Source organism: Cupriavidus sp. F041 (genome assembly GCF_057814235.1).
In genome coordinates, this window is sequence record NZ_JBVASY010000002.1 from 1,124,618 (window position 1) to 1,179,913 (window position 55,296).

The window sequence follows — 55,296 nt, forward strand, 5'->3', positions numbered from 1 at the left end:
TGCTGGGCGATGGCCAGCAGGGCGAGGGCCGCGCGCGGATTGGCCACTGCCGCCAGCGCCGTGACGCGGGCGCGCGGCAGCGGATACAGCTTCATCACGGCGGCGGTAATGATGCCGAGCGTGCCTTCCGCGCCGATGAAGAGGTCGCGCAGGTCGTAGCCGGTGTTGTCCTTGCGCAGGCCGCGCAGGCCGTCCCAGATCTCGCCGGCGGGCGTTACCACTTCCAGCCCCAGGCATAGCTCGCGGGTGTTGCCGTAGCGGAGCACGGCCGTGCCGCCCGCGTTCGTGGAGAGATTGCCGCCAATGGTGCAACTGCCTTCCGCCGCGAGACTCAGCGGAAACAGCCGGCCATGCTCGCGCGCGGCGTCCTGCAACTGCTGCAGGATCACGCCGGCTTCCACCGTGATGGTGTTGTTGAGCGGGTCTACCTGCCGCACGCGGTTCAGCCGCTGGAGAGAGATCACCACGGACTGCTGTGCCGCTGTCGGCGTGGCGCCCCCGCATAGCCCGGTATTGCCGCCCTGGGGCACCACGGCCAGCTTGTGCGCGTGGCAGGCGTGCACGGCGGCGGCGACTTCCTCGGCCGAGCCTGGCCGCAGCACCGCCAATGCTTCCCCCGTATAGCGCTTGCGCCAGTCGGTCAGGTAGGGAGCCTTGTCGGCGTCCTCGGTCAGCACGTGCTGCTCGCCCAGGGCGGCGCGGCAGAGGGCGAGGAAGGAATCGGGATGCGAGGCGGTCATGGCGGTAGGTCCGGGAGGGCGGCCGCCGTCGTGACGGCCGCGCGGAGTGGATTGCTGTGGGTTTACAGCGCGTTCATCGGCGATGTCACTTGCCGGGCTTGGCCTTGGCCGGTTGCAGCGCCTTGGCGCGGCGCTTGTACGGGCGCAGGTAGAGGATGGTGCCGAAGAAGAACAGCAGCGTCAGCGCGACTTCGGCCCACGCCAGCGTGGAGGACGGCGGCCGGTCGCTGGTGGCGCGCACGATGCCTTCCGTGAAGAACAACAGGATCAGCATCGAGGACCACTGCATGGTGTAGCGGTTGCGGGTCAGTACGCCGCGCAGCGGCAGCAGCAGGGGCAGGAACTTGAGGATCAGCCAGGACCCGCCGGGACGCAGCGGCGCCAGAAACCATTCCCAGGCGATGCACAGCAGGATCAGCCCAATCAGGCTGCCGGCGCTCAGCCGGTACAGGGCGGCGCTGTGCAGCGCGCTGTCGGTGGCGTTGGCCGCGGGCGCAAGCGCGGGCTTGGGGGCGGCGGTCATGCGTGGCTCCGGCCAGCCAGGCGCAGCGCGGTCTCGGCCAGGCGCTTGCCCATGGCGCGCGCGAGCGCGGCTTCGTCGTCGGACACCGGCGCGCTGTTGTCCACGCGCGCGTGATGGCTGGGGCCGTAGGGCGTGCCGCCGCTGGCGGTGGTCATCAGGGCGCTTTCCGAATAAGGCAGGCCCAGCACCAGCATGCCGTGATGCAGCAAGGGCAGCATCATCGACAGCAAGGTGGTTTCCTGGCCGCCGTGCAGGCTGCCGGTGGCGGTGAACACGCAGGCGGGCTTGCCGGTAAGGGCGCCCGACAGCCACTGGGCCACGGTGCCATCCAGGAAGTACTTCATCGGCGCGGCCATATTGCCGAAGCGGGTGGGGCTGCCCAGCGCCAGGCCGGCGCATTCCTCCAGATCGCGCAATTCGGCGTAGGGCGGGCCTTCTGCCGGGATATCCGGCGCGGTGGCCTCGCTCACGGTGGAAACCGGTGGCACGGTGCGCAGGCGTGCCTGGGCGCCGGGCACGCTGTCGATGCCGGTGGCGATCAGTTCGGCCAGCTTGCGGGTACTGCCGTGGCGGCTGTAATAGAGGACTAGGAGTTCGGTCATGGACAGGGCTGCGGCGCGCAACACGGGCGCCGGGGTGGGGCGCTCCCAGGGGGGCAGGCCGGATTGGTGCCTTGTGCGGCGCACAGGGCAATGCGCGTATTATAGTTGCGGCCCCGGCGTGCGCCGCGCGTCGCTGCGCCGGGGTGCCCCACTGAATCAGCAAGGAGTCTGCCCCAGCATGTTCGCCGCCCGCATCGTTCGCCTGCGCAGGGAATGGAATCTGCAAAAACTGCGCGCGCTGACGCGCTACGCGCTGCGCCGCGCCGGCGAGGGCCGCTTGCCGCAGGTCGCGGCCAGCCTCACCTTCACTACGGTGCTGGCGGTGGTGCCGGTGCTGACGGTGGCCTTCGCCCTGCTGGCGGCCTTCCCCGTATTCCGCGAGTTTCGCAGCGCGATCGAGTCATTCCTGTTCCAGAACCTGATCCCGGGCAACGTCAGCGATTCCATCACGAGCTACCTTGGCCAGTTCGCGAAGAACGCCAAGGGCCTGACCGCGGTGGGCCTGGGCGGGCTGATGCTGACCTCGGTGCTGACGATGCTGACTGTGGAGGACGCGCTCAATGCGATCTGGCGCGTCAAGCAGCGCCGCCCGCTGGCGCAGCGCATCCTGGTGTTCTGGGCGGTGCTGACGCTGGGCCCCGTGCTGATCGGCGCCAGCCTGTCGATCAGTTCCTACCTGATCTCGGTTTCGGCCGGCTATGTGGGCACCATGCCGTTCGGGCTGGCGCTGGTGGTGAGCCTGACGCCGGTACTGCTGTCGGCGGTGGCCTTTGCCTTTCTCTATACCGCCGTACCCAACGCCAACGTGGAGTGGCGCGATGCGATTGCCGCCGGGCTGGTGGCGGCGCTTGCCTTCGAACTGGCCAAACGCGGCTTCGGCTACTTCATCACACATATCCCGACCTACACCGCGGTCTATGGCACCTTTGCCGCGCTGCCGATCTTCCTGCTCTGGATCTACCTGAGCTGGCTGGTGACCCTGCTGGGCGCCACCATTGCCGCCAACCTGCCTGTGATCCGGCAAGGCTACTGGCGGCGCCGCACCTTTGCCGGCAGCGAGTTCTTCGACGCGCTGGGCGTGCTCTACCTGCTATACCGGGCACGGGACGAGGTGCCGCGCAGCGTCGGCGAACTCGACCTGGGCCGCAAACTGCGGGTAGAGGCGGATTACCTGGCGGGCCTGCTGGGCAAGCTCAAGGCCATGCATCTGGTAGGCAGGCTGGCGCAGGAACGCGGCCAGGCCCATTGGGCGCTGCTGTGCGATCCCGGGCAGGTCACGCTGCGCACGCTGCACGACCGGCTGGTGCTGAACCTGCCGCGCCTGCCGCGCACGGCACTGGCGCAGCAGTTGCAAGGCGCCGATGCGCTCAAGCAGGTGCTGGACAACCCGCGGCTGGACCAGCCGCTGGATGCGGTGTTCCGCCGGCAGCAACAGGAGGATGGCCCGGCGGTCCAGGAACGCTCAGCCGATCCCGCGCGCCGCACGCTGGAAGTGGTGCCGCCCGGCTGGCATGGCCAGGTCTGAAAGCGCCCCTAGAAGGGAATCCTGCCGCGCCAGATGTCGGCATACATGACCCAGTCTCCCATCAGGCTGTAGAGCGGGTGGCGGAAGGTGGCGGGGCGGTTCTTCTCGAAGACGAAATGGCCGACCCAGGCGAAGGCATAGCCCGACACCACGGCCGCTGCCAGCCACCACCCGTTGCCGCTGAGGATCAGCGCCAGCAGGCACAGCAGCGCCACCGTGGAGCCCGTGAAATGCAGGCGGCGGCAGGTGAGGTTGCGGTGTTCGTTCAGGTAGAAGGTGTAGAAGGCCGCGAAATTCTCGAACTCACGGGGGCGGGCCTGGGGCATGGCGGTTTCCTGTGGGGGTTCGTGGGGGTCTTTAGTCTAGCTGGCGGGCGGGAAGTGTCTAGCCCTACCTTCGCAAGCTCGGTGTTGTTCCGCGGTGGCACCGAGTCGGAATGCCGCGTAGATACTGGATTTCGCTTGATTCTTTGGCCCTGATATGCTGCATGAAAGAACATGCACATCTTCGAACGAGAAGTCAACGGCCATCGCTACCGTATTGCCGCGCAGTCGGTGTGGGACGCCGAGCGGGGCCGTTCCGTCGCACGCCAGGTCGTGCTGGGACCGGCCGAGCCGCCGCGAGTGGCGGATCTGAGCGCGACCCAGACGGTGGGCACGCGCGGGGTCGGCGACGTCGGAGCCTTGATCTGGGTGGCCGAGCAGCTGGACTTGGTCGGGCAGATTGATCGCGCGTGCGCAGGGGTTGGCGCCAAGGATGGCCCGTCGGTGGGTGAGTTGGCGGTGGCTGTGGCGATTCAGCGTGCGTGTGCGCCGGGACCCAAGTGCGAGCTGGGTGATTTTCTGGACGCGAGTTTGCCGCGGCTGTCGTGTTTGCCGGGGTCCGCGTTCACCGGCCAGGCCTTTCATCGCATCGCGCAGCAGGTGACCGATGAGCAGTTGGAGCAGGCTCAGGTGGCCATCGCGAAGGCCGCGGTGGCCCGCTTCGAGCTGTCCGCCGACGTGCTCGCGTTCGATACGACGAACTTCGATACCCACATCGACACGCAGACGCCCGGCGAACTGGCCCGGCGAGGCCACGCCAAGAGCAAGAGAAGCGACCTGCGTGTCGTAGGGCTTGGCGTCCTGGTCAGCGAGACCGGACATGTGCCGCTGTTGTATCGGACGTATCCCGGCAACGGCTCGGACCAGGCCGTGCTCGCGGCGTGCCTGGGTGGGTTGGCGCAGTTGCACGAGGCACTCGACAGCGGTGAGGGCCGCGCGCGGCCGGCGCAGCGCACGGTGGTACGGGACGGCGGGTTTTGGAGCCCGCAACTGGAACTCGATCTCGATGCCGCCGGCTACTACAGCCTCATCTCGTTGCCGCTGGGACACAAGGCCGCGGAGGAGGCGCTGCGGATGGCGGCGCAGCGCGGTGCCATGAAGCCGCTGTCAGGCAAGCTCAGCGACGTGCGGGCGGCGCGGGTTCGGACCACCGTCGGCGAGTTGGATCGCACGCTCGTCGTGGTGGAGAGCCAGGAGTTGCTGGCGGGCCAGAAACGCGGGATCGCGACGGCACTGCGCAAGGCGAAGGTGGAACTGAGCACGCTGGAGGAGTTGGTCCAAAAGGGCCGCATCACGCGCAGCCGGTTGGAGCTGCGGGTCAAGAAGGCGCTCGCTCGGGAACACCTGTCGAGCTTCGTCGTGACCACCATCGCCGGCAGCGAAGCGGTACCGACCTTGCATTGGCACGTCGATGCCACGTTGCGCCGCGAACTGGAGAGAACGCGGCTGGGCAGGCGGGTGCTGTGTACGGATCGGCACAACTGGAGCACCGGGCGAATCGTTTCCGCCTTCCGAGGACAGTGGAACGTCGAGGAGCTGTTCCGCAGGGCCAAGAAAGGCGGCGTGGTTCCCTGGGGACCGTCACACCAGTGGGCAGATGGATCGTTGCGTCTGCACACCTTCGCGACCGTGCTCGGCCTGATGCTCGTGAGCTTGGCGAAGATTGCCCTGCGGACCGACGCCTCGGCCCGTCGCATGATGGAAGGACTGGCCGAGATCAAGGTGACGTTGGTGAGGACGAAGACCGGGGCGGCGGGACGACGGCCAACGGCAATGCTGGCGCCGAAGCTCACGGCCGAGCAGCGCCGCGCCATGAAGGTTTTCGAACTGCAGCGGTGGGGACCAACGTTGTTTCATGTATGACATGGGCGCCCGTTCAGCCACGATTGACTGGCAAGAACCGTCGATCCGGCCCCTTGCTTTGCGAAAGTAGGGCTAGGGGGGTCTTCCCGGGAGAGGGCGGCCGCCTGACTTCAAAGTCAACGTGACGGGTCTGCGAGGACATGGCCGGATTCCCGGCAATGAATCTGCCCGGAATCCAGCCATGACTTAACTCGAGGCTCTGGCTTGGGCGTTGAATTCGTTGTGTAATTGTTCCGGCAGTCCGCCTCTCCGTGGTGCTGCCGGCTTTTTTTTAGCAAGCATTTCGATGCCGCTGCCTTCAGCCCGCAGCTACCACCCCGCGCGCAAACGCAGCCAGCGCATCCAACACTTCATCCGGCTTTTCGCCCATCAGCGCATGTCCGCAAGGCACAGTAACCGTTGTGGCCGAGGTCATCCTGGCGGCCAGCGCCTGGGCGGCCTTGGGCGAGGTCATCATGTCCTTGCTGCCGGTGATGAACAGCGCCGGGCAGCGGACCGCGGCCACCGCGGCATCGCCGTTGGCGTAGGCGTTGCAGGCCGAGAAGTCGTTATGGAAGACGTGGCCCTCGGGATTGCGGCGCGCTACCCGTTCCATCAGGCGCTGGCTGCCGCCTTGCATCCACGAACCCGGCCCCGGCGAGGAGGGTTTGTTGGCCAGGCTGGAGTGCGACCAGGTGTTGACCATGGCGATGGCCTGGTCCACGCGGTTGAGCGAAGCATCTAGCAGGGCGTCGGCAACCTTCATCGGATAGGCCGTGGCGAGCAGGGCGATGCCGCGTACCGCTTCCGGGTGGCGGGCGGCGGTTTCCAGCGCGATCAGCGAACCCATGCTGTGCCCGAACACCAGGGCGGGGGCGCTCACGCCGGCCGCGCGCACCAGTTCGATCACCCAGTCGGCCATGGCTTCGACTGTCTTGAGCGGCTCGCCTTCGCTGCGGTTGTGGCCGGGCAGGTCGACCGCCAGCACGCTGAAGCCGTGGTGCGCGAACCAGCGCGTCTGCAGGGCCCAGACGCTATGGTCGTTCTGTGCGCCGTGCACGAATACGGCGCAGGGCAGAGCGGGGTCGAAGGGTTTGCCGCCGGTGTAAGCATAGGCCTTGCGGCCTGCGATTGTCAGTTCCATCAGGCTTGGCCTCCCTTGCCGCTCATGGCTTTCTCCGCGGCCTTGAGGCCGCGCTTGAGGTCGTCGATCAGGTCGTCCGGGTCTTCCAGGCCGACCGACAGGCGGATGGTGCCTTCGCCGATGCCGGCCGCCTGCAGCGCCGCGGCGTCCATGCGGAAGTGGGTGGTGGAGGCGGGGTGGATCACCAGCGAGCGGGCGTCGCCCACATTGGCCAGGTGGGAGAACAGCGCCAGGCTCTCGATGAAGCGCTGGCCCGCGGCGCGGTTGCCCTTGAGGTTGAAGCTGAACACGGCGCCGGCGCCGCGCGGCAGCAGGCGCTTGGCGAGTTCGTAGTCCGGGTGGGATTCCAGCTCCGGATAGGCCACCGACTCGACCATCGGATGCGACACCAGGAACTGCACCACGCGGCGCGCGTTTTCCACATGGCGGGCCATGCGCAGCGGCAGCGTCTCGATGCCCTGCAGCAGTTGCCAGGCGGCCATCGGGCTCAGGCAGGCGCCGAAGTCGCGCAGGCCCTCGCGGCGCGCGCGCAGCAGGAAGGGCGCCACCGTGCTTTCCTCGGTGAACACCATGTTGTGGAAGCCGGCATAAGGCTCGGACAGTTCCGGGAAGCGCCCGGAGGCCTCGAAGTCGAACGTGCCGCCTTCCACCAGCACGCCGCCGATGGTGGTGCCGTGGCCGCCCAGGAACTTGGTGGCCGAGTGGTAGAGCAGGCCGGCGCCGTGATCGAAGGGCTTGAGCAGGTAGGGCGTGGTGAACGTGGAGTCGACCAGCAGCGGGATGCCATTGTCCTGGCCGAGCTGGGCCAGGGTCGGGATGTCCAGCACGTCCAGCCCGGGATTGCCCAGGGTCTCGCCGAACAGCAGTTTCGTCTCCGGCCGGATCGCCGCGCGCCAGGCGTCGATATCGCGCGCCTGCACGAAGGTGGTCTCGATGCCGAAGCGGCGCAGCGTGTAGTGCAGCAGGTTGTGCGAGCCGCCGTACAGGGCGCTGGACGCCACCACGTGCGAGCCCGCGCCCATCAGGGTGGCCACCGCCAGGTGCAGCGCCGCCTGGCCCGAGGCCACGCCGATCGCGCCGGCGCCGTTCTCGAGGGCGGCGACGCGCTCTTCGAAGACGGCTACGGTCGGGTTGGAGATGCGGGAGTAGACATGGCCCGCGCGCTCCATATTGAACAGCGAGGCGGCATGTTCGCTGTCGCGGAAGACGAAGGATGTCGTCAGGTGGATGGGCGTGGCCCGCGCCCCCGTGGCGGGGTCGGGGGCGGCGCCTGCATGCAGCGCGAGGGTGTCGAAACGGGTACCGGACATGGCTTTAAAGGCTAGAGTTGTCTCCGGTGCGCATCGTAGCATCCGCTGCCGCCGGCGGGCACCGCAAATAGCCCTGGCGGCGCTGGCGGCACCCCGTGCTTTACTTGGGCGGCCGGTTTCGGCTAGGATCGGCGCATCAGGCCGTGCCGGGCGCGGCAGGCAATACACAGCAAAACAGTAGTTTCAGCAAGCGGAGACCATCATGAAAGTCAGCGACATCCTGCAAATCAAGGGCAACACGCTCTATACGGTGAAGCCGGAGACGTCACTGCTGCTGGCGGTCAATATCATGGCCGAGCACGATATCGGCTCGCTGGTGGTGATGGAGTACGGCGACCTGGTGGGCATGCTGACCTTCCGCGAGATCATCAAGACCCTGTCCGCCAATGGGGGCAGCGTCGGCACCACCAGCCTGCGCAAGGTCATGGACGATGCGCCGCTCACCTGCACCATGGAGACCGACGTCAATGAAGTCCGCCGCATGATGCTGGAGCGCCACACGCGCTACTTGCCGGTGCTGGACAACCGCACCCTGATGGGCGTGATTTCCTTCTACGACGTCGCCAAGGCAGTGGTGGAGGAGCAAAGCTTCGAAAACCGCATGCTCAAGGCCTATATCCGCGACTGGCCGGAAGAAAAGTCCGACTGAGCCGCTGCGCCGAAGCGCGGATCGGAGTGCTTCCGGCGGGCGATGCCGTACGGCGGTTGAGGCTTGGTAGGCCCCGGCAGGGCGGGGCGCGGTCGAGATGCGTATTGCACGGTACCGCAAGAATCCCTTGCAATGGCATGCCCGCCGCCGTGCGAGCATTGTCAGCGACGTCGCCGGGCGCCCACCGGGCCGCCCGGTTCGCCGGGGTCACCTCTTTCCTGCCTACATGAGCCAACAAAACCAATTTCGCCTGCTCAGTGCGCGCCGCTTCGGCCCGTTCTTCTGGACCCAGTTCCTGGGCGCGATGAACGACAACCTCTTCAAGGTCGCCTTCACTTCGCTGGTTACTTACCACACCGCGCTGTTCGAGGGCGTTGACGCCAAGAGCGCGGCGTTCCTGATCTCCGGCATCTTCATCGCGCCATTCGTGCTGTTCTCGGCCACTAGCGGCCAGATTGCCGACAAGATCGAGAAATCGCGGCTGATCCGGCTGGTGAAGACGCTGGAAATCGGCATCATGCTGCTGGGCCTGGCCGGTTTTGCCATGCACAGCGCGCCATTGCTCTACCTCGGCACCTTCCTGATGGGGCTGCACTCGACGGTGTTCGGACCGGTCAAGTTCGCCTACCTCCCGCAGCACCTGGACGAGACCGAACTGGTAGGCGGCAACGGGCTGGTGGAAATGGGCACCTTCGTCGCCATCCTGCTTGGCACCCTGCTGGGCGGCGAGTTGGCCGGCCTTACGCATGGCGAAAAGATCGTCGGGCCGTTCTACGTCGGGGCCGCGTGCGTGGTGCTGGCGGTGGCAGGGCGGCTGGTGTCGGCGCGGGTGCCGGATTCGCCGGCGCCGCAGCCGGAACTGCGCATCAACTGGAATCCGTTTACGGAGACCTGGCGCAACCTCAAGCTGGCCCACGGCAACCGTACAGTATTCCTGAGCCTGCTGGGCATTTCGTGGCTCTGGTTCCTTGGCGCCACCTTCCTGACCTCCTTTTTCGGCTTTGCCAAGGACGTGCTGGGCGGCGACCAGAATGTGGTGACGCTGCTGCTGGCGGTGTTCTCGCTCGGCATCGGCACCGGCTCGCTGCTGTGCGAGCGGCTGTCCGGGCGCCATGTCGAGATCGGCCTGGTGCCGTTCGGCTCCATCGGCATGACGGTGTTCGCGGTCGATCTCTTCCTGGCCAGCAATGGCGAGCAGCACGCCGAACTGACCGGGCTCGCCGGCTTTGCCGCCGACCCGCGCCATTGGCGCGTGCTGGCCGACCTGTTCCTGCTGGCGATGTTCGGCGGCTTCTACAGCGTGCCGCTGTACGCGCTGATCCAGAGCCGCTGCGCGCCCACCCACCGGGCCCGCATCATTGCCGCCAACAACATCCTCAACAGCTTTTTCATGATCGGCTCCTCGCTGCTGGCGGTGGTGCTGACCCAGGCCGGCTTCAGCATTCCGCAATTGTTCCTGGTGGTCGGCCTGCTGAACGCGCTGGTGGCCATCTACATCTACAGCCTGGTGCCGGAATTCCTGCTGCGCTTCATCGCCTGGATCCTGGTGCACACGGTGTACCGCCTGCAGCGCGTGAATGCCGACCGCATCCCGGCCGAAGGCCCTGCGGTGCTGGTGTGCAATCACGTGAGCTTTGCCGATGCGGTGGTGCTGATGGCCGCGAGCCCGCGGCCGGTGCGTTTCCTGATGGACCACAACATCTTCAAGGTGCCGCTGATGTCGTGGTTCTTCCGCCACGCCAAGGCGATCCCGATCGCACCCGCGCACGAAGACCCGCAGATGCTGGAGCGTGCCTACGACGAGGTCGCGCGCGCGCTTTCGGAGGGCGACCTGGTCTGTATCTTCCCTGAAGGCAAGATCACCGCCACCGGTGACATCAACCCCTTCAAGCAGGGCGTGCAGCAGATCATCCGGCGCACGCCGGTGCCGGTTGTGCCGATGGCGCTGCGCGGGCTGTGGGGCAGCTTCTTCTCCCGCAAGGGTGGCTCGGCCATGTCCCGCCCGTTCCGGCGCGGCATCCTCAACCGGCTCGAGCTGGTGGTGGGTGAGCCGATCGCGCCGGAGCTGGCTACGCCGGAGTGCCTGCAGCAGGTGGTGCAGGGCTTGCGCGGCGAATGGCGCTAGGGCGCTAGCGTATTGCCCGCAGCGGCGGGTATCCCAGATGTCGCCGGGCCAAAGGAGTCGGCAACCATGATCACGCTCTACACCTTTGGGCCGGCATTCGGCCTGCCCGATCCCAGCCCCTTTGTCACCAAGGCCGACATGCTGCTCAGGCTCGCGGGCCTGCCGTACCGCGCCGAGCGTGGCGGCCTGCGGCGCGCGCCCAAGGGCAAGCTGCCCTATCTGGACGACGAGGGCCGCGTGGTGGCCGATTCCACGCTGATCCGGTGGCACCTGGAGAAGACCTACCACATTGACTTCGACGAAGGGCTGACGCCCGCCCAGCGTGGCACCGCCTGGGCGGTGGAAAAGATGCTGGAAGACAACTTCTACTGGGCGGTGGCGGACTCGCGCTGGAACCACGACGCCAATTTCGCGCGGGGTCCGGCGACCTTCTTCCGGTCCGTGCCCTGGCCACTGCGCGGGCTGGCGATCCGTTTTGTGCGCTCCAAGATCCGTCGCATCCTGTGGACGCAGGGGCTTGGCCGCCACAGCCCGGCCGACCTGGCCGCCATCGCCGGCCGGGACGTGGCGGCGGTGGCCGACGTGCTGGGCGAGCAACCCTTCCTGATGGGCGACAAGCCATGCGGCGCCGATGCCACCGTCTTTGCCTTCATGGCGGGTGCGCTGTGCCCCTTGTTCGAGACCCCGATCCGCACAGCCGCCGAGTCCCATCCAAACCTGGTGGCTTATGTGGCGCGCATGCGGGAGCGGTACTACCCGGACCTGGCCCCGGCACTGGCGGCCTGATGCGAGCCTGAGGGCGGCACCTGAAGGCCGGGCGGCGCATCCCGGTGCGGCCGTGCGGGGCCGGAGGGGCCGCAAAAGCCTTACAATGTAGCCCGTTCCCCAATTCTCACGCCCTCCGCGGTCTCCATCATGTCCGGCAACACTCTCGGCCTGCTCTTTACTGTCACCACTTTCGGCGAATCGCACGGGCCGGCCATCGGCGCGGTGGTGGACGGCTGCCCGCCGGGCATGGAACTGACCGAAGCCGATATCCAGTTCGACCTGGACCGCCGCAAGCCCGGCACCTCGCGCCATGTCACGCAGCGCCAGGAAGCCGACCAGGTCGAGATCCTGTCCGGCGTGTTCGAGGGCAAGACCACTGGCACGCCAATCTGCCTGCTGATCCGCAATACCGACCAGCGCAGCAAGGACTACGGCAATATCGTCGAGACCTTCCGGCCCGGCCACGCCGACTACACCTACTGGCAGAAGTACGGCATCCGCGACTATCGTGGCGGCGGCCGTTCGTCGGCGCGCCTGACGGCGCCGGTGGTGGCGGCGGCGGCGGTCGCCAAGAAGTGGCTGCGCGAGCAATACGGCACCGAAATCCGGGGCTATATGTCGCAACTGGGCGAGATCCGCGTGCCGTTCGTGGACTGGGCGGAAGTGCCGCGGAATCCCTTCTTCGCCCCCAACGCGGAGATCGTGCCGGAACTGGAAACCTATATGGATACGCTGCGCCGCGACGGCGATTCCGTCGGCGCGCGGATCGAGGTAGTGGCCAGCAACGTGCCGGTGGGCTTGGGCGAGCCGCTGTTCGACAAGCTCGATGCCGACATCGCACACGCCATGATGGGCATCAATGCCGTCAAGGGCGTGGAGATCGGCGCGGGATTCGAAAGCGTCAGCCAGCGCGGCAGCGTGCATGGCGATTCACTCAGCGCGGAAGGATTCCGTGGGAATAACGCCGGCGGCGTGCTGGGCGGCATTTCGACCGGGCAGGACGTGACCGTCTCGCTGGCGATCAAACCGACCTCCAGTATCCGCACGCCGCGCGAATCCATCGACAAGGCCGGCCAGCCCGCCACGGTGGAAACCTTCGGCCGCCACGACCCCTGCGTGGGCATCCGCGCCACCCCGATCGCCGAAGCCATGCTGGCGCTGGTGCTGATCGATCACGCGCTGCGCCATCGCGCCCAGTGCGGCGATGTCAAGGTGGATACCCCGCGCATCCCCGCACAGTCACCGCAGTCCGGCCAGTCGCGCTGAGTTGTCGCAGGCGGAACCACACGCCCACGCCCTCGGTGGCGGGCGCGTCTCCGAGACGCGTTTCGGCCTGTTTTACCTTGGCTACTACGGCTATGTCGGCGTTATCTCGCCCTATGTGAGCCTGTTCTTCGCCGGGCGCGGTTTTTCTCCGGTACAGATCGGCGTACTGATGGCCTGCTTCCAGGTCAGCCGCATTGTCGGCCCGTATTTCTGGGGCTGGCTGTCGGACGTGATGCATACGCGGGTACGCCTGCTGCGCCTGGCCGCCGTCACGGCCTTGCTCGCTTTCCTGATGGTGCCTGGCGTGACCAGCTACGGCGGGATGATGGCGATGATGATCGGGCTGAACCTGATCACCAGCGCCATGTCGCCGCTGGGCGACGCACTCACGATTTCCACGCTGCGCCGCCATGGCGCCTTCGATCATCGCTACGGGCGCATCCGCATGTTCGGCTCGGCCGGCTTCATTGCGGCCGTGCTGCTGGGCGGGGCGCTGTTCGAGCGCTTCGGCATGGAGACGTTCCCGTGGCTGGCGAGCACCATGCTGGCGCTGTTCCTGGTGGTGGTATTCGGCATGCGCGATGCGCCGGATGAGGGGCCGCGCGTCAAGCCGCCGCCGGCGCTGCCGTTGCTGCGCCGTCCCGACGTGGTCTGGTTCTTCGGCTCGGCCTTCCTGATGATGTTCGCCCACGCCGCGCTGTATGTGTTCTATTCGCTGTACCTGGAGCAACTCGGCTACAGCAAGTTCGCCATCGGCGTGATGTGGACCATTGGCGTGGTCGCCGAGATTGTCTTCTTTTTCTATCAGGGCCGGATGTTCGGCACCGTCCCGCTGCGGAACATCCTGATCGGCACCTTCGTGCTGGCCGCGCTGCGCTTCGGCCTGACCGGCTACCTGGCGGAGCTGTCATGGCTGATGGCGCTGGTGCAGGTACTGCACGCGGCCACCTTCGGCGCGCATCACAGCGCCAGCCTCAAGCGCCTGCAACGCTGGTTCGCCGGCCCGCTGCAGGGCCGCGGACAGGCGCTTTACACCGGCCTTTCCTATGGTCTTGGCGGCACCTGCGGCGGGTTGGCGATGGGCTGGACCTGGAAGGCGCTGGGTCCGGCCCACACCTTCGGGCTGGCCGCGCTGGCGGCGGCCGGCGGTGCGCTGTGCGCGTTCATGACGTTCCGCACGGAAGCTGCCTCCGACGCTGCCGCGCGGTGACGCGCGCGGGATTGCCCACGCGCCTCAGAGCAGGCTCGCCACGCGTTCTGCCAGCGCCAGCGACGAGGTCAGCCCGGGAGACTCGATGCCGAACAGGTTGACCAGCCCCGGCACGCCATGGGTAGCCGGGCCATCGATGCGGAAATCCGCCGCTGGCTCGCCGGGTCCGCTGATCTTGGGGCGGATGCCCGCATAGCCCGGCTGCAGCGCGCCGTCGGGCAGTCCCGGCCAGTAATTCCGGACTTCGCCGTAGAAGCCGTCGGCATCCGCGGGATCCACGCCGTACTCGATCGCGTCGATCCATCGCACATTGGGGCCGAAGCGCGCCTGGCCGCCCAAGTCGATGGTCAGGTGCACGCCCAGCCCGGCGGCCTCCGGCACCGGGTAGATCAGCCGGGAGAAGGGCGCGCGCCCGGCCAGCGTGAAATAGCAGCCCTTGGCGTAATACTGCGGTGGGATGTGTGCGGCGGGCATGCCCTCAATGCTGCGCGCCAGTGCCGGTGCAGTGAGCCCGGCCGAATTGATCACGGTACGTGCCAGCATCGTGGTGCCGCCCGCATCGCCCTGGCCGCCTACGTCAAGCCGGATGCCATTCGCCGTGACGGCACCGCGCGCCACCGGCGATTGCACCGCCAGCATGGCGCCGGCGTTCTCCGCATCGCCCAGCAGGGCCAGCATCAGGCCGTGGCTGTCGACGATGCCGGTCGAGGGCGAAAGCAGGGCGGCGCGGCATTGCAGGTTCGGCTCCAGCGCCTGTGCCTCGGCCTGGCTGAGCAGTTGCAGGTCGTGCACGGCATTGGCCGCGGCCTTGGCCCGGATGCCTTCCAGCGTGGCCACCTGGGCCTCGGTGGTGGCGACGATCAGCTTGCCGCAGCGCTGGTGGTTGATATGGTGCGAGGCGCAGTAGTCGTACAGCATGGATTTGCCGCGGACGCACATCTCTGCCTTGAGCGATCCGGCCGGATAGTAGATGCCGGCATGGATCACTTCGCTGTTGCGCGCGCTGGTAATGGTGCCGAAGGCATTTTCCGCTTCCAGGATGATGACCTCGCGGCCCTGCAAGGCCAGCTGCCTCGCCACTGCCAGACCGACCACGCCCGCGCCGATTACCACGCAATCTACTTGTTCCATTGTGTTCCTCTGCTGCTGCTGCTGCTGACGCCTGCCACGTCATGCGTGCCGCGGTTCCCGGATAGTGTCGTGCCGCTTGGCGGCGTGCGCTTGCCGCGCAAGGTTCAGTTCAAAGCCAGCCCCATGCGCCTGGCTGCCGCGCTGAGATGCCGGCGTGCCGCCTGGCGTGCGGCGCCGGGGTTGCCGGCGGCAATGGCTTCGACCAGCGCGGCGTGTTCGCCGTCCGCGCCTTGCGAGCCGCCGCGAAAGCGCGCGGCATTTTCCCAGGCCGTTTGACGCGCCGCCAGCATGTGCTGGCCGACGAAATCGGTCAGGCCGGTAAAGCACGGGTTGTGCGCGGCCTGCGCAATGGCATGGTGGAACGCCACATCGGCAGCCGCGGCGCTGGCGAAATCGTCCGCATGTTGGCCCATGGCGGCCAGTGCAGCCTGAATGGCTTGCAAGTCTTCCCTGGTGCGGCGCTGGGCGGCCATTTCGGCGCAGGCGCATTCCACCACCATGCGCAGTTCGAATAGCTGGGCCGGGGTCGGGCCGTCCTGCGGCGCCGTGGCCAAGCGCCACACCTGGCCGCCTGGCGTTTCCGATACGTACGCTCCCGAGCCCTTGCGCGTGATCAGCAGGCCATCTGCCTTCAGTTGCGCGATGGCCTCGCGGACGATCGGGCGGCTCACGCCAAAGGTCTCGCCCAAGGCCGCTTCGGCCGGGAGGCGGGCGCCGGCGGCGAAACGGCCAGCCGCAATGTCGGCGCGCAGGGCGTCGGCGATGCGGGCGGCAAGCGAGGCGGGGCGGGTCAGAATGGTCATCAGTAAATCTGTAAAGCTGTCAGACAGCTTGTGGTGAGAGTTTGCGAGGAAAGCGGGATGGCGTCAAGGATCGCCGGATTGCGATGTCAGGAATCGACCTTAAGGTTTTTCGGAAACTGGCCGATAAAAAGCTAGGTGAGAAGCGCTATTCACCTTGGACATCGCGGTGGACGTCGGCCTGGATATTGGTACGCGCGTTGCCGTCCGCCCCCTGGGGCGTTTCGGCGAGGCCAGGGACCCGATATGCGCTGAGCGCCTCGCCGGGTGGTGGCCGCGGGACACGTTCCCGTGGCCATCGTTGGATCTGCCACGCCTGTAGTCTGGGCGTTACTGCTGCCTGCCATGATTGCACTTACCCCTAACGAACTCCCGGTCGGGCAGCCCTTGCCCTGGTCCTTGCTGGACGAGGCGGGAAACCTCGTGCTCGGCAGCGGTAGCGTGATCCCCGAGGATCGCGATGTCGCCCTGGTCTTCCGGCACGGTACGGTGTGCCGGCCCGATAGCGAGCCGGGCGATGAACTGGAAGATGGCGGCCGGCCCGCCACTGCCGGGCCGCTTGGCCTGCAGGTTGGCACGCTGTTGCAGGTCAAGGCGCCGGGCCAGACAGGCCGCGCCGCCGCCAGCCGGTTGATCGGCTTTGTCGAGCAGGGCCTGTTTGTGACGTGGCCACAGCTCGGCGGCAAGGAATTGCAAGTCCAGGCCGGCGCCACGGTGCTATTGCGCGGCTTTTCCGGCCACGCGATCCTGAGCTTCGAATCAACCGTGACTGCGATCTGCCGTAGTCCCTTCCGCTATCTGGTGTTGTCAGCACCGGCCGAGTCGCAGCAGCTTCCGGTGCGCACAGCCACCCGTGTGCCGACCCGCCTGGCCGCCTACCTGGTCGATCCCGGGAGCACGGCGAACGACACCCTGCAGGGCGACGGGGCTGCCCCGCAGGCAGGACCGGGCCCCCACCTGCCGGCCAGGCTGGTGCTGCTGACCGACCTGAGTACCGGCGGCGCGCAGATCCAGATTGCCGGACCGGTGCCGGCGCCGGGTACATCGGTACGCGTGTGCTTTCATCTGCGCACTGCGGCGCTGGACAGCGAGATCATGGTCGACGGCCTGGTGCGCAACCCGTTGCCCGCCGAGAGCGATACAGAGTTCCCCACATTCGGCGTTGCTTTCGATGTGCTCGGTGAGCGGGAGTTGACGCTGCTTCAGTGCTTTATCTACGAACAGTTGCTGGCAAGTGCCAGCATGCAGGTTTCTACCTGATGTCCTCTGCCTGCTTGCTATCGACACCGCGGGGAAGGACGCTGCCGTGACGGTCGCGCTCATTCCGGCGTTTGGAGCTAATCTTCTAGCGCCAGCCTTGCCCCGCCCGCCCTGGCCGTCTCTACTGTCCCCTGCAATAGAAAGCGGTTATTGCAGCCGCTTGTCCCGATCAGACCAATCACGATTACGAGGAGACATCATGAAGCGGAGCCCTCGCTTCGGCGCCAGCCTTTGCGCGTCCATTTCGGCTTGCCTGCTTGCGGTTGCCGTGCCCGCCACGGCCAACGCCATGAATGGACTTGGCCAGGCCCGTGCATTTTCAGCGGAAGAACGTCTCCTTGGGTTAGACGTCCGGTCTAACGAAAGCAAGCCGGATAACAGCCTCGCCCGCGGCAGCGAGTTCCGTCCTGATTCGGATGGGGCCGGAGTGGGCCTGCTGGCGATGTCTCCCCTGGAAGTCGCCTCGGTCACCGCTATCGGCAAGCCAAGCCTCGACGGTGGCGTATCGGGTGTGGTGCTGGCGCTGATCGACGGCATCGGGCAGGTGCCGCTCGCCGGCCCGGCGCTGATTACCTTGATCGCCGGCGTGGCCGACGTGATCGGTTGGTATCAGGACGTGCCAGACAGCAAGCCGCGCTATCACGATTCGCTGGCATTGCCCGCGACATCGAGCCCGCAAGCCTGAACTGGCAAAAAAAAACGGCACCGAATCGGGCTAGCCGTTCGGTAAAGGAGTTGATAACGGCGAGTTCGCCGGCATCATTCGCGAAGCCCCTCTTTTGCGTAAGCAAGAGGGGCTTTTTCACATCCTGGACTTGCTTGTAGCCCCATCCGTCCTACGGGGCGCCCGCAGGCGGTCCGGCGGCGGAGACGTGAAGTACAGAATATCTTCAGAAGCTACAGGGCCTCGCGCAAGCCCAAGCCGCATGGCTGGCGTTTTCTTGTCTCCCCCAACCTCGCAGTAGTTGAAGTAGACCCGGTAGATTTCCAACAGCTTGGCCAGATGGTCTGGGTCGTAGTCGCCCACGCCCAAAGGAGGTGCGCCATTGCGCCGCCGGCCTCGACCAGGCGGCAGGACATCAAGCTTCGGCGGCACCCCGAAGTTGGCGCATTTGGGGTTCTTGCAATGGTTGACCTGGATGCCTGCCGCCGTTGACGGATAGCGCCCTGGCCAACCTGCCGAAGCTGAAGGAGATTTTTCCTCAGACAAAAAAGAGCCCCAGTCGTTGACTGGGGCCCATTCTAGAGCTGTCTAAGGCTCCTAATCAACTCCTTAACCGAACGGCTAGCCGAATCGGGTGCCGTTTTTTATTGCCCTTGGGGCGAGCTTACATTCCTACGTAGTTCGGGCCGCCACCGCCTTCCGGCGTCACCCACACGATATTCTGCGTGGGATCCTTGATGTCGCAGGTCTTGCAGTGCACGCAGTTCTGCGCATTGATCTGCAGGCGTTCCTTGCCATCGTCGTTCTGCACGAACTCGTAGACGCCAGCCGGGCAGTAACGGCTTTCGGGGCCGGCAAACTTGTCCCAGTTGACGTTGACGGGCACGCTGGCGTCTTTCAGCGTCAGGTGGGCTGGCTGGTTTTCCTCGTGATTGGTGTTGCTGATGAACACCGAACTGAGGCGGTCGAAGGTCAGCTTGCCGTCCGGCTTGGGATAGGCGATCTGCTGGCACTCGGCGGCCGGCTTGAGGTAGACGTGGTCCGGCTTCTCGCGGTGGATGGTCCAGGGCGGGTTGCGGATGCCGAGCTTGGGCAGCAGCCATTGCTCGATACCGGTCATCAGGGTGGCGGTGGTGCGTCCCTTCTTGAACCACTGCTTGAAGTTCTTCGCCTGCAGCAGTTCCTTGTACAGCCAGCTGTTTTCGAAGGCGGTCGGGTAAGCCGTCAGTTCGTCGTGCTGGCGGCCGGCCTGCAAGGCGTCGTATGCGGCCTCGGCGGCCATCATGCCGGTCTTGATGGCGGCATGGCTGCCCTTGATGCGCGAGGCGTTCAGGTAGCCCGCGTCGCAGCCTACCAGGGCGCCGCCCGGGAATACGGTCTTGGGCAGCGACAGCAGGCCGCCGGCCGTGATGGCGCGGGCGCCGTAGCTGATGCGCTTGCCGCCTTCAAAATACTTGCGGATCTCAGGATGGGTCTTGAAGCGCTGGAATTCCTCGAAGGGCGACAGCCACGGGTTGGTGTAGTCCAGGCCGACCACGAAGCCCACCGCGACCTTGTTGTCTTCCATGTGGTACAGGAAGGAGCCACCGTAGGTGGCCGGGTCCAGCGGCCAGCCGGCCGTGTGCACCACCAGGCCGGGCTGGTGCTTGGCGGGATCGATCTCCCATAGCTCTTTCAGGCCGATGCCGTAGCTCTGCGGATCCTTGCCCGCATCGAGCTTGAACTGCGAAATCACCTGCTTGCCCAGGTGTCCGCGCGAGCCCTCGGCGAAGATGGTGTACTTGGCATGCAGTTCCATGCCGAGCTGGAAGTTCTCGGTGGGCTCGCCTTCCTTGTTGATGCCCATATTGCCGGTGGCCACGCCCTTGATCGAGCCATCGTCGTTGTAGAGCACTTCGGCGGCCGGGAAGCCGGGGAAGATTTCCACGCCCAGCGCTTCGGCTTGCTGGCTCAGCCAGCGCGTGAAGTTGGACAGGCTGATGATGTAGTTGCCGTGATTGTGGAAGCATTCCGGCAGCAGGGCGGACGGCGTTGCCTTGGAACCGGTTTCGTTGAGGAATAGGAATTTGTCTTCAGCGACCGGCTGGTTCAGCGGCGCGCCAAGTTCCTTCCAGTTCGGGAACAACTCATTCAGTGCACGCGGGTCCATGATGGCGCCGGACAGGATGTGGGCGCCGGGTTCGGAGCCTTTTTCCAGCACGCATACGTTGACTTCGTTGCCTTTCTCCTGCGCGAGTTGCTTCAGGCGGATGGCGGTTGCCAGGCCGGCGGGGCCGCCGCCGACGATGACAACGTCGTATTCCATGGCCTCGCGGGGGCCGTACTGCTCCAGGAGCTGTTGCTGATTCATTGTCTCTAACCCTCTATTCTTGGCAACTTGCGCGCAATTGTGGGAAATGCCGTGTTCGGCGGTACCGGGGATGCGATGATCGGGGGAAACCGGGGGCAAGGGCGGGGCGCAGAAGGCGCCGATCGTGCCGGTCTGCGTGTTTTTCCTCTTTCCCTTTGTAGCCCGAGTTCTTAGAATCTCCGGCATTGTCCGGGACTCGCCATGGTCAGGCAAGATTTTTTTTGGAACGACCGTTCTTTTTTTTGATATGCTGCCTTCCATTTGAGCCAGGCAGTTTCGTGAGGAGCACCCGGTAGCCGCGGCCATGGCAGGCGGCGCGGGGGGCTCCCGAACATCGAGGTCAATATGGGTTTGTCGATCAATCTGGAAGGCAAGGTCGCGCTGGTGACAGGCGCTTCGAGCGGTCTGGGCACGCGGTTTGCCCACGTCCTGGCCTCGGCTGGCGCCAAAGTGATACTGGCGTCGCGGCGGACCGAGCGGCTCAAGGAACTGCGTGCCGCGATCGAAGCCGAGGGGGGCAGCGCCCATGTGGTGCAGCTGGACGTGACCGACCACGACAGCATCCGCTCCGCAGTGGCGCATGCCGAGACCGAGGCGGGCGCGATCGATATCCTGGTCAATAACTCGGGGGTTTCCACCACCCAGCGCCTCACCGACGTAACCCCTGACGATTTCGATTTTGTCTTCGATACCAATACCCGGGGTGCCTTTTTCGTGGCCCAGGAAGTGGCCAAGCGCATGATCGCGCGCTCCAAGGGCGCCGAGAAAAACGGCAATCCGCTGCCGCAGTCGCGCATCGTCAACATTGCATCGGTGGCCGGGCTCAAGGTGCTGTCTCAGATCGGCGTGTACTGCATGAGCAAGGCCTCCGTGGTGCATATGACCAAGGCGATGGCGCTGGAATGGGCGCGCCACGGCATCAACGTCAATGCGATCTGCCCCGGCTATATCGATACCGACATCAATCACCACCACTGGGACACCGATGCGGGCCAGAAACTGATCCAGATGCTGCCGCGCAAGCGCGTGGGCAAGCCCGAGGACCTGGACGGCCTGCTCCTGCTGCTGGCGTCCGACCAGTCCGCATTCATCAACGGCGCGATCATCACGGCCGACGACGGCATGGTGTAACCGAGTCAACGGCGGCGGGCTCCACGCCCGCTCGCCGGCAAGCAGGTCCTGCCACGCACCATAAGTGCGGGCAGGCATGCGGTTCGCTGGCCCTGGGCTTATCCGGTCCCCTTGGTGCGACGCGCTTTGGCAGCTTGCCGGATTGCCCGTTACCGACAGGCAGCGCGAGCCCCCCGGGTACATGGGCGCCATGTCCAGCCGGCGCCGGGTTGCGGGACCAAGCAAAAGTTTCCGCACGCTCCACAGTCTTGGCATAATCCGCCATGTCTTGAGATTAAGTCTTTACATAATTCAAAGAATATCCGCCTGCAGCCAGAGCGCTGCGCGGACCGGACCGGAGGCCGGGGAGATGCAAGCAGATAGGGAGGGGCGGCGCGATGCCGACCCGCAAGACGTCACGGCCATGCCGGACGAGACTGGCGCCAGCCAGCAAGGGGACAGCGGCTTCAAGGTTTCGCCGCGGATCGAAGACTGGGTCGGCGTGATCGTCATGGTGCTGTTGGTGTGCATCACCTTCGCCAATGTGGTGGTCCGTTATTTCACCGATGAGTCCTTTGCCTGGACCGAGGAATTCTCGGTCTTCCTGATGATCGTGCTGGCCCTGGTGGCAGGGAGCGCCGCCGTGGCGCGCGACCGCAATATCCGCATCGAGTTTTTCTTCGAGCGCGGCAGCGCGGCTCGGCAGCGGCGCCTGGCCGTATTGTCGGCGCTGGCCGTCGCGGTGATGTTCATCGCACTGGCGGTACTGGGCGGGCGCATCGCCTGGGACGAATACACGTTTGGCGAGACCTCGCCGGGCATCGGCGTGCCAAGCTGGTGGTACTCGGTCTGGCTGCCGGTGCTGTCGGCCGCCATCGCGCTGCGGGCGTTCGGCGTGGCGGCACGCAACCTGCGCGCGCTCAAGGCCCTGCATGCCGAGCGTGCGGATGGCGTGCCCGTTTCGGAGTCCGCGCCATGACCCTTGTTGCGATCATCCTGTTTGTGGTTTTTCTTGGCCTGATGATGCTTGGCGTGCCGATCGGTGTGTCGCTGGGCCTCGGTGGCCTGGTGGCGATCGGCCTGTCCAACCTGGATACGCAGATGTTCGGCCTGCTGGCCGTGCCGCAGAACTTCTACGCCGGCCTGGGCAAATATCCGCTGCTGGCCATCCCGATGTTCGTGCTGGTCGGTTCGATCTTCGATCGTTCCGGCGTCGCGCAGCGTCTCGTGACCTTCGCCATTGCCATCGTCGGGCGCGGCCCCGGCATGCTGCCGCTGGTGGCCATCCTGGTGGCCATGTTCCTGGGCGGGATCTCCGGCTCCGGCCCGGCCAACGCGGCCGCGGTGGGCGGCGTGATGATCGCGGCCATGTCGCGGGCCGGCTATCCCGGGGCGTACAGCGCGGCTGTGGTTGGCGCAGCCGCCGCCACCGACATCCTGATCCCGCCCTCGGTTGCCTTCATCATCTACAGCGTGCTGGTGCCTGGCGCGTCGGTGCCGGCGCTGTTCGCCGCCGGCATGATCCCCGGCATCCTGGCCGGTGTGGCGCTGATCGTGCCGGCCGTCTGGCTGGCCCGCAAGCACAATATGGGCGCCATCGAGGCCGGGCTGCCGCGGCCGCCGTTCTGGAAGAGCCTGCGCGAAGCGGCCTGGGGGCTGGTCGCCCCGTTCCTGATCCTGGGCGGCATGCGCGCGGGCTGGTTCACGCCGACCGAGGCTGCCGTGGTGGCCGTGGTGTACGGCTTGTTCGTCGGCATGGTGATCTATCGCAGCATCGGCCTGCGCGACCTGTTCGTGATCTTCCAGGAAGCGGCGGAGACTTCCGCGGTCATCCTGCTGGTAGTGGCGCTGGCCGGCATCTTTGCCTATGCGCTGTCCACGCTGGGAGTGATCGACCCGCTGGCCAACGCCATCGCGCATTCGGGGCTGGGCGAGTACGGCGTGCTGGCGCTGATCGTGGCCTTGCTGATGACGGTGGGGATGTTCCTCGACGGCATCTCGATCTTCCTGATCTTCGTGCCGCTGCTGCTGCCGATCGCCAACGCCTTCCACTGGAATCCGGTGTGGTTCGGCGTGGTGCTGACGCTCAAGGTCGCGCTTGGCCAGTTCACGCCGCCGCTGGCGGTGAACCTGATGGTCTCGTGCCGGATCGCGCGCGTGCGGATGGAAGAAACCGTGCCCTGGGTGGTCTGGATGCTGCTGGCCATGTTCATTGCCATGCTGATGGTGCTGGCCTATCCGCCGCTGGCGACGTGGCTGCCGGACTATCTCGGTTATTGAAGCTGAATCGGAAGTTGATCCCATGGGCGAGCTTCTCGGCTCGCTTGCGGGATCGCGCAATGAGCCACGCTCAACGCAGTGCATAAGAAACACACAACAACACAACACATCCTGAGAGGAGAGAATCCATGAAACGTCGTGCCTTGATGCTGTCGCTGGCAGCCACCATCGCCGCTGCCGCCCTCGCGCCCGCTGGCGCCATGGCGCAGGCCTACAAAGCTGAGTACAAGATGTCCCTGGTGCTCGGCCCGGCCTTCCCGTGGGGCAAGGGCGGCGAGATCTGGGCTGACCTGGTGCGCCAGCGCACCAGCGGCCGCATCAATATCAAGCTCTACCCCGGCACCTCGCTGGTGGCGGGCGACCAGACCCGCGAGTTCTCGGCGATCCGCCAGGGCGTGATCGACATGGCGGTCGGCTCGACCATCAACTGGTCGCCGCAGGTCAAGGAACTGAACCTGTTCTCGCTGCCGTTCCTGATGCCGGACTACAAGGCGCTGGACGCGCTTACCCAGGGTGAAGTCGGCAAATCGATCTTCGCGACACTGGACAAGTCGGGCGTGGTGCCGCTGGCCTGGGGCGAGAACGGCTTCCGCGAAGTCTCCAACTCCAAGCGCGAAGTCCGCAAGCCGGAAGACCTAAAGGGCATGAAGCTGCGTGTGGTGGGCTCGCCGCTGTATATCGAGACCTTCAACGCACTCGGCGCCAATCCGACCCAGATGAGCTGGGCCGACGCGCAGCCGGCCATGGCCTCGGGCGCCGTGGATGGCCAGGAGAATCCGCAATCTGTGTTCGCCGCTGCCAAGCTCTACACGGTGGGCCAGAAGTTTGTCACCACCTGGGGCTACGTGGCCGACCCGCTGATCTTCGTGGTCAACAAGCAGATTTGGGAAAGCTGGACGCCGGCCGACCGCGAGATCGTCAAGCAGGCCGCCATCGACGCCGGCAAGCAGGAAATCGCGCTGGCGCGCAAGGGCCTGGTTGAGCCGGGCGTGCCGGGCTGGAAGGAGATGGAAGCCCACGGTGTGAAAGTGTCGCAACTGACGCCGGCCGAGCACGATGCCTTCCGCAAGGCCACGGCCAAGGTCTACGACAAGTGGAAGAAGCAGATCGGCACCGACCTGGTCAGCAAGGCGGAAGCCTCGATCGCCAAGCGCTAAGCAGCAGGGAGGGATCGCGGTGCCTGCGAGGGCACGGAGAACAGGGGCCGTTCGCGGCCCTTGTTTTCCTTTGGCGGACGGATTGCGTCGCCAAAATGATCGCAATTGTCACAATATCGGGTATTTCCCGGTTGTTTGATAAAATGCGCCTTTTGCGGCGCATGGAAATTCCATCGCCGTGAGCCTGCCGCGCGCGCGGCGGGCCGGGATCCCAAGAAGGTCCCGTCCTGTGTCCCGACCGGAATGTCATGCCGAACAAGCCTCGCCGTACCTCCTTGCCTGCCCGCCTGACGGGCCTAGCCCTGCTGCTGTCCGTGGCTGGTGCGCAGGCCGCGATGGAGCAGGCAACATCGCCTGCCGTCCAGGTGGCGCAGGACAGCCTGCCGGCATCGGCCTCTTCGCTGGGGCTGGTGGCGGAACTGCAGCAACGGCTGCGGGACAAGGCCGTGCGCGAACTGCGTACCAGCTACAACGGCGATTACGGCACCACGCTGATACTTGCGGACGACCAGGTGGTCTGCTACGTGGCGCTGTTCTACCAGAAGAACCTCTGGCGGGTTTTCCGCTTCGAGTCGTTCGCTGCGGCGGAGCAGGCTTACCGCCAGTTGACCCAGCAGAGCACAGCCTGGGCGGAGGACGATATCCGCCGGCAGGTGCTGGCATCGCAGAAACGCGCATTTGACCGGGCCTTGCAAGAGAGCGAGGCGCGGGCAAACGCGCTCAACGAAGACGTGCGCGTGATGCAGGCGCAGCGCCAGCGCATCGCCGAGGAGCAGAAGGTGTCGCGCGTCGAGGTGCAGAGCGCGGAAATCGAGAGCCGTGCCTCGCGCATCCGCCTGGAGCAGCTGCAGCAGCAGATTCGCCGCATGGAGTCGTCGCTGACGGATTCCGGGCTGGTCATCCCCGGGGTGCCGGGGAGCGACCGTCCGGCGCGCCACCAATAAGCCGTTTGCGCCTGCCTGGCTGAAATTTCCGAACGCCAAAGCAGAATTGTCTGAATTTCCCTGTCTGTCCGTAGCGCTATGATTTCCCCCCAGACCAGTTTCGCCCGCACAGGCCGCGAGGCCGGGTCGCGTTTGCGCTGCAGAGGTGAGTCCCCGTGTCCTATTCCATTCTTCCATCGTCCGCAAATCTTGATGTGCCGCCCCCGTGGGGCACGGAGTTCGATGTGCGTGATGCGTTGGCGGCATTGCGTACCGCAGCCGTCAAGCAGCATGTCGCGGCCACCGGTCCTGCGCATGCGCTGGCGTTGCGTCGCGTGCGCCTGCGCGGGCTGGCCGCCGGCGCGTTTGGCGACGGCCTGGCTGTCGTGGCGGCGTGGCTTGTGACGGTACTACTGATGGCTCCGGCGCCATTGCCCGCGCCCGCTACCACCGGGCTGCAAGCCGTGACCGTCCAGCGACCGGAAACTGCGGCGGCGGCAGACGTGCAGAACTTTCCCGCCCCGCCGGATTCCGTTGCTCCCTTGCCTGCGGAACTCGCCAGCCACGAGCCCGAGCCGGTCGCCGTGCCTCATCCCGTCGTGGTCGCCCAAAGCGGCCGGCCGATGGCGGACGAAAGGGGTGCTACGGCCACGGCAGCCAGCCCGGTGACGCCGGCTGCGAATGCGGCCACGCGGAGGCAGCCGTATGCCGCTCCGGTCCGGTTCGTGCCCTCGGCCAGTGGCAACGACAGCCAGACGCAGCCGCGCAGCGAGGCGGCCGATTTGCCGGCCTCGGGCGGCCCGGATATCGACTTGCGCCCGAGCGCAGTCGCTTTCGTGCCGCCTGACATGCGCTTCGAATTGCACGGCCATGCCCGGCTGACCGACGACTAAGGCGGGCGCACCAGGCGCGAACCGTCGTTTCCGCCGATGGAAGCGAAGCGCCCCCGTGGTAGGCTCAGGACCATGAAACCCGTATTCACACTCCTCATGCCCATCCGGTGGGGCGACATGGACGCGATGGGCCATGTCAACAACACGGTCTACTTCCGCTACCTGGAGCAGGCGCGCATTGCGTGGTTCGAGTCGCTCGGCCACGGCGGCAAGGATGCCAACGGTTGCGGCCCGGTCATCATCAACGCGCACATGGCCTTCATCAGGCAGTTACGCTATCCGGGCGATATCGAGTGCCGCATGTTTGCCGGCGAGCCGGGACGCACCAGCTTCGAGACCCGCATGGAGATCCGCCGCACCGACCAGCCCGATGTGGTGTACGCGGAGGGCGGCGCCAAGGTGGTGTGGTGCGACTATGATGCCGAGAAATCGGTACCGGTGCCGCCGGCGATCCGGGCGCTGATGGCGTAGGCGTTCCGCGCCCCTAGTGGTTGACTAGGCGTTGCACCAGGTCCACCGAGGTATGGGCGCCGTATTTCTTCATCAGCCTGGCCCGGTAGATGTCCACCGTGCGCGGGCTGATCGACAGTAGCTTGCCGATCTGCTTGCTGGTCTTGCCGTCGACCAGCTGCGCGGCGATATCGCGCTCGCGGGCCGTCAGCTCGGCGGTGACCGGGCGCTTCTGCGAGAGATCTTCGAAGGTCCAGATGCCGGCGCCCAGCGGCTGCTGGCGATCCAGCGAGCGTCCGGTGACATGGCACCAGAACAGCTCGCCGCCGGCGCGCTTCATGATGCGCTCGTCGGAGTAAGTGCCCTTGGCGTTCATGATGGGCACGATCCGCGCACCGGTGCGCTCGAATTCATCCGCGGTGGGATAGAGTACCTGGAACGACTCGCCGATCAGGGCCTGCCTGGTGGTGCCGAAGATGCGGCAAAGCTCGTCATTGCAGTCCTCGATCATGCGCTCGCGCGACAGCACAAGGCCGACTGGGGCGAGCTGGAAAGCGGTCTGGTAGTCGATAGCGGGCATTTGCTTATGTAATTGTACGTATTGGCGCGGGCTGCGGCGCTTGCGTATGCTGTCGGGCAGTCGGCAATCGGGCGATCTCCGTCCGATTGTACCGTTACAATTTCCCTGCGTGACTCGCCGGCATCACCCGGAGGCGGGCGCAATGACAGGAAATCACCGAGGAAGGAGCAAACATGAACAAGGTCTATGCCAGCGCCGCGGAGGCGCTCGCGGGCGTCGTTCGCGACGGCCAGACGATCGCGGTTGGCGGTTTCGGTCTGTGCGGCATCCCGGAGGCGCTGATTGCCGCCCTGCGCGACAGCGGCGCCAAGCAACTCACCTGCATCTCGAACAACGCCGGCGTGGACGGTTTTGGCCTCGGCCTGCTGCTCGCCACGCGCCAGATCAAGAAGATGATCTCTTCCTACGTGGGCGAGAACAAGGAGTTCGAGCGCCAGTACCTGGCCGGTGAACTTGAGCTGGAGTTCACCCCGCAAGGCACGCTGGCCGAGAAGCTGCGCGCCGGCGGCTCGGGCATCCCCGCGTTCTTCACCAAGACCGGCGTGGGCACCATCGTTGCCGATGGCAAGGAAATCCGCGAATTCGATGGCCAGCAGTACGTGATGGAACGCGCGCTGACCGCCGACGTGGCACTCGTCAAGGCGTACAAGGCGGACCGCGCCGGCAACCTGGTGTTCCGTCGCACCGCGCGTAACTTCAACCCGATGTGCGCGATGGCCGGCAAGTTCACCGTGGTCGAAGTCGAGCACCTGGTCGATACCGGCACGCTGGATCCGGACGAGATCCACACGCCGGGCATTTTTGTGCAGCGCATCGTGCTGAACGCCAATCCCGAGAAACGCATCGAGCAGCGCACCGTGCGTGCCGCCAGCTAAGGAGAAACATCATGGCATGGACACGTGACGAAATGGCGGCGCGCGCCGCTAGCGAACTGCAGGACGGCTTCTACGTGAACCTGGGCATCGGCCTGCCGACGCTGGTGGCCAACCACGTTCCCGCGGGAATGGAAGTCTGGCTGCAATCCGAGAACGGCCTGCTGGGCATTGGCCCGTTCCCGACCGAGGCCGAGGTCGACGCCGACATGATCAATGCCGGCAAGCAGACCGTGACCACGCTGCCGGGCTCGTCGATCTTCTCTTCGGCGGATTCCTTTGCGATGATTCGCGGCGGCCATATCAACCTGGCCATCCTGGGCGCCATGCAGGTCAGCGAGAAGGGCGACCTGGCCAACTGGATGATCCCGGGCAAGATGGTCAAGGGCATGGGCGGTGCGATGGACCTGGTGGCAGGCGTGGGCCGCGTTGTGGTGTTGATGGAACACACGGCCAAGAAGAAGGACGGCACCGAGGACATCAAGATCCTGGCGTCGTGCGCGCTGCCGCTGACCGGCGTGGGCGTGGTCAACCGCATCATCACGGACCTCGGCGTGATCGACGTGACTGAAGCCGGCCTCAAGCTGGTGGAAACGGCGCCGGGCGTGAGCCGCGAAGAGATCCAGAGCAAGACAGGCGCGCCGCTGCTCTGATGCGCTTTGCCGCGCCGGCCTTCGTGGCGGGCGCGTAGTGGCAATGAAAAAGCCCCGCGAGCTTGCGTTCGCGGGGCTTTTTTGCTGGACGGCGCTGCCGTGGCTTCGTCAGGCGCGGCGCTTGTTGTAGCTGGCGAAGACCGAGGCGCCACCGTCCGCGCGGACCAGCAGGACATCGAAAGGATCCTTGCGCGAACCCTGTTCCATGCCCGGCGAACCCACCGGCATGGCCGGCACCGCCAGGCCTGCGGCCTTGGGTTTGCTGGCCACCAGCCGCTTGATGTCGGCTGCCGGCACATGCCCTTCGACCGCGTAGCCGGCGATACGGCCGGTATGGCAGGAGCCGAAGCGCTCGGGAATGCCAAAGCGGGCACGATAAACGCCGGTGTCTTCCACGTCGCGCACGATGACGGCGAAGCCGTTCGCGCGCAGGTGCTCGACCCAGCCCTCGCAGCAGCCGCATTGCGGGCTCTTGTACACCTCGATGGCGAGCGGGGCGGCAGCGGTGCTGGCGCCGGCACGCAGCCCTAGCGAGACCGTGGCGCCGATGGCCAGGGTGCGGAGAAAGCCGCGCCGTTGCATGGTTTGTGCTGGTGCGCTCATTGCGCCACCCAGCCGCCATCCATGTTCCAGGCCACGCCGCGCACCTGCCGGGCCGCGTCGCTGGCGAGGAACACGGCCAGCGCGCCAAGCTCGTCGGGCGTAACGAACTGGCCGGAAGGCTGCTTCTCGATCACCAGTTCATGCTTGGCTTGCTCGACCGGGATGCCGTCCTTCTGGGCGCGCGCTTCCACCTGTTTCTGCACCAGCGGCGTCAGCACCCAGCCCGGGCAGATCGCATTGGCGGTGACGCCGGTCTGCGCGGTTTCCAGGGCCGTCACCTTGGTCAGCCCGACGATGCCGTGCTTGGCCGCGACATAGGCGGACTTTTGTGCCGACGCGACCAGTCCGTGGGCGGAGGCGATATTGATGAAGCGGCCCCAGTCCTTGCGCTTCATGCCCGGCAGCGCCAGGCGGGTGGTGTGGAAGGCGGAGGTCAGGTTGATGGCGATGATCGCGTCCCAGCGCTCGGGCGGAAAGTCCTCGATATTTGCCACGTGCTGGATGCCGGCGTTATTGACGAGGATATCGGCGCCGCCGAATTCCGTTTCGGCATAGCGCATCATGTCCTCGATCTCCGCGGACTTGCTCATGTCCGCACCGTGGTAGCCAACGCGGATGCCCGCGCCGGACTGCGCGATCTCGCGCTTGGCGCCGTCGGCGTCGCCGAAGCCATTGACGATGATGTTGGCGCCCTGCGCGGCGAGTGCCTGCGCGATGCCGAGACCAATACCGCTGGTGGAGCCCGTGACCAGCGCCGTCTTGCCTTTGAGCATGTTTTGCCCTCCGTCGGGAGATTTTGATGTTGGGATTGGACTGCGTGAACAGGCTGTCGTCCGCCAGCGGCAAAGGCATGGCGGCGCGAACCCGGATGCTGTGGCATTGTAACTGCTGCAGCGTACAATCCAGCTTTGCCCAACCCGGGCACCGCCTGTTGGCGGTGCCGTTCTTGCTACCGTCTTGCCAGGGAGTTCAGATGTCAGTCAGCCCGCGCCTCGGCTTCGTTCAGTGCATCAGCCCGGCGGGTCTTCACCGCATGGCCTATCACGAGTGGGGCGATCCCACCAATCCCAGGGTACTGATGTGCGTGCATGGCCTGACCCGCACCGGCCGCGACTTCGACACCGTCGCCGCCGCGCTGTGCGGCGAGTACCGTGTGGTGTGCCCCGACGTGGTCGGGCGTGGCCGCTCGGACTGGCTAGCGGACCCGCGCCGCTACGTGGTGCCGCAGTACGTCTCGGATATGGTCACCCTGATCGCCCGGCTCAATGTGGAGCAGGTCGACTGGTTCGGTACCTCGATGGGCGGCCTGATCGGCATGGGGCTGGCGGGGTTGCCCAAGACGCCGGTACGCAAGCTGCTGCTCAACGACGTGGGCCCGCGCATCGCCGCCTCGGCGGTGGAGCGGATCGGCGCCTACCTGGGCCTGCCGGTGCGCTTCAAGACCTTCGAGGAAGGCCTGGCCTACCTGCAGACCATCAGCGCGTCCTTTGGCCGTCACACGCCCGAGCAGTGGCGCGAGCTTAACGGCGCCATCCTCAAGCCGGTGCAGGGCGTGGAAGGCCTGGAATGGGGCTTGCATTACGATCCGGCGATGGCGCTGCCGTTCCGCGAGACCACGCCCGAGCAGGTGACTGCCGGCGAAGCGGCGCTGTGGCACATGTTCGAGGCCATCCAGGCGCCGACGCTGGTGGTGCGCGGCGCGCAGTCCGATTTGCTGACGCGCGAGACGGTGGCGGAAATGGTCTCGCGCGGACGCGACGTGAGCGCGGTGGAGGTGCCGGACGTCGGGCACGCCCCGACGTTCATCGATCCCGCGCAAGTGGCCATTGCCAAGCAATTTTTCCTGGGCGCGACCTGAAGCCGGCCGCGGCCCGGATCCGATGTTTGATGTCTTACCGATAACTAGAGTATTGCCATGAGTACCAGTGAACTGAAGCGCGCCCATGTGGGCAAGCGCCTGTCCGAATACGCGATCTACAACGGTGTGGTCTACCTCGCCGGCCAGGTGCCGGAGGTCGATCCCGGCGCGGATCTGCGCGGCCAGACCCGCGAGGTGCTGGGCCATATCGAGCGTCTCCTGAACGAAGCCGGCAGCGACAAGAGCCGGATCCTGTCGTGCCAGATCTTTCTCACCGACGTCGACCAGATCGGCATCATGAACGAGGTCTGGGATGAATGGGTGGTGCAGGGCAATACGCCCCCGCGTGCCACGGTGGAGGCGCGCCTGGCCAATCCGCAATACTTGATCGAAGTGGTGGTTACCGCCGCGCTCAAGTGAGGTTGGGGCAGCGAGATGGTGACGTCGACTGACCTGACCGGGCAGATTGCCGGCACGCCCGATTCCGGGCTGGTGGAGCGCGCCCTGGCGTTCGTGCGCGAGCGTGGCAGCGAGGCGATGCTGCCCACCGGCGAAACCGTGTTCTCGCATGCCGAGGGCATGCTGCGCATTCTCGACGGGCTGCGTGTCGACGATGCCGCGCGCGCGGCGGCCTGCCTGTTTGCGCTGGCGGCGTTCGTGTCCGGCAGCGAGGTGGAAATCGAGCCGCTGTTTGGCGAGGAGGTCGCGGGGCTCGTCAAGGGCGTGAGGCAGTTGTTGCGTATCGGTGCGATCGCGGTGGGCCACAGCGGCGCGCCCGAAACCACCAAGGACGAAATCGCCGCGCGGCAGGAGCAGGTGGAAGCGCTGCGCAAGATGCTGCTGGCCTTCGCGCAGGACATCCGCGTGGTGCTGGTGCGGCTGGCCTCGCGCCTGCAGACGTTGCGCTGGCTGGCGCAGACCAAGGCGCAGCCGTTGCCCGGCGTGGCGCGCGAAACGCTGGACATCTACGCGCCGCTGGCCAACCGGCTCGGGATCTGGCAGATGAAGTGGGAGCTGGAAGACCTGGCCTTCCGCTTCGAGCAGCCCGACACCTACAAGCGCATCGCGCGCCTGCTTGACGAAAAGCGGATCGAGCGCGAGGGCTATATCGCGAGCGCCATCGCGCGGCTCCAGTCCGAGCTGGCTTCGGCGGACATCCGCGCCGAAGTGACCGGCCGCCCCAAGCATATCTACAGCATCTGGAAGAAGATGCGTGGCAAGGAGCTCGACTTTGCCGATCTCTACGATGTGCGCGCCTTCCGCGTGATCGTCGACGACATCAAGGATTGCTACACCGTGCTGGGCATCGTGCACCATATCTGGCAGCCGATCCCACGCGAGTTCGATGACTATATTTCCCGGCCAAAGTCGAACGGCTACAAGTCGCTGCACACGGTGGTGATCGGCGACGACGGGCGCGCCTTCGAGGTGCAGATCCGCACCCAGGAGATGCATCACTTCGCCGAGTACGGCGTGGCCGCGCACTGGCGCTACAAGGAGGCCGGCTCCAAAGGTTACAGCGGGCAGTTCTCGGCCAGTGAGCGCTACGACGAGAAGATCGCCTGGTTGCGCCAGTTGCTGGCCTGGAAGGACGATGCCGATCATTCCGTGGCGCACGACGAGTCGCCGTGGGAGCAGCTCAAGCATGCGGCCATCGACGACCACATCTATGTACTGACGCCGCAGGCGCGCGTGGTGGCCTTGCCGCAGGGCGCCACGCCAGTGGATTTTGCGTATTACCTGCACACCGATCTTGGCCATCGCTGCCGCGGCGCGCGCGTGGACGGCACCATGGTGCCGCTGAACACGCCGCTCAAGAACGGCCAGACGGTGGATATCATCGCTGTCAAGCAGGGTGGGCCGTCGCGAGACTGGCTCAATGCGGAGCTGGGCTACCTGGCCAGCCCGCGCGCGCGGGCCAAGGTACGCGCCTGGTTCAATGCGCTCGATTCGCAGGAGACCATGTCGCAGGGCCGCGCGCTGATCGACAAGACCCTGCAGCGCGAAGGCAAGACCGCCGTCAACCTGGATGACCTCGCCACGCGGCTTGGCTTCAAGACGCCGGACGACCTGTTCGCCGCGGTCGCCAAGGATGAATTCAGCCTGCGCCACGTGGAGCAGGCGCTGCGGCACCCCGAAGGCGAAGCCGCGGTGGTGCAGAGCGAAGAAGAGGCCGTCACCAAGAAGAGCCGCGCCACCAGCGTGGCGCGCGGCGCCAAGAGCGGCGTGCTGGTGGTAGGCGTGGATTCGCTGATGACGCAGATGTCCAAGTGCTGCAAGCCGGCGCCGCCGGACGAGATCGTAGGCTTCGTCACGCGCGGGCGCGGTGTTTCCATCCATCGCCGCACCTGCCACACCTTCGGCCAGCTTTCGGCGCGCGCGCCTGAGCGCGTGATCCAGACCGAGTGGGGCAAGAGGAGCGATGCGGTGTATCCGGTGGACATTCACGTGGAGGCGATCGACCGGCAAGGGCTGCTGCGCGACATCTCGGAGGTGCTGTCGCGCGAGAAGATCAACGTCACCGGCGTGAAGACGCTATCGAGCAAAGGCGTTGCCCGGATGCAGTTCACCGCCGAGGTTTCGGAGGCCACGCAACTGCAGCGCGCACTCGGATTGATAGAAGATGTGGTGGGGGTCTTGCAGGCGAAAAGAAAGTGATGCTATACTTTCGTTCTCCGCAGGCTCGTAGCTCAGCTGGTTAGAGCACCACCTTGACATGGTGGGGGTCGTTGGTTCGAGTCCAATCGAGCCTACCAACGCATAAGCAGTAAGAAGTAGTGAAGTTCAAGTAGTACCATAGGCTCGTAGCTCAGCTGGTTAGAGCACCACCTTGACATGGTGGGGGTCGTTGGTTCGAGTCCAATCGAGCCTACCAACGCATAGCAGTAAGAAGTAGCAAGCAGTACCGAAGCAGTCCGGTTCAATCCCGACAACCTGGAACGGAAAAGGCGCCATGTTCAAGACACCGCGAACTACTACCGCTAATTAGCGACAGTAGTCGAGGTGCGCCTTCGGACCCGGTGGATTGGGGTTAAATCGAAAAACAACGCAGCCTTGGCTGCGTTTTTTTTCGTCTGTCGCTTCTTGGCTCCCTGATATCCTGCTCGGTCGCCGGTGAGTGCAACCGAGTGAAATCCCCGCTGCATGGTCCATGCCTGTTGCATGAGCCCGGCGCTATAAGATGCTTTTCATTCGCTTGCCGGAGGCATTGCCCCGGCGGGTGGATTCCTGATGAGGTGCAAGATGATCGCAATCACGCTGCCGGATGGTTCCCGCCGCGAATTTCCCGGCCCGGTGACGGTTGCCGAAGTGGCGCAGAGCATTGGCTCGGGCCTGGCCAAGGCCGCTCTGGCCGGGAAGGTGGACGGCCAGATGGTCGATACGAGCTATCTGATCGATAGCGATGCGAGCCTGGCCATCGTCACGGACAAGGATGCCGACGGCGTCGATGTGATCCGTCACTCGACGGCGCACTTGCTGGCCTACGCCGTCAAGGAGTTGTACCCCGAGGCGCAGGTGACGATCGGCCCGGTGATCGAGAACGGCTTCTATTATGACTTCGCCTACAAGCGCCCCTTCACGCCCGAGGATCTGGTTGCCATCGAGAAGAAGATGGCCGAGCTTGCCAAGAAGGACGAGAAGGTGGCGCGCGAGGTCTGGAGCCGCGACGAAGCCGTGCAGCTGTTCGAGTCGATGGGCGAGAAGTACAAGGCCGAGATCATTGCCTCGATTCCGCAGGATCAGGAGATCGGCCTGTACCGCGAAGGCAAGTTCGTCGACCTCTGCCGTGGTCCGCACGTGCCGTCCACGGGCAAGCTCAAGGTCTTCAAGCTGATGAAGGTGGCCGGCGCCTACTGGCGCGGCGACGCCAAGAACGAGATGCTCCAGCGCATCTACGGTACGGCCTGGGCCAAGAAGGAAGACCAGGAAGCCTACCTGCACATGCTGGAGGAGGCCGAGAAGCGCGACCATCGCAAGCTGGGCAAGCTGCTTGACCTGTTCCACCTGCAGGAAGAGGCGCCTGGCATGGTGTTCTGGCATCCCAAGGGCTGGCAGGTGTGGCAGGCGGTGGAGCAGTACATGCGTGGCCGCCTGACGCAGGCTGGCTATGAAGAGGTACGTACGCCGCAAGTGATGGATCGTTCGCTGTGGGAAAAGTCAGGTCACTGGCAGAACTACAAAGAGAACATGTTTGTCACGGAGTCGGAAAAGCGCGACTACGCGATCAAGCCGATGAACTGCCCCGGCCATGTGCAGATCTTCAACCATGGCCTGCGCTCCTATCGCGACCTGCCGCTGCGTCTCGCCGAGTTCGGCGCCTGCCATCGCAATGAGCCCTCGGGCGCACTGCATGGCCTGATGCGCGTACGCGGTTTTGTGCAGGATGATGCTCACATTTTCTGCACGGAAGAGCAGATCGTGGCGGAGGCCAAGGCGTTCAACGAGCTGGCATTCTCCGTGTACGACGATTTCGGCTTCAAGGACATCGCGGTCAAGCTTTCGCTGCGTCCTGACCAGCGTGCTGGTTCGGACGAGGTCTGGGACCATGCCGAGGAAGGCCTGCGGCTGGCGCTGCGCGCCTGCGGCGTGGAGTGGGAAGAGCTGCCGGGCGAGGGTGCCTTCTACGGCCCCAAGGTGGAATACCACATCAAGGACGCGATCGGCCGTTCCTGGCAGTGCGGCACGCTGCAACTGGACCTGGTGCTGCCGGAGCGCCTGGACGCCGAGTACGTTTCGGAGGACAACTCGCGCAAGCGTCCGGTGATGCTGCATCGGGCTATCCTGGGCTCTTTCGAGCGCTTCCTGGGCATCCTGCTGGAGAATCATGCCGGCGCGCTGCCCGCCTGGCTGGCACCGGAGCAGGTCGTGGTGCTGAATATTGCCGATTCCCAGGCGGAATATGCTGAAAACGTCGTGCAACTTCTGCAAAAACAAGGATTTAGGGCAAAGGCGGATTTGCGTAACGAGAAAATTACGTATAAAATCCGCGAGCATTCCCTTCAGAAGATTCCCTACCTGCTGGTAGTGGGCGACAAGGAGCGGGATGCCAGTCAAGTGGCCGTGCGTGCCCGTGGCAACGTGGATCTGGGTGTCATGTCCGTCTCCGCGTTTGTGGAGCGTCTGCAACAGGACGTTTCCAGCAAAGCCTGATGGGATGAGCACGGCTTGTTTTTTGTCTTCTTGAGGTAACGCAACATCGCTACAGACAAAGGTCATCGCATCAATCGCGAAATCAGCGCACCCGAATTGCGCCTGGTCGGGGTTGATAATGAGCAGCTCGGCATCGTCAAGTTCATGGACGCGCTTCGCCTGGCTGAGGATAAGGACTTGGACCTGGTGGAAATCGCTCCGACAGCGGTGCCGCCGGTTGCCCGTATCATGGATTACGGCAAGTTCAAGTACGAGGAAGCCAAGCGCGCGCACGACGCCAAGCTGAAGCAGAAGATCATCCAGGTCAAGGAAGTCAAGTTCCGGCCGGGTACGGATGATGGCGACTACAACGTCAAGCTGCGCAACTTGAAGCGTTTCCTTGAAGACGGCGACAAGACCAAGATCACGCTGCGCTTCCGCGGCCGTGAGATGGCGCACCAGGAAATCGGCGCGCGTGTGCTCGAACGCCTGAAGGCGGATCTGGAAGAAGTCGGCCAGGTCGAGCAGATGCCGAAGATGGAAGGCCGCCAGATGGTGATGGTGCTGTCTCCCAAGAAGAAGAAGTAAGATTTTTGCGCGCCGCCGCGGCCCGGAGGGGATTCCTCCGGGCGCGGTGTCGTGCGAAAGCGGCGCAGGTGCCTCCGCGGCATCGCGCAACAATAAGTGGATGCGGGTTTTGCAAGTGCCGGCGCCAGCTGGCCACCTGCATGCATGTCATAGAAGCTGGAGTTTTTCATGCCGAAGATGAAGACCAAGAAAAGCGCTTCCAAGCGCTTTACTGCGCGTCCGAATGGTTCGTTCAAGCGTGGCCAGGCCTTCAAGCGTCACATCTTGACCAAGAAGACCACCAAGAACAAGCGTCAACTGCGCGGCACCCAGGACGTCCATGAGACGAACCTGAAGTCCGTTCGCGCAATGATGCCTTACGCATAACCCTAACGAAAACGAAAGGAGCATTACATGCCTCGAGTAAAACGTGGGGTCACTGCACGGGCCCGCCATAAGAAAGTCATCGTCGCTGCCAAGGGTTTCCGCGGCCGCCGCAATAACGTCTACCGTATCGCCAAGCAGGCGGTCATGCGCGCTGGCCAGTACGCATACCGCGATCGCCGCAACAAGAAGCGCGTGTTCCGCGCTCTCTGGATTGCGCGTATCAATGCTGCTTCGCGTGAGCATGGCATGACCTACAGCGTGTTCATGAACGGTCTGAAGAAGGCCTCGATTGAGCTGGACCGCAAGGTGCTGTCGGACATGGCTATTCATGACAAGCCTGCCTTTGCCGCCATCGTCAACCAGGTGAAAGCCACCGTTGCCTGATGCCGGCTCCGGGATGCCGCGCTAGTTCCTGGCGCGGCGCCCCGGGCGCAAGCACCGACCGCAAGGTCGACAGCATTTCCGCCGAATTTGCCTGAGCAGCGCCCGTCGCTGCAGCGGCGATTCAGCCGGACCTGCAGAAACGGGGCTCCTCACCGAGCCCCGTTTTTATTTCGAATGCCGTTTGCATCGTGCCCTCGTCGTGCCGCCGCACGCCGCAAGACGACATCCGAAACGAAGCCCGCGCCGCCCCCGGTGCCGCACGGACTCTGCACCCACATCGCACCTAGTGCTAACCCACGCCCGGGCCCTGCGTGACCCGGACGCCAAATTTATCGCCGACCGCCGCCATGTCTCTGGATCCGGATCAAATCGTCGCCGACGCCCAGGCCGCCTTCGCCGCAGCCAACGACAACGCCACGCTGGAAAACGAAAAAGCCCGCTTTCTCGGCAAGACCGGTGCGCTCACCGAACTACTCAAGAGCCTCGGCAAGCTTGACCCGGAAACCCGCAAGAGCGAAGGCGCGCGCATCAACCAGGCCAAGCAGCAGGTCGAGGCCGCGCTGCAGGCACGCCGCCAGGCACTGGCCGATGCGCTGATGAACGCGCGGCTGGCTGCAGAAGCCATCGATGTGACGCTGCCCGGCAGGGCGGTAGCCCGCGGCAGCCTCCATCCGGTGATGCGCACATGGGAGCGGGTCGAGCAGATCTTCGGCTCGGTTGGCTTCGACGTGGCCGATGGTCCCGAGATCGAAACCGACTGGATGAACTTCACTGCGTTGAACAACCCGGACAACCATCCGGCCCGTTCGATGCAGGATACGTTCTATGTGGACGGCCGCGACAGCGAAGGCAAGTTGCTGCTGCTGCGTACCCACACCAGCCCGATGCAGGTGCGCTATGCGCGCATGCACGTGGAGAAATACAAGGGCCGGGAGATGCCGCCGATCAAGGTGATCTGCCCGGGCCGTACTTACCGCGTCGACAGCGATGCCACGCATTCGCCGATGTTCAACCAGGTCGAAGGCCTGTGGATCGGCGAGGACGTGAGCTTTGCCGACCTCAAGGGCGTGTACACCGACTTCCTGCGCAAGTTCTTCGAGCGCGATGACATCCAGGTGCGTTTCCGCCCCTCGTACTTCCCGTTCACGGAGCCGTCGGCGGAAATCGACATGGCCTTCGGCAACGGCAAGTGGCTGGAGATTTCGGGCTCGGGCCAGGTACATCCCAATGTGCTGCGCAATATGGGCCTGGACCCCGAGCGCTACATCGGCTTCGCATTCGGTTCCGGCCTCGAACGCCTGACCATGCTCCGCTACGGCATCAACGACCTGCGCCTGTTCTTCGAAGGCGACGCGCGTTTCCTGCGCCAGTTCGCCTGAGGCGTCCGCCGCGCCCGAGCATATCGTCACCGACACCACAGAACAGAATACTTACCGGATCAGAAGCGCCATGCAATTCTCGGAATCCTGGCTTCGCAGTTTCGTCAATCCCGACAAGATTTCCACCGATGCGCTCTCGCACAGCCTGACCATGGCCGGGCTGGAAGTGGAAGAGGTCGGCCCGGTCGCGCCGCCGTTCAACAAGGTAGTGGTGGCGCGCGTGCTTTCCACCGAGCGCCATCCCAACGCGGACCGTCTCAACGTTTGCCAGGTCGATGCCGGCACCGGCGAGAACCTGCAGATCGTCTGCGGCGCGCCCAACGTCGCGCCCGGCATCCTGGTGCCGTGCGCGCTGGTTGGCGCGGTGCTGCCGCCGTCTGAGGCGGGCGGCAAGCCGTTTGAAATCAAGGTCGGCAAACTGCGTGGCGTCGATAGCTTCGGCATGTTGTGCTCGGCGCGCGAACTCAAGCTGTCGGAAGACCACGGCGGCCTGATGCTGCTGCCCGAAGATGCGAAGATTGGCCAGGACATCCGCGAGTACCTGGATCTTGATGACCAGGTCTTCGTGATCAAGCTGACGCCCAACAAGGCAGACTGCCTGTCGATCCACGGCGTGGCACGTGAAGTTGCCGCGCTGACCGGTGCCGAGCTCCGGCTGCCCGAGATGAAGCCGGTAGCGGTGACGCTGACCGACAAGCTCCCGGTCAAGGTGTCGGCGCCCGACCTGTGCGGGCGTTTCTCTGGCCGCGTCATCCGCGGCGTGAACGCGCACGCGGCCACGCCGGCGTGGATGGTGCAGCGCCTGGAGCGGGCTGGGCAACGCAGCATCTCCGCGCTGGTCGACATCTCGAACTACGTGATGCTTGAACTTGGCCGTCCCTCCCATGTGTTCGACCTGGACAAGATCCACGGCGGCCTGGATGTGCGCTGGGGCCGCAAGGGCGAACAGCTCAAGCTGCTCAACGGCAATACTGTCGAGCTCGACGAGCAGGTTGGCGTGATCGCTGACGACAAGGAGATCGAGAGCCTGGCCGGCATCATGGGCGGCGACAGCACCGCCGTCACGCTGGACACCACCAACATCTACCTGGAAGCCGCCTTCTGGTGGCCGGAAGCGATCCAGGGCCGCTCGCGCCGCTTCAACTTCTCGACCGATGCCGGGCATCGCTTCGAGCGTGGCGTGGACTACGCCACCACGGTTGAGCATATCGAGCGCATCAGTGCGCTGATCCTCGAGATCTGCGGCGGCCAGGCCGGCCCGGTCGACGACCAGGTTGTCAACCTGCCGCAGCGCAAGCCGGTGCGCCTGCGTGTGGCGCGCGCCGAGCGCGTGCTCGGTATCGAGCTGTCGCCCGCGGTCATCGCCGACGTGTTCCTGCGCCTGCAGCTGCCGTTCACCCGCGAGCAAGGAGCGGACGGCGAAGTGTTCGTGGTCACGCCGCCGAGCTATCGCTTCGACATCGAGATTGAGGAAGACCTGATCGAGGAAGTGGCCCGTATCTACGGCTTCGAACGTATCCCGGCACGTCCGCCGATCGCCGAAAGCGAGATGCGCCCGACCGACGAAGCACGGCGCTCGACCCATGTCGTGCGCCACGCAATTGCCGCGCGCGACTACCAGGAGGTGATCAACTTCGCCTTCGTCGAAGAGAAGTGGGAGCGCGACTTTGCCAGCAACGACAACCCGATCCGCCTGCTGAACCCGATCGCCAGCCAACTGGCGGTGATGCGTTCCACGCTGATCGGCGGCCTGCTCGACAAGGTGCGCTACAACCTCAACCGCAAGGCATCGCGCGTGCGGATGTTCGAAGTGGGCCGCGTGTTCCATCGCGACGCCTCGGTTGCCGATGGCGGCCTGACGGTGGCCGGCTATCGCCAGCCGATGGTTGCCGGCGGCATTGCCTACGGCCCGGCCTTCGAGGAGCAGTGGGGCATCGCCACCCGCCCGGTGGACTTCTTCGACGTCAAGGGCGATGTCGAGGCCTTGCTGTTCCCGCGCGTCGCGCGCTTCGAGCCGGTATCGCATCCCGCGCTGCATCCGGGCCGCGCCGCGCAAGTAGTGATCGACGGCAAGGTGGCCGGCGTGATCGGCGAACTGCATCCGCGCTGGCTGCAGGAGTACGAACTGACGCAAGCGCCGGTTGTGTTCGAGCTGGACCTGCAGGCACTGCGTGAAGTGGGCCTGCCCAGCTACGCCGAAATCTCCAAGTTCCCGGCCGCCGTACGCGACCTGGCACTGGTGGTGAAGCAGTCGGTGCGCGTGCAGGACCTGCTGGACGCCATGCGCGAAGCCCTGGAAAAACAAGGCTCCGCCCGCTATTGCCAGAGCCTGGTGCTGTTCGACGAGTTCCGTCCGAAGGCAGCCTCGGCGGCCATTGGCGCGGACGAGAAAAGCCTTGCGTTCCGCGTGACCTTGCAAGATACTGGGGCGACCCTCCAGGACGAAACCGTCGATAGCGCGGTACGTTGCATGGTCGAAGCCGCCAGCGTTGCATTCCAGGCGCGGATGCGCAGCTGATCCACCAGCTGACATGACAATGGAGCGCCCGGACTTCCGCATCCGGGCGGATCGCCACACTGAATGACAATGAACGATCGACAAGCGTATCTCATGGCCGCAGCAATGGGTGGGGCAAGCGACCGGCAGGCAGCCTCCCATGACGACGAGACGTCCGACGCCCGCGTTGCCGAGGTGCCGACCCTGACCAAGGCCGAGCTCGCCGAAATGCTGTTCGACCAGGTCGGTCTCAACAAGCGCGAATCCAAGGATATGGTCGAAGCCTTCTTCGACGTGATCCGCGAAGCGCTGGAACATGGCGACAGCGTCAAGCTCTCCGGCTTCGGTAATTTCCAGTTGCGCGACAAGCCTCAGCGTCCCGGCCGCAATCCCAAGACCGGCGAGATCATTCCCATCACGGCACGGCGCGTGGTGACCTTCCATGCCAGCCAGAAGCTCAAGGGCCTGGTGGAAGAGCGAGCCGGCCTGGTGGCGGTGGCCGGCTGATCGTTTGCCAGTAGCGCGAGCACTCGTTATCCTGCTTGTCTCGTTTGTCCGCGCGCTATCCCGCGCGGACACCACAACCTCTCCCGGTACGGCCTGAAGCCCGCCCATTGACCGTATGTCGGAAAGATCCAGCGAACGCATCTTGTTGCCGCCGATTCCCGCCAAACGCTACTTCACCATTGGCGAAGTCAGCGAGCTTTGCGCCGTCAAGCCGCATGTGCTGCGCTACTGGGAGCAGGAGTTCACGCAGCTCAAGCCCGTCAAGCGGCGTGGTAACCGGCGCTACTACCAGCATCATGAAGTCCTGCTGATCCGACGCATCCGCGACCTGCTTTATGAGCAGGGCTTCACGATCAATGGTGCCCGCAATCGCCTCGACGAAGGGCGCCAGCACAGCCATGCGTCTGCTGAGGACGAGCAAGCGCTTGCTGCAGCGGCTGCCGATGAAGCACCGGTTTTCTCGCTCGACCTGAACAACCTGCGCAACGAACTCGTGGAAATCCAGCACTTGCTCGCGCAGCTTGAGCAGATCGCGAAACACGAATAAAAAGTGCAGCAAGGACTAGCCAATATTGAAAAGCGTCTGATATAATCTTTTTCTTTCGGGGCGTAGCGCAGCCTGGTAGCGTACCTGCATGGGGTGCAGGTGGTCGGAGGTTCAAATCCTCTCGCCCCGACCAAATTAGAGCCCACGTAATCAATCGGTTACGTGGGCTTTTCTCATTTCTGAATCAGCGCAGTCTTCAATGATATTGGAGAACTTCCAATATCCACCTTGATGCCATAACGGGCGCGCAGGTTTTACACGCGTGTGCGCATTCTGGCAAGAACGGGCAGACGCCCTCCGGGCTGCCAACGGCCACGAAACGGCACTTGTGCCCGCACTGCCATCGACGGCAATCTCGCGCTTTTCCGCGATGAGCCGCTCGGGCCTGCCCGTCTCACTCTCTTCAACCCGGCACAGCCCGTTCCACGTCCCGTCGGTGTCGGACGGCGCATGTTTGTTGCATTCAGGGTGCGATGGGAATCGGTCCGTATCGAACCTCGGGACCGTTCTGTGTCTTCGAGATCGATTCGACCAGGTAGATATGGCCTGGGACAAGTCCGGGAAGCGTTGCCGTGTGCTGCGTGACGAGGGCTGGATCCGGCGACGTATCGACTTGCACGCCATGGTGCTATGGAGTTGTGTCGACGATGGGTACGTGGTTGTCCAGGTGAATGTTCCTATGACCTCATTCGGGAAGCGTTGCTGTTGGTGGTTGAAGCGTCGTCACTGCCGCCGCAACCGCCCAAGCCGAAGACCAGCGCACCGAGGACCGCAAACTGCCCCATCCGACGCAGCTTCATCCTTGTTTCCTTTGTTCAGGTTGCGGCCAATGGGGCGCCTTCGAAGCCCGATTTTGCTGAATTGACTCTGGATGCGCATGCCCAAAATTGGTTATGCGCCAGGTGAGCCCGGCTTACGGCGCAAACAGGTTTGTCGGGAAGGACCAGCCGCCTCTACAATCAACCCATCGACGGCGCGGCGTACATGTCTTGCCGGGTAGACGTTTGCGGCCCACGGCGCGGGGAAGCAGACTTCACCGGATGCCGCTTATGTTGGCTTGTGCAATCGACAGGAGTGAGTGATGGCCAAACGCGAGCGCGCCGCCCGCGCCTTGCAGGACGAGGTAAGCCGGCGCATCCAGCGCATCGATGACATCGTTGAGGACGGCGCAAAGATCCGGGTGCCTGTGCCACAAGCGCATGCACGCGATGCGAGAGGACGTAACTGGGATATGAAGGTCTTCGGCAACGCCGCAGGCTACGAAAGGAGTATCCGGGCCGTGGTGGACAAGGCACGTGACGAATTCGACCTGACCGAGGTGCCGGGCCAGCAAAGCGCTGATCCCTTCGGCGCTTCCTCTTCGCCGGAGTAAGGGCTTCGTTGGAGTAACGACATGCAGGCTTGCGATCCCTGCCATCTTCTCGTTGGCGCACCGGCCACGGTGCAGCCGCATGAGAATCTGGCTGCATCCGGTGCGGGCGCGCTTGGCATGGACATCAATTCACGTTGGGTGGACCGGCCATGGCGCTGCACGGTCTGCGGCGCCTGGATGTTCCAGAATGCTGCCCACGGAGAGCCGCCCAACGTCTGGCGCATGGGGCGCCGCCCGCAGGATCGCCCCCAGGACCGGACTTAGACCCGGCGGCGGGTTCGTTGCCGCTCTCCCTGGCCGGGCGCTGCGCTGCGGCATGCTACGATGGCCGCAAAGGGAGACGCTATTCATGAATGAATCCAGAACGCAGAATTACCGAGGCTACGTGATTTTGATCTCGGTGCAGCAGCAGGAGCGGGGGTGCCTGGTGAGCGCCTCGATCGTCCAGGAGGCCAAGGGGGCGGTGCGCAATCCATCGCCCTTGCAATCCTGGGAGGGGCATGAGCAGGGCGAACTGCTGGAAGTGGCCGATCGGGCTCAGGCGCGCGCATGCCGGCTGATCGACGCGACCGTGGACCACGTTGCTTATGCCGCGGGCTGATCGATCGTCGTGCCTGGGCCCGCTGGCGCGATCGGCTGCTGGCTTGTCTTGCGCCGGATGAGCCAGCCGGAGGATTGTTCGTATTCGGCAGAAGTTTTGAGGGTGGGCCTACATGGCGCGGTCTGGCGGTCGTTAATCCCGATATGAAATCATTCGATGCTTGCGAAGAGGGCGCGGCCAACGCCGATGTCATGGGCTGGGGGTCTTCGCCCCCCCACGTATTGGCCGCCGTGCTCAATACTGCCCTGGCGGCAGAAGATCTGGACGGCTTTGCCGCGCTGTTGTCGGATATGGCGCGCGATCGCGGCTTCAAGGGCGCGCGTGGCTCGCACCAGTCCATCTACGATATGCCCTACGCCAGCCTGCTGCCGCGCCAGCAGCATCTGCTGGCCGATGCCTTTGAGTTGCTGATCCGCCTGGGCCTGGAGCTGCAGCCCCGCAGGCCGCGCGTGCTGGGCGATATCCGGGGCGGGCTCCTGGCGCACGGCAATCACGAGATTCCCTCCGACTAACGGGCACGCGGCCCGGCTGGCAGGGCGGGCGTGCGGCGTGCTAGCATCTCGCGAAAACGGGGCGTTGACGCAGCAATCCACCGTCACAGCGGACAGCCATGGTCAATGGCATGCAGGTCCATCTGTGGCGCAACGCGGCCTTCAGTCCTGAACAACCAGATCGCTGCACTGATGGCGACGTGTCGCCCGGTCCGATGCCGATCCCGACCGGGCGATGATGCCGACACGGCCCGCGCGCGCACGGCCGTGGCGTTCGAGGGGAGCGATCGCGTGTTGTGGAGGTATGTTATGGACGAAGACGAACCTTTCGGGGTTGTGTTCGAGGATTTTCGCGTCATCTGGGTGGCCGAGCGTTTGCAGGACGGCACATGGACCGCGCGCTATTGCTGGAGCCCCGGCACCTCCGAGGCCTCCGGCAAGGCACTCCGGGCCGCGGTGCTCGGCGGCAAGTCAAAGCGGCTGCTGGGGGACTTCAAGACCGAAGAAGAGACCGTCGACGCCATTAAGGCGGCGGTGTTGCTTGAGGCGAAATGGGGGCGGTGAAGCTAGGGCCTGGAGAGTTCAGGCAGCACGATGCTGCTCCATTTCCAGGTCCATAGGCCTTCTCGCGTCAGGCCGATGACAACGCGTTCGCCGTTGTCCTTGGTGGCGGAGGCTTCGACGCTGCCCCAGCCACGATAAGACAGGCCGTAATTGAGCGCATCCCTTGCGGCCTCCTGCTTTTCCTGCCCGGCCGGCTCGCTATTGCTGTCCGGCGGAGCCGGGGCGGGAGGCGCGGGCTTCGGCTGCGCCTGGGTGCCGGGCTTCTCGCCGGCCATCAGCGCCATGACGCCGGCGGGTGACACCATGGTGTCGATCATGGTGTTGATGACCGCCAGGCCGATCGCTTGCCCGATACCGGCAAAGGGCATGTTCTGCAATCCGGTCCCGCCAAGCTTCTGCTGCAGCGACAAGTTCAGCTGTGCCTTCAGGCTTTCGCGCAGGGCGGGATAGTCGACATAGCGGGAGAACTTGTCGGCATCCCGTGCTTCGATGGCGGAGCGCATCTGGTAGAGCGCCCAGTACGGGCTGGCGTAGCTGCTGGCAGCGACGGCGATCACCGCCGCGATGGCGGCTTTGGCAGGTTTGTTCATCGGGTTCCCGGTTGGAGCGCCAGCAACGGTACAGCGAGGCCGCTGTACCGTTGCTGGCAAACATTCCGCCATTGTCTCCAATCGGTAGCGTCTGCGTCTACCCGCCCGGCTGGCTGCGCTCCAGCAAGCCAATTTCCCGCACGGCTACCGACAGCATCGACAGGCCGGCCGCGCCCGTTGCACGCTGGTCCGCCAGCATGCGCGAGAAGCGCTCGATCTGCGCCTGCCGGCCACCTCGCCATGCCTCGATGAGCTGGGCCGGGGTGTCCAGTTCCTGCGGTTGCGCCAGCACGCTTACCGTCAGCGCGCGCTTGAGGCGGCCGAGATCTTCCAGTGTCGTGGTACGTGCCAGCAGGTCCCAGTGGCTGTCGGCAGGCAGTGCCAGCGCGCGTTCGCGCAGCCAGCCGAAGCTGAACTCCGTGTCGAGCGCGAAATACACACCTGCCACCAGCGCCAGGCTACGCCGCGTGGCGGCGGCTACCTCGGCAATATCCAGCGCCGCGGCGGAGATTTCTCCCGCGGCCACGCGCAGGGCCAGGCCATCGCCCACGCCGGACTGGCTCAGCGCCTGCCGTCGCTCGGCCAGCGCCGCGGCCTCGGGGCCGGCCAGGAGCGCGGGCAATTGCGGCGTGAGCCATGCCGCGGCCTCCGCGTAGCGTGCGCTGTGGCTGTCTGCCGGTCCGCCTGCCTGAGGATGCCGCAGGAACCAGAGACTGGCATGTTCCAGCAGCCGCCCCACAGCGACGAACATTTGCGCCTGTACCGCGTCGTCGACGCGGTTGTCGAGCGCGTCGATGTCCGCCCAGAGCGGCTCCAGGCCGAACACGTCGCGCGCGATCAGACAGGCGCGCACGATGTCGGCGGGACGCGCATCGGTCTCTTCCAGCATGCGATGGACAAAGGTGGCACCGACGCGGTTGACCAGTGTATTGGTCAGGTGCGTGGAAAGGATCTCTCGGCGCAGCGGGTGGCGCAGCATGGTGTCGGCATGCCGCTCGCGCAGTGGCTGCGGGAAGTAGGCGGGCAACAGGCCGGCCACCAGCGGGTCCTCGGGCAAGCTCGAGGCAAGCAATTCGTCATACAGCCACATCTTGCTGTAGGCCAGCAGCACCGCCCGCTCGGGCGAGGTCAGCCCCAGTCCGGCGGCCTTGCGTTCCACCAGTTCGTCCTCCGTTGGCAGGAATTCCAGCGCGCGCTTGAGGCGGCCTGCGCGCTCCAGCCAACGGATCAGCCTGCCTTCCGCATCGATCAGCGGGGCGGCGTTGCGGCCCGCCACGGACAGCGCCTGGGTCTGGTAGTAGTTGTCTTCCAGCACCAGCAGGCCGACCTCGTCCGTCATTTCCGCCAGCAGCTTGTTGCGCTGCTTTTCGGTCATCTCGCCATCCGCCACCGCCAGCCCGAGCAGGATCTTGATATTGACCTCGTGATCCGAGCAATCCACGCCGGCGGAATTGTCGATGGCATCGGTATTGATGCGTCCGCCATTGAGCGCGAATTCGATGCGGCCAAGTTGCGTGAAGCCGAGGTTGCCGCCTTCGCCGACTACCTTGCAGCGCAGCTCGGCGCCGTTGACGCGGACCGCGTCGTTGCTGCGGTCGCCCACTTGCAGGTGGCTCTCGTGGCTGGATTTGACGTACGTGCCGATGCCGCCGTTATAGAGCAGGTCGACCGGCGCCAGCAGGATGGCGTGGACCAGTTCGGCGGGCGACAGCGTAGTGGCTGTGATGCCAAGGCAGGCTTGCACCTCGGGTGTGATGGCGATGGTCTTGGCGGTGCGTGGAAACACGCCGCCGCCGGCCGAGACCAGGCTCATGTCGTAGTCGGCCCAGCTGGAACGCGGCAGCTCGAAGATGCGCTGGCGTTCGCGCAGGCTGGAAGCCGGGTCGGGGCTGGGGTCGAGAAAGATGTGGCGATGGTCGAACGCAGCCACCAGGCGGATGTGGGGCGACAGCAGCATGCCGTTGCCGAAGACATCGCCGGACATGTCGCCAACGCCGGCGACGGTGAAGTCGGTGGACTGGATATCGATGCCCATCTCGCGGAAATGGCGCTTGACCGATTCCCACGCGCCACGCGCCGTGATGGCCATTTTCTTGTGGTCGTAGCCTACCGAGCCGCCAGACGCGAAGGCGTCGCCGAGCCAGAAACCGTATTCGGCGGAGATCGCGTTGGCGTAATCCGAAAAGCTCGCCGTGCCCTTGTCCGCGGCGACCACCAGATAGGGGTCGTCGCCGTCCTCGCGTACCACTTCCGGGGGCGGCACCAGGGTGCCGGCGACACGGTTGTCGGTCACGTCCAGCAGGCCGCGCAGGAAGGTCTGGTAGCAGGCGATGCCTTCCTGCAGGAAGGCATCGCGGTCGGTTGCCGCCGGCGGCCGCTTGACCACGAAGCCCCCCTTGCTGCCCACTGGCACGATCACCGTGTTCTTCACCATCTGGGCCTTCATCAGCCCCAGCACTTCGGTGCGGAAATCTTCGCGCCGGTCGGACCAGCGCAGGCCGCCGCGCGCTACCGGGCCGCCGCGCAGGTGCACGCCTTCCACGCGCGGGGAATAGACCCAGATCTCGAACATTGGCCGCGGCTCGGGCAGGCCTGACACCAGTGCGGGGTTGAACTTGAACGAGAGGTAAGGGCGTGGCCCGCCGTCGGGGCCTTGGCGGAAATAGTTGGTGCGTACCGTGGCATTGATCACGCCCAGGAACAGGCGCAGGATGCGGTCCTCGTCCAGGTTGGGCACCTGGTCCAGGGCGGTGCCGATGGCTTGCAGCAATCGCTCGCAGCGCGCCGCGCGGGCGCTTTCCGCGACGGGATCGAAGCGTGCCACGAACAGTTCCACCAGCCGCGAGGCGATGGCCGGGTTGCCGGTCAGGGCCCGTTCGATATAAGCATCGCTGAAGGTCGATCCGACCTGGCGCAGATAGCGGGCATAGGCGCGCAGGATGGTCACGTCGCGCGCGGCCAGTTCGGCGCGCAGCACCAGCCGGTTGAAGTCATCGTTCTCGATCTCTCCGTTCCAGGCGCGCGCGAAGGCATCTTCGAACAGCGCCTTGATGCGTGCGATATCGGCGCCGAGGTCGATGCCGGTAGCCACGCCATCGGCCATTTCCAGTCCGAAATCGTGGACCCATACCGGCGCCGCGCCGTTCGGCTCGACCAGGTAGGGGCGCTCCTCGTCCACGCGCACGCCGAGGTGCTCCAGCATCGGCAGGCTGAGCGACAGCGCGATCGGCTCGCGTGCCCGGTAGACCTTGAAGCGGAACGCACCCGGCGCGGCTTCGATCGGCCGGTACAGGTTCATGGCGATGCCGCCGCTGGACTGCGCCGCTTCCATCAGTTCAATATCCCGCACCGCGGTGCGTGCCGGGTAGTCCTCGCGGTAGCCGGCGGGGAAGGCGTCGCCGTAGCGGCGCAGCAGGCGGTTGCCTTGCTCTTCGCCGGTGCTGTCCAGCAGGGCGGCGGCAAGGTCGTCCTGCCAGCGGCGGGCGGCCTGCACGATGCGCTCTTCCAGCTCCGCGGCGTTGACATCGGGCATGGTGCCGGGCTCGCCGCGCACGATCAGCTGGATGCGCGCCAGCGGCGACTCGGAGAGTTGCGGCGTGAATTCGCAGCTATTGCCGTGGAAGGCGGTCATCATCAGCTTCTGGATGCGCTGGCGCAAGTCGGTGTTGTACTTGTCGCGCGGCACGAACACCAGGCAGGAGACGAAGCGGTCGAAGCGGTCGCGCCGCACAAACAGGCGAATGCGCTGGTGCTCCTGCAGGCGCAGGATGCCAAGAGAAATGCCGAACAACTCATCTTCATCGGCCTGGAACAGTTCGTCGCGCGGGTATTGCTCGAGAATGGTGACCAGCGACTTGTAGAGATGGCCCTTGGTCAGGAACCCGGCGCGTGTCAGGATATTCTCGAACTTGCTGCGCACCAGAGGTATGTCCGCGATGGACATCATGTAGGCGGTGGAAGTGTAGAGCCCCACGAAGCGGCGCTCGCCGAACAGTTTGCCATCGGCGCCGATGAGCTTGACGCCGATGTAGTCCAGGTAGCCGGGCCGGTGCACGGTGGCCCGCGAGTTTGCCTTGGTCAGGAAAATCGGCGAACTGCCCTCGATGACGGCGGTGGCCGCAGCGGGCAACTCGGTGAGCGTGTCCGCGTCGGGCGTGCGCAGGCTTTCGCGCAGGATGCCGGCACCGGAGCCGGCCACGCCACGCAGGTAGAAGCGGCCGTCCTGGGTCACGAGTTCGTAGTCGCGCTGGCCCAGGAAGCAGAAATGATCGTCCAGCATCCATTCGAGGAAGGCGCAGGCTTCCTGTGTATCGGGCTGGCTGCCCTCCGAACCCTGTGTCAGCTTGTCGATGGTGGTGCGCGTGATGGCCGTCATCTGCGGCCAGTCTTCCACCGCGGCGCGCACATCGCCCAGCACGCGCGCAATGCCGCTGCGCAAGGCTTCTTGCGTGGCAGCATCGCCGCAGCGATCCACTTCGAAATGGATAAAGGACTCGAGGCGCGGGCCGCCGGCGGATTCGTTCGTGGGCGCGTCGCCCTCACTGCCTAGCCCCACTTTCGCAATGGTGCCGTCCGTGTCGCGCCAGACCTGGAAGACAGGGTGAATCGCCGAGTGCAAGGCCAGGCCAAGCCGGTTGACCTCCATGGTGACGGAGTCGACCAGGAACGGCATGTCGTCGTTGACGATCTCCACCACCGAGTGATCGGAGTGCCAGCCGTGCTGTTCAAGATTGGGGTTGTAGACACGCAGCCGCGCGTTGCCAGGGACGAAGCGCTGGGCGGTCTGCCAGTGCGCCATGACCGCGCCGTAGAGATCCGCTACCTCCCGCTTGAGCAGGTCTTCGGCATCGGCCAGGTCGTAGTAGTGGCGCAGGAAAGGCTCGACCTTGACGAACGTGTCGCCGGGCAGGCGGCCCTGTGCAAACTGGATGAGGTCGGCCAGCAACTGGGCCAGTCGCGCTTCGCTTTCCGCCAGCATGGTGTCTCCCCCAGACGGCTTGTTTCGGCAGTTTCATGCTGGCGATAACCCGGCGTGGCACCGATGCGCGGTGTCGTCGCGGTGGCAGCATGACCGTGCTAACTACTGTAGAGCATAAAGGGGGGCGCCGCGCACAAAGTGCGCTGCACGCCTGCGGGGAGCTGCCGCATGGCGAGGCGCTGGCATGCGAAAGGGTGGCTATGAAATTTACGACTGGGTTTTATGATTTTATATCTCCGCAGGAATGCTTTTCCCGTGGCTACACTGCTTACCTGCGCCTTACCGGCCGGTAGGACGCGCGAGCCGAGCAGGGCACCGGGTCCTGCCACTGCGCGCGGTACAGCCCCAGCCACCGGGACAGGCATCATGGAGACATAAAGATGTACAAGGAACGTATCCGGCTGGCCAGTCTGCTCGACAAGGTGATGCCGGCCCAGGCCGCGGCGGCGATGATCCGGGACGGCATGACCGTGGGCATGAGCGGGTTCACCCGCGCCGGCGACTGCAAGGCGGTGCCGGAGGCGCTGGCGCAGCGCGCGGCGACCGAGCCGCTGCGCATTACGCTGATGACCGGCGCTTCGCTGGGCAACGACACCGACAAGCTCCTGGCCGAAGCCAATGTGCTGGCGCGGCGCTTGCCGTTCCAGGTCGACACGACCTTGCGGCGCAAGATCAATGCGGGCGAGGTGATGTTCATCGACCAGCATTTGTCGGAGACTGTGGAGCAACTGCGCGGGCGGCAGATCGCGCCGGTGGACGTGGCGGTGGTGGAAGCCGTGGCGATCACCGAGGAAGGCGGCATTGTGCCAACCACCTCGGTGGGCAATTCCGCGAGCTTTGCGATGCTGGCCAGCAAGGTGATTGTCGAGATTAACCTCAATATGCCGGCCGGCCTCGAGGGCCTGCACGATATCTACCTGCCTGCGCAGCGCCCCCACCGCGAGCCGATCCCGTTGGTTTCGGTCGATCAGCGCATCGGCTTGCCCTATATTCCGGTCGATCCCGCGAAGATTGCGGCCATCGTGATCACGCAGAAGGATGACAGTCCATCCACCGCGCAGCCACCCGACCGGGAAACGCGGCAGATCGCGGGGCACCTGAACGATTTCCTCCTGCATGAGGTCCGGGCAGGCCGGCTGGCGCCGTCACTGCAACCCCTGCAGGCCGGTATCGGGACGATCGCCAACGCCGTGCTGCATGGCTTGATCGATTCGCCGTTCCGCGATCTCACGATGTATTCGGAAGTCTTGCAGGACAGCACGATCGAACTGCTCGATGCCGGGCGGCTGACCTTTGCCTCGGCTTCGTCCGTCACCTTGACCAGCGCCGTCTACGCGCGCTTCCTGGCAGACCTGGAGCGCTACAAGTCACGTGTGATCCTGCGCCCGCAGGAGATCAGCAACCACCCGGAGATATTGCGCCGGCTCGGCCTGATCACCATCAACACGGCGCTCGAGTGCGATCTCTATGGCAATGTGAATTCCACGCACGTGGGCGGCACGCACATGATGAACGGCATCGGCGGCTCTGGCGACTTTGCCCGCAACGCGCACATTTCCGTGTTCGTCACGAAGTCGGTGGCCAAGGCCGGCGCCATTTCCAGCATCGTGCCGATGGTTTCGCATGTGGACCACACCGAGCATGATGTCGATGTCATCGTGACCGAGCATGGCCTGGCCGATCTGCGCGGGCTGGCGCCGCGCGAGCGCGCGCAGCAGATCATTGCCAATTGCGCCGATCCGCTGTATCGGGATCTGCTGCGTGATTACGTGACGCGCGCCACGCGGCGCGGCGGACATACGCCGCACCTTATCGAGGAAGCGCTGGCCTGGCACGCGCGCTACCGCGAGGAGGGCACCATGGGCGGTCCCCAGGCAGCCCTGGCGGCTGCGTAAGCGGCGCGCGATCTTCCGGCGCCTCGTCCTCCCCGAATCTCCCTGGTTCTCCCTATCCCTTGAAGATAAGCACTGCCAGCACCAGGGAGGAAGCCATGAGGATCAGCACGTCTAGCATGATGGTCTCCGAAAAGGAGAAGGCCTGCCACGCCACGCAGCGGGGAAACCAGTGCATGCGGCAAGCGATGCTGGCCTGATCCTGCCTGCCTCCCGCAGGCCGGACAGTGCGCTGGCGCACCGTCCGGCGGGACGGCCTGCCGCCTATGCCTGCGGCTTACTGCTTGGTCTTGGCTCCGTCGGTATAGGGATCGAACGAGCCGGCCTTGGCGCCGTCGGTGTACGGGTCGGGCTTGCCAGCCTTTGCGCCGTCGGTGTACGGGTCGAACTTGCCGGACTTGGCGCCGTCCGTATAGGGATCGGCCTTCTTCTTGGTGCCGGAAGCGTTCAGGTTCGACTTGGTCGATTTCTTCGCGCCATCGGTGTACGGATCGAACTTGCCGGACTTTGCGGCGCTTTTATTGGGGTCCGTCTTGTTCGCATGGGCGCCGCCGTAAAGGTCGCCGCCTTCCGTGTAGTTCTTCTGGGCATGCGCCAGCTGCGCGCCGCCAAGGGCTGTCAGGGCGGCGATCGTCAGGGCGGCTACGGTCTTGTTGCGCATATTCATCCTCGTGAGTAATGAGTAATGGCCACGTGCAGGGGGCATGGCCGCATAAATGGTCGTTTGACCGGAAGACTTTACCGACTTGGGATGACCCTGCGAAGTCAATCTTTCTTCCCACTGTATTGAACCACTTTGCGCCCGCGCGGCTTCTGAGCCAGATCAAGTCAGGCGGTATCTTCCTGGGGGAAGACGTGGAGGGGAAAAAAGGGGGGGGGCGGCGCAGGGCGCAAGGGGGGGCTGGATGACAGTACAGCCGCAGGCACTGGCCCCGGCAAGGCCCGGCCGCAGGCGGCCGGGCCCTCCGGTCCTTATTCCAGCGTAATGTTCTGGTCGTGCGCGATCTTCTTGCGCAGGTCCAGTTCACGCTTGATCTGCGCGGCGTATTGCTGCGGCGTGTTGCCGTCGGGATAGGCGCCGCTCTCGGCCAGGCGGCGTTTCACGTTCGGATCCTGCAACGTCTTCACGGCAGCGTCGTGGACCTTGGTGATGATCGCGGCAGGCGTGCCGGCAGGCGCCACCAGGCCATACCAGGCCATATTGTTCATGTCCTTCATGCCGGCCTCGGCGAACGTCGGCACGTCAGGCAAGCCCTCCACGCGCTTCGGCGCCGCCACGGCGAGGGCGCGCAACTTGCCGGCCTGGATATGCGGCATGGACGATGGCAGGTTGTCGAACTGGCCGCTGACCTGCCCCGCCAGCGTGTCGTTCAGGGCCGGACCCGATCCCCGATAGGGGATGTGGACCATATCGGTCTTGGTCAGGAACTTGAACAGTTCGCCGTCGAGGTGGGAGATGCTGCCCTTGCCGGCCGACGCGTAGCTGTACTTGCCCGGGTTGGCCTTGACCAGCGCGATGAACTCTTGCAGGTTCTTGGCCGGTACCTTGGGGTTGATCGTCAGCACGTTCGGCACATTGACCAGGTTGGTAATGGGCGCGAAATCCTTGATCGGGTCGTAGGGGTTGCGGGCGTTGGTAGCCGGGTTGGTCGCCATCGTGCTCACCGTGGCGATACCCAGCGTGTAGCCGTCGGGCGCGGACTTGGCGAGGGCATCGGCGCCGATCGCGCCACCGCCGCCGCCGCGGTTTTCCACCACCACCACCTGGCCAAGTTCGCGGCCAATGCCGTCGGAGACCG

Annotated in this window: 51 protein-coding genes and 3 tRNA genes (2 of these 54 only partly in view); 37 read left to right on the plus strand and 17 right to left on the minus strand. The window is 65.1% G+C overall.

Annotation, left to right across the window (positions count from 1 at the left end):
* From ACZY0R_RS22310 to wrbA, 3 genes are all read right to left on the minus strand, one after another.
* Window positions 1–740, minus strand: partial view of an FAD-binding oxidoreductase gene (locus ACZY0R_RS22310; RefSeq protein ID WP_488861276.1) — the 5' portion only. Its footprint begins 682 nt before the window's first position; only the first 740 of its 1,422 coding nucleotides appear in the window; the start codon lies at window positions 738–740; its stop codon lies beyond the left edge, outside the window.
* Window positions 741–825: 85 nt separating this feature from the next.
* Window positions 826–1,263 (minus strand): DUF2069 domain-containing protein, encoded by a 438-nt coding sequence (locus ACZY0R_RS22315; protein WP_488861278.1) that lies wholly within the window; start codon window positions 1,261–1,263, stop codon window positions 826–828.
* Window positions 1,260–1,865: an NAD(P)H:quinone oxidoreductase gene (wrbA, locus tag ACZY0R_RS22320; protein ID WP_488861280.1), complete on the minus strand. Its 606-nt coding sequence runs from the start codon at window positions 1,863–1,865 to the stop codon at window positions 1,260–1,262. The genes ACZY0R_RS22315 and wrbA overlap by 4 nt, the downstream gene beginning before the upstream one ends.
* 178 nt (window positions 1,866–2,043) lie before the next feature.
* Here wrbA and ACZY0R_RS22325 point away from each other — a divergent pair, with 178 nt between their 5' ends.
* Window positions 2,044–3,390, plus strand: a complete 1,347-nt coding sequence (locus ACZY0R_RS22325; RefSeq protein WP_488861282.1) for a YihY family inner membrane protein — start codon at window positions 2,044–2,046, stop codon at window positions 3,388–3,390.
* Between the two features lie 8 nt (window positions 3,391–3,398).
* On the opposite strand, the gene ACZY0R_RS22330 is transcribed toward ACZY0R_RS22325, so the two are convergent.
* Window positions 3,399–3,716 (minus strand): Mpo1-like protein, encoded by a 318-nt coding sequence (locus ACZY0R_RS22330; protein ID WP_488861284.1) that lies wholly within the window; start codon window positions 3,714–3,716, stop codon window positions 3,399–3,401.
* A gap of 171 nt (window positions 3,717–3,887) precedes the next feature.
* Between ACZY0R_RS22330 and ACZY0R_RS22335 the strand changes: the two genes are divergently transcribed.
* Window positions 3,888–5,576, plus strand: a complete 1,689-nt coding sequence (locus tag ACZY0R_RS22335) for an IS1634 family transposase (protein ID WP_488861286.1) — start codon at window positions 3,888–3,890, stop codon at window positions 5,574–5,576.
* 298 nt (window positions 5,577–5,874) lie between these two features.
* Here ACZY0R_RS22335 and ACZY0R_RS22340 read toward each other — a convergent pair whose 3' ends face one another.
* Window positions 5,875–6,699 carry an alpha/beta fold hydrolase gene (locus ACZY0R_RS22340; RefSeq protein WP_488861288.1) on the minus strand — a complete coding sequence of 275 codons (825 nt, stop codon included), beginning with the start codon at window positions 6,697–6,699 and terminating at the stop codon, window positions 5,875–5,877.
* Window positions 6,699–8,009 (minus strand): O-acetylhomoserine aminocarboxypropyltransferase, encoded by a 1,311-nt coding sequence (locus tag ACZY0R_RS22345; RefSeq protein WP_276290389.1) that lies wholly within the window; start codon window positions 8,007–8,009, stop codon window positions 6,699–6,701. Before ACZY0R_RS22345 ends, ACZY0R_RS22340 begins: the two co-directional genes overlap by 1 nt.
* A gap of 202 nt (window positions 8,010–8,211) precedes the next feature.
* Between ACZY0R_RS22345 and ACZY0R_RS22350 the strand changes: the two genes are divergently transcribed.
* The 5 genes from ACZY0R_RS22350 (at window position 8,212) to ACZY0R_RS22370 (ending at window position 14,027) form a co-directional block, all read left to right on the plus strand.
* Window positions 8,212–8,658, plus strand: a complete 447-nt coding sequence (locus ACZY0R_RS22350; RefSeq protein ID WP_488861290.1) for a CBS domain-containing protein — start codon at window positions 8,212–8,214, stop codon at window positions 8,656–8,658.
* Window positions 8,659–8,884: 226 nt separating this feature from the next.
* Window positions 8,885–10,783 (plus strand): MFS transporter, encoded by a 1,899-nt coding sequence (locus tag ACZY0R_RS22355; protein ID WP_488861292.1) that lies wholly within the window; start codon window positions 8,885–8,887, stop codon window positions 10,781–10,783.
* Between the two features lie 66 nt (window positions 10,784–10,849).
* Window positions 10,850–11,569, plus strand: coding sequence for a glutathione S-transferase C-terminal domain-containing protein (locus ACZY0R_RS22360; protein WP_488861294.1), 720 nt, complete (start codon window positions 10,850–10,852; stop codon window positions 11,567–11,569).
* Between the two features lie 129 nt (window positions 11,570–11,698).
* Entirely contained in the window at window positions 11,699–12,817 is a 1,119-nt protein-coding gene (gene aroC / locus ACZY0R_RS22365) for a chorismate synthase (protein ID WP_488861296.1), read from the plus strand.
* Between the two features lies 1 nt (window position 12,818).
* A complete protein-coding gene (locus ACZY0R_RS22370) occupies window positions 12,819–14,027 on the plus strand; it encodes an MFS transporter (RefSeq protein WP_488861298.1) in 1,209 nt (402 codons plus the stop codon).
* Window positions 14,028–14,051: 24 nt separating this feature from the next.
* Here ACZY0R_RS22370 and ACZY0R_RS22375 read toward each other — a convergent pair whose 3' ends face one another.
* Together ACZY0R_RS22375 and ACZY0R_RS22380 are read right to left on the minus strand one after the other, a co-directional pair.
* On the minus strand, window positions 14,052–15,158 hold the full coding sequence (locus ACZY0R_RS22375; protein ID WP_488861300.1) for an NAD(P)/FAD-dependent oxidoreductase: 1,107 nt from the start codon (window positions 15,156–15,158) through the stop codon (window positions 14,052–14,054).
* A gap of 104 nt (window positions 15,159–15,262) precedes the next feature.
* Window positions 15,263–15,961: a FadR/GntR family transcriptional regulator gene (locus ACZY0R_RS22380; protein ID WP_488861302.1), complete on the minus strand. Its 699-nt coding sequence runs from the start codon at window positions 15,959–15,961 to the stop codon at window positions 15,263–15,265.
* A gap of 342 nt (window positions 15,962–16,303) precedes the next feature.
* On the opposite strand from ACZY0R_RS22380, the gene ACZY0R_RS22385 reads away from it, so the two are divergent.
* Complete coding sequence (locus tag ACZY0R_RS22385) at window positions 16,304–17,218, plus strand: flagellar brake protein (RefSeq protein ID WP_488861304.1); 915 nt, start codon at window positions 16,304–16,306, stop codon at window positions 17,216–17,218.
* A gap of 199 nt (window positions 17,219–17,417) precedes the next feature.
* Window positions 17,418–17,903, plus strand: coding sequence for a hypothetical protein (locus ACZY0R_RS22390; protein ID WP_488861306.1), 486 nt, complete (start codon window positions 17,418–17,420; stop codon window positions 17,901–17,903).
* Window positions 17,904–18,546: 643 nt separating this feature from the next.
* Here ACZY0R_RS22390 and ACZY0R_RS22395 read toward each other — a convergent pair.
* Window positions 18,547–20,232: an electron transfer flavoprotein-ubiquinone oxidoreductase gene (locus ACZY0R_RS22395; protein WP_045240044.1), complete on the minus strand. Its 1,686-nt coding sequence runs from the start codon at window positions 20,230–20,232 to the stop codon at window positions 18,547–18,549.
* Between the two features lie 345 nt (window positions 20,233–20,577).
* Between ACZY0R_RS22395 and ACZY0R_RS22400 the strand changes: the two genes are divergently transcribed.
* From ACZY0R_RS22400 to ACZY0R_RS22430, 7 genes are all read left to right on the plus strand, one after another.
* Window positions 20,578–21,363 (plus strand): SDR family oxidoreductase, encoded by a 786-nt coding sequence (locus ACZY0R_RS22400; protein ID WP_045240045.1) that lies wholly within the window; start codon window positions 20,578–20,580, stop codon window positions 21,361–21,363.
* A 349-nt stretch (window positions 21,364–21,712) separates the two neighbouring features.
* Window positions 21,713–22,321 (plus strand): TRAP transporter small permease, encoded by a 609-nt coding sequence (locus ACZY0R_RS22405; protein ID WP_488861308.1) that lies wholly within the window; start codon window positions 21,713–21,715, stop codon window positions 22,319–22,321.
* Entirely contained in the window at window positions 22,318–23,622 is a 1,305-nt protein-coding gene (locus ACZY0R_RS22410; protein WP_276289816.1) for a TRAP transporter large permease, read from the plus strand. Before ACZY0R_RS22405 ends, ACZY0R_RS22410 begins: the two co-directional genes overlap by 4 nt.
* A 128-nt stretch (window positions 23,623–23,750) precedes the next feature.
* Window positions 23,751–24,779 (plus strand): DctP family TRAP transporter solute-binding subunit, encoded by a 1,029-nt coding sequence (locus ACZY0R_RS22415; RefSeq protein WP_488861310.1) that lies wholly within the window; start codon window positions 23,751–23,753, stop codon window positions 24,777–24,779.
* A gap of 248 nt (window positions 24,780–25,027) precedes the next feature.
* Window positions 25,028–25,723 (plus strand): DUF2968 domain-containing protein, encoded by a 696-nt coding sequence (locus ACZY0R_RS22420; RefSeq protein ID WP_488861312.1) that lies wholly within the window; start codon window positions 25,028–25,030, stop codon window positions 25,721–25,723.
* 155 nt (window positions 25,724–25,878) lie between these two features.
* On the plus strand, window positions 25,879–26,595 hold the full coding sequence (locus tag ACZY0R_RS22425) for a hypothetical protein (RefSeq protein ID WP_488861314.1): 717 nt from the start codon (window positions 25,879–25,881) through the stop codon (window positions 26,593–26,595).
* Window positions 26,596–26,667: 72 nt separating this feature from the next.
* Window positions 26,668–27,066: an acyl-CoA thioesterase gene (locus tag ACZY0R_RS22430; protein WP_488861315.1), complete on the plus strand. Its 399-nt coding sequence runs from the start codon at window positions 26,668–26,670 to the stop codon at window positions 27,064–27,066.
* Between the two features lie 13 nt (window positions 27,067–27,079).
* Here ACZY0R_RS22430 and ACZY0R_RS22435 read toward each other — a convergent pair whose 3' ends face one another.
* On the minus strand, window positions 27,080–27,625 hold the full coding sequence (locus ACZY0R_RS22435; RefSeq protein ID WP_441627303.1) for a PAS domain-containing protein: 546 nt from the start codon (window positions 27,623–27,625) through the stop codon (window positions 27,080–27,082).
* Between the two features lie 173 nt (window positions 27,626–27,798).
* Here ACZY0R_RS22435 and ACZY0R_RS22440 point away from each other — a divergent pair, with 173 nt between their 5' ends.
* Both ACZY0R_RS22440 and ACZY0R_RS22445 read left to right on the plus strand, forming a co-directional pair.
* Window positions 27,799–28,500: a CoA transferase subunit A gene (locus ACZY0R_RS22440; protein WP_045240052.1), complete on the plus strand. Its 702-nt coding sequence runs from the start codon at window positions 27,799–27,801 to the stop codon at window positions 28,498–28,500.
* A gap of 11 nt (window positions 28,501–28,511) precedes the next feature.
* Window positions 28,512–29,150, plus strand: a complete 639-nt coding sequence (locus ACZY0R_RS22445) for a CoA transferase subunit B (RefSeq protein ID WP_045240053.1) — start codon at window positions 28,512–28,514, stop codon at window positions 29,148–29,150.
* Window positions 29,151–29,258: 108 nt separating this feature from the next.
* On the opposite strand, the gene ACZY0R_RS22450 is transcribed toward ACZY0R_RS22445, so the two are convergent.
* Both ACZY0R_RS22450 and ACZY0R_RS22455 read right to left on the minus strand, forming a co-directional pair.
* Window positions 29,259–29,732 carry a DUF411 domain-containing protein gene (locus ACZY0R_RS22450; protein WP_488866105.1) on the minus strand — a complete coding sequence of 158 codons (474 nt, stop codon included), beginning with the start codon at window positions 29,730–29,732 and terminating at the stop codon, window positions 29,259–29,261.
* Between the two features lie 17 nt (window positions 29,733–29,749).
* A complete protein-coding gene (locus ACZY0R_RS22455) occupies window positions 29,750–30,526 on the minus strand; it encodes a 3-hydroxybutyrate dehydrogenase (RefSeq protein WP_488861318.1) in 777 nt (258 codons plus the stop codon).
* Between the two features lie 200 nt (window positions 30,527–30,726).
* Between ACZY0R_RS22455 and ACZY0R_RS22460 the strand changes: the two genes are divergently transcribed.
* From ACZY0R_RS22460 to ACZY0R_RS22545, 18 genes are all read left to right on the plus strand, one after another.
* A complete protein-coding gene (locus ACZY0R_RS22460; RefSeq protein WP_488861320.1) occupies window positions 30,727–31,611 on the plus strand; it encodes an alpha/beta fold hydrolase in 885 nt (294 codons plus the stop codon).
* Window positions 31,612–31,668: 57 nt separating this feature from the next.
* Window positions 31,669–32,031 (plus strand): RidA family protein, encoded by a 363-nt coding sequence (locus ACZY0R_RS22465; RefSeq protein ID WP_276288267.1) that lies wholly within the window; start codon window positions 31,669–31,671, stop codon window positions 32,029–32,031.
* Between the two features lie 15 nt (window positions 32,032–32,046).
* Window positions 32,047–34,269 carry a RelA/SpoT family protein gene (locus tag ACZY0R_RS22470; RefSeq protein ID WP_045240057.1) on the plus strand — a complete coding sequence of 741 codons (2,223 nt, stop codon included), beginning with the start codon at window positions 32,047–32,049 and terminating at the stop codon, window positions 34,267–34,269.
* Between the two features lie 21 nt (window positions 34,270–34,290).
* Window positions 34,291–34,367: transfer RNA gene (locus tag ACZY0R_RS22475), tRNA-Val, on the plus strand.
* A 42-nt stretch (window positions 34,368–34,409) separates the two neighbouring features.
* Window positions 34,410–34,486 (plus strand) — tRNA-Val (locus ACZY0R_RS22480).
* Between the two features lie 368 nt (window positions 34,487–34,854).
* Window positions 34,855–36,762: a threonine--tRNA ligase gene (gene thrS / locus ACZY0R_RS22485; protein ID WP_488861323.1), complete on the plus strand. Its 1,908-nt coding sequence runs from the start codon at window positions 34,855–34,857 to the stop codon at window positions 36,760–36,762.
* Window positions 36,763–36,807: 45 nt separating this feature from the next.
* Window positions 36,808–37,329 (plus strand): translation initiation factor IF-3, encoded by a 522-nt coding sequence (infC, locus tag ACZY0R_RS22490; RefSeq protein WP_081488948.1) that lies wholly within the window; start codon window positions 36,808–36,810, stop codon window positions 37,327–37,329.
* Window positions 37,330–37,497: 168 nt separating this feature from the next.
* Window positions 37,498–37,695 (plus strand): 50S ribosomal protein L35, encoded by a 198-nt coding sequence (gene rpmI / locus ACZY0R_RS22495; RefSeq protein ID WP_006575466.1) that lies wholly within the window; start codon window positions 37,498–37,500, stop codon window positions 37,693–37,695.
* A 27-nt stretch (window positions 37,696–37,722) separates the two neighbouring features.
* Entirely contained in the window at window positions 37,723–38,079 is a 357-nt protein-coding gene (gene rplT, locus ACZY0R_RS22500; protein ID WP_276288264.1) for a 50S ribosomal protein L20, read from the plus strand.
* A gap of 347 nt (window positions 38,080–38,426) precedes the next feature.
* A complete protein-coding gene (gene pheS / locus ACZY0R_RS22505; protein ID WP_045240059.1) occupies window positions 38,427–39,458 on the plus strand; it encodes a phenylalanine--tRNA ligase subunit alpha in 1,032 nt (343 codons plus the stop codon).
* Window positions 39,459–39,528: 70 nt separating this feature from the next.
* Complete coding sequence (gene pheT, locus ACZY0R_RS22510; protein WP_488861330.1) at window positions 39,529–41,976, plus strand: phenylalanine--tRNA ligase subunit beta; 2,448 nt, start codon at window positions 39,529–39,531, stop codon at window positions 41,974–41,976.
* A gap of 69 nt (window positions 41,977–42,045) precedes the next feature.
* Window positions 42,046–42,462, plus strand: a complete 417-nt coding sequence (locus ACZY0R_RS22515; RefSeq protein ID WP_045240061.1) for an integration host factor subunit alpha — start codon at window positions 42,046–42,048, stop codon at window positions 42,460–42,462.
* 115 nt (window positions 42,463–42,577) lie between these two features.
* The gene (locus ACZY0R_RS22520; protein WP_488861332.1) at window positions 42,578–43,009 is read left to right on the plus strand and encodes a MerR family transcriptional regulator; all 432 of its coding nucleotides are present in this window, start codon (window positions 42,578–42,580) and stop codon (window positions 43,007–43,009) included.
* Window positions 43,010–43,065: 56 nt separating this feature from the next.
* Window positions 43,066–43,142, plus strand: a tRNA-Pro gene (locus tag ACZY0R_RS22525).
* Window positions 43,143–44,090: 948 nt separating this feature from the next.
* Window positions 44,091–44,381 (plus strand): hypothetical protein, encoded by a 291-nt coding sequence (locus ACZY0R_RS22530; RefSeq protein WP_488861334.1) that lies wholly within the window; start codon window positions 44,091–44,093, stop codon window positions 44,379–44,381.
* A gap of 349 nt (window positions 44,382–44,730) precedes the next feature.
* Window positions 44,731–44,982 carry a hypothetical protein gene (locus ACZY0R_RS22535; RefSeq protein WP_045240065.1) on the plus strand — a complete coding sequence of 84 codons (252 nt, stop codon included), beginning with the start codon at window positions 44,731–44,733 and terminating at the stop codon, window positions 44,980–44,982.
* A gap of 143 nt (window positions 44,983–45,125) precedes the next feature.
* Window positions 45,126–45,494, plus strand: coding sequence for a hypothetical protein (locus ACZY0R_RS22540; protein WP_045240066.1), 369 nt, complete (start codon window positions 45,126–45,128; stop codon window positions 45,492–45,494).
* Between the two features lie 288 nt (window positions 45,495–45,782).
* Complete coding sequence (locus ACZY0R_RS22545) at window positions 45,783–46,037, plus strand: hypothetical protein (protein ID WP_488861337.1); 255 nt, start codon at window positions 45,783–45,785, stop codon at window positions 46,035–46,037.
* 2 nt (window positions 46,038–46,039) lie between these two features.
* Here ACZY0R_RS22545 and ACZY0R_RS22550 read toward each other — a convergent pair whose 3' ends face one another.
* Window positions 46,040–46,627: a DUF2939 domain-containing protein gene (locus tag ACZY0R_RS22550; protein ID WP_488861339.1), complete on the minus strand. Its 588-nt coding sequence runs from the start codon at window positions 46,625–46,627 to the stop codon at window positions 46,040–46,042.
* 97 nt (window positions 46,628–46,724) lie between these two features.
* The gene (locus ACZY0R_RS22555; RefSeq protein ID WP_488861341.1) at window positions 46,725–51,605 is read right to left on the minus strand and encodes an NAD-glutamate dehydrogenase; all 4,881 of its coding nucleotides are present in this window, start codon (window positions 51,603–51,605) and stop codon (window positions 46,725–46,727) included.
* Between the two features lie 380 nt (window positions 51,606–51,985).
* Between ACZY0R_RS22555 and scpC the strand changes: the two genes are divergently transcribed.
* Window positions 51,986–53,500 (plus strand): succinyl-CoA:acetate CoA-transferase ScpC, encoded by a 1,515-nt coding sequence (scpC, locus tag ACZY0R_RS22560; RefSeq protein ID WP_488861343.1) that lies wholly within the window; start codon window positions 51,986–51,988, stop codon window positions 53,498–53,500.
* Window positions 53,501–53,552: 52 nt separating this feature from the next.
* Here scpC and ACZY0R_RS22565 read toward each other — a convergent pair whose 3' ends face one another.
* The 3 genes from ACZY0R_RS22565 to ACZY0R_RS22575 form a co-directional block, all read right to left on the minus strand.
* On the minus strand, window positions 53,553–53,675 hold the full coding sequence (locus ACZY0R_RS22565; protein ID WP_441627272.1) for a hypothetical protein: 123 nt from the start codon (window positions 53,673–53,675) through the stop codon (window positions 53,553–53,555).
* 99 nt (window positions 53,676–53,774) lie between these two features.
* The gene (locus ACZY0R_RS22570; protein WP_045240071.1) at window positions 53,775–54,158 is read right to left on the minus strand and encodes a hypothetical protein; all 384 of its coding nucleotides are present in this window, start codon (window positions 54,156–54,158) and stop codon (window positions 53,775–53,777) included.
* A 311-nt stretch (window positions 54,159–54,469) separates the two neighbouring features.
* Window positions 54,470–55,296, minus strand: partial view of a tripartite tricarboxylate transporter substrate binding protein BugE gene (locus ACZY0R_RS22575; protein WP_045240072.1) — the 3' portion only. The gene runs 148 nt beyond the window's last position; 827 of the gene's 975 nt are visible here — the last part of the coding sequence; its start codon lies beyond the right edge, outside the window — the gene reads right to left on this strand; it ends in the stop codon at window positions 54,470–54,472.

Excerpts from the sequence above, each read along its gene's own strand:
- rplT (WP_276288264.1), top strand. The coding sequence starts at position 37,723 with ATGCCTCGAGTAAAACGTGGGGTCACTGCACGGGCCCGCCATAAGAAA.
- pheT (WP_488861330.1), top strand. The coding sequence starts at position 39,529 with ATGCAATTCTCGGAATCCTGGCTTCGCAGTTTCGTCAATCCCGACAAG.
- rpmI (WP_006575466.1), top strand. The coding sequence starts at position 37,498 with ATGCCGAAGATGAAGACCAAGAAAAGCGCTTCCAAGCGCTTTACTGCG.
- ACZY0R_RS22555 (WP_488861341.1), bottom strand. The coding sequence starts at position 51,605 with ATGCTGGCGGAAAGCGAAGCGCGACTGGCCCAGTTGCTGGCCGACCTC.
- ACZY0R_RS22385 (WP_488861304.1), top strand. The coding sequence starts at position 16,304 with ATGATTGCACTTACCCCTAACGAACTCCCGGTCGGGCAGCCCTTGCCC.
- ACZY0R_RS22350 (WP_488861290.1), top strand. The coding sequence starts at position 8,212 with ATGAAAGTCAGCGACATCCTGCAAATCAAGGGCAACACGCTCTATACG.
- ACZY0R_RS22360 (WP_488861294.1), top strand. The coding sequence starts at position 10,850 with ATGATCACGCTCTACACCTTTGGGCCGGCATTCGGCCTGCCCGATCCC.
- ACZY0R_RS22325 (WP_488861282.1), top strand. The coding sequence starts at position 2,044 with ATGTTCGCCGCCCGCATCGTTCGCCTGCGCAGGGAATGGAATCTGCAA.
- ACZY0R_RS22535 (WP_045240065.1), top strand. The coding sequence starts at position 44,731 with ATGAATGAATCCAGAACGCAGAATTACCGAGGCTACGTGATTTTGATC.
- ACZY0R_RS22465 (WP_276288267.1), top strand. The coding sequence starts at position 31,669 with ATGAGTACCAGTGAACTGAAGCGCGCCCATGTGGGCAAGCGCCTGTCC.
- aroC (WP_488861296.1), top strand. The coding sequence starts at position 11,699 with ATGTCCGGCAACACTCTCGGCCTGCTCTTTACTGTCACCACTTTCGGC.
- ACZY0R_RS22400 (WP_045240045.1), top strand. The coding sequence starts at position 20,578 with ATGGGTTTGTCGATCAATCTGGAAGGCAAGGTCGCGCTGGTGACAGGC.
- ACZY0R_RS22335 (WP_488861286.1), top strand. The coding sequence starts at position 3,888 with ATGCACATCTTCGAACGAGAAGTCAACGGCCATCGCTACCGTATTGCC.
- ACZY0R_RS22515 (WP_045240061.1), top strand. The coding sequence starts at position 42,046 with ATGAACGATCGACAAGCGTATCTCATGGCCGCAGCAATGGGTGGGGCA.
- ACZY0R_RS22435 (WP_441627303.1), bottom strand. The coding sequence starts at position 27,625 with ATGCCCGCTATCGACTACCAGACCGCTTTCCAGCTCGCCCCAGTCGGC.
- ACZY0R_RS22520 (WP_488861332.1), top strand. The coding sequence starts at position 42,578 with ATGTCGGAAAGATCCAGCGAACGCATCTTGTTGCCGCCGATTCCCGCC.
- scpC (WP_488861343.1), top strand. The coding sequence starts at position 51,986 with ATGTACAAGGAACGTATCCGGCTGGCCAGTCTGCTCGACAAGGTGATG.
- ACZY0R_RS22540 (WP_045240066.1), top strand. The coding sequence starts at position 45,126 with ATGAAATCATTCGATGCTTGCGAAGAGGGCGCGGCCAACGCCGATGTC.
- ACZY0R_RS22390 (WP_488861306.1), top strand. The coding sequence starts at position 17,418 with ATGAAGCGGAGCCCTCGCTTCGGCGCCAGCCTTTGCGCGTCCATTTCG.
- ACZY0R_RS22530 (WP_488861334.1), top strand. The coding sequence starts at position 44,091 with ATGGCCAAACGCGAGCGCGCCGCCCGCGCCTTGCAGGACGAGGTAAGC.
- ACZY0R_RS22380 (WP_488861302.1), bottom strand. The coding sequence starts at position 15,961 with ATGACCATTCTGACCCGCCCCGCCTCGCTTGCCGCCCGCATCGCCGAC.
- ACZY0R_RS22545 (WP_488861337.1), top strand. The coding sequence starts at position 45,783 with ATGGACGAAGACGAACCTTTCGGGGTTGTGTTCGAGGATTTTCGCGTC.
- ACZY0R_RS22430 (WP_488861315.1), top strand. The coding sequence starts at position 26,668 with ATGAAACCCGTATTCACACTCCTCATGCCCATCCGGTGGGGCGACATG.
- ACZY0R_RS22455 (WP_488861318.1), bottom strand. The coding sequence starts at position 30,526 with ATGCTCAAAGGCAAGACGGCGCTGGTCACGGGCTCCACCAGCGGTATT.
- ACZY0R_RS22315 (WP_488861278.1), bottom strand. The coding sequence starts at position 1,263 with ATGACCGCCGCCCCCAAGCCCGCGCTTGCGCCCGCGGCCAACGCCACC.
- ACZY0R_RS22415 (WP_488861310.1), top strand. The coding sequence starts at position 23,751 with ATGAAACGTCGTGCCTTGATGCTGTCGCTGGCAGCCACCATCGCCGCT.
- ACZY0R_RS22345 (WP_276290389.1), bottom strand. The coding sequence starts at position 8,009 with ATGTCCGGTACCCGTTTCGACACCCTCGCGCTGCATGCAGGCGCCGCC.
- ACZY0R_RS22330 (WP_488861284.1), bottom strand. The coding sequence starts at position 3,716 with ATGCCCCAGGCCCGCCCCCGTGAGTTCGAGAATTTCGCGGCCTTCTAC.
- ACZY0R_RS22470 (WP_045240057.1), top strand. The coding sequence starts at position 32,047 with ATGGTGACGTCGACTGACCTGACCGGGCAGATTGCCGGCACGCCCGAT.
- ACZY0R_RS22395 (WP_045240044.1), bottom strand. The coding sequence starts at position 20,232 with ATGAATCAGCAACAGCTCCTGGAGCAGTACGGCCCCCGCGAGGCCATG.
- ACZY0R_RS22375 (WP_488861300.1), bottom strand. The coding sequence starts at position 15,158 with ATGGAACAAGTAGATTGCGTGGTAATCGGCGCGGGCGTGGTCGGTCTG.
- ACZY0R_RS22450 (WP_488866105.1), bottom strand. The coding sequence starts at position 29,732 with ATGCAACGGCGCGGCTTTCTCCGCACCCTGGCCATCGGCGCCACGGTC.
- ACZY0R_RS22565 (WP_441627272.1), bottom strand. The coding sequence starts at position 53,675 with ATGCACTGGTTTCCCCGCTGCGTGGCGTGGCAGGCCTTCTCCTTTTCG.
- ACZY0R_RS22420 (WP_488861312.1), top strand. The coding sequence starts at position 25,028 with ATGCCGAACAAGCCTCGCCGTACCTCCTTGCCTGCCCGCCTGACGGGC.
- ACZY0R_RS22460 (WP_488861320.1), top strand. The coding sequence starts at position 30,727 with ATGTCAGTCAGCCCGCGCCTCGGCTTCGTTCAGTGCATCAGCCCGGCG.
- ACZY0R_RS22445 (WP_045240053.1), top strand. The coding sequence starts at position 28,512 with ATGGCATGGACACGTGACGAAATGGCGGCGCGCGCCGCTAGCGAACTG.
- ACZY0R_RS22550 (WP_488861339.1), bottom strand. The coding sequence starts at position 46,627 with ATGAACAAACCTGCCAAAGCCGCCATCGCGGCGGTGATCGCCGTCGCT.
- pheS (WP_045240059.1), top strand. The coding sequence starts at position 38,427 with ATGTCTCTGGATCCGGATCAAATCGTCGCCGACGCCCAGGCCGCCTTC.
- thrS (WP_488861323.1), top strand. The coding sequence starts at position 34,855 with ATGATCGCAATCACGCTGCCGGATGGTTCCCGCCGCGAATTTCCCGGC.
- wrbA (WP_488861280.1), bottom strand. The coding sequence starts at position 1,865 with ATGACCGAACTCCTAGTCCTCTATTACAGCCGCCACGGCAGTACCCGC.
- ACZY0R_RS22405 (WP_488861308.1), top strand. The coding sequence starts at position 21,713 with ATGCAAGCAGATAGGGAGGGGCGGCGCGATGCCGACCCGCAAGACGTC.
- ACZY0R_RS22355 (WP_488861292.1), top strand. The coding sequence starts at position 8,885 with ATGAGCCAACAAAACCAATTTCGCCTGCTCAGTGCGCGCCGCTTCGGC.
- ACZY0R_RS22340 (WP_488861288.1), bottom strand. The coding sequence starts at position 6,699 with ATGGAACTGACAATCGCAGGCCGCAAGGCCTATGCTTACACCGGCGGC.
- ACZY0R_RS22440 (WP_045240052.1), top strand. The coding sequence starts at position 27,799 with ATGAACAAGGTCTATGCCAGCGCCGCGGAGGCGCTCGCGGGCGTCGTT.
- ACZY0R_RS22410 (WP_276289816.1), top strand. The coding sequence starts at position 22,318 with ATGACCCTTGTTGCGATCATCCTGTTTGTGGTTTTTCTTGGCCTGATG.
- ACZY0R_RS22570 (WP_045240071.1), bottom strand. The coding sequence starts at position 54,158 with ATGCGCAACAAGACCGTAGCCGCCCTGACGATCGCCGCCCTGACAGCC.